General features: G+C 58.8%; 51 protein-coding genes (1 of these 51 only partly in view). 19 read left to right on the forward strand and 32 right to left on the reverse strand.

Annotation, left to right across the window (positions count from 1 at the left end; translation table 11 throughout):
* The 4 genes in view from gyrB to dnaA are tightly spaced (at most 45 nt apart) and all read right to left on the reverse strand, a layout consistent with a single transcriptional unit that may run on beyond the window.
* A protein-coding gene (gene gyrB / locus WFM45_RS21825; RefSeq protein ID WP_004933898.1) for a DNA topoisomerase (ATP-hydrolyzing) subunit B crosses the window boundary here: on the reverse strand, positions 1–827 show its beginning. The gene continues 1,588 nt to the left of window position 1, outside the view; only the first 827 of its 2,415 coding nucleotides appear in the window; the start codon lies at positions 825–827; its stop codon lies off the left edge, out of view.
* Between the two features lie 18 nt (positions 828–845).
* On the reverse strand, positions 846–1,931 hold the full coding sequence (gene recF, locus WFM45_RS21830; protein WP_004933895.1) for a DNA replication/repair protein RecF: 1,086 nt from the start codon (positions 1,929–1,931) through the stop codon (positions 846–848).
* Between the two features lie 45 nt (positions 1,932–1,976).
* Entirely contained in the window at positions 1,977–3,077 is a 1,101-nt protein-coding gene (gene dnaN, locus WFM45_RS21835; protein WP_004933892.1) for a DNA polymerase III subunit beta, read from the reverse strand.
* A 4-nt stretch (positions 3,078–3,081) separates the two neighbouring features.
* Positions 3,082–4,476: a chromosomal replication initiator protein DnaA gene (gene dnaA, locus WFM45_RS21840; RefSeq protein ID WP_004933889.1), complete on the reverse strand. Its 1,395-nt coding sequence runs from the start codon at positions 4,474–4,476 to the stop codon at positions 3,082–3,084.
* A gap of 682 nt (positions 4,477–5,158) precedes the next feature.
* Between dnaA and rpmH the strand changes: the two genes are divergently transcribed.
* The 9 genes from rpmH to WFM45_RS21885 all read left to right on the forward strand — a co-directional run bounded on the left by rpmH (position 5,159) and on the right by WFM45_RS21885 (position 12,664).
* Positions 5,159–5,299: a 50S ribosomal protein L34 gene (gene rpmH / locus WFM45_RS21845; protein ID WP_000831330.1), complete on the forward strand. Its 141-nt coding sequence runs from the start codon at positions 5,159–5,161 to the stop codon at positions 5,297–5,299.
* A 17-nt stretch (positions 5,300–5,316) separates the two neighbouring features.
* Positions 5,317–5,676 carry a ribonuclease P protein component gene (rnpA, locus tag WFM45_RS21850; RefSeq protein ID WP_085337613.1) on the forward strand — a complete coding sequence of 120 codons (360 nt, stop codon included), beginning with the start codon at positions 5,317–5,319 and terminating at the stop codon, positions 5,674–5,676.
* Positions 5,640–5,897, forward strand: coding sequence for a membrane protein insertion efficiency factor YidD (gene yidD, locus WFM45_RS21855; RefSeq protein WP_004933881.1), 258 nt, complete (start codon positions 5,640–5,642; stop codon positions 5,895–5,897). Before rnpA ends, yidD begins: the two co-directional genes overlap by 37 nt.
* Positions 5,898–5,899: 2 nt before the next feature.
* Entirely contained in the window at positions 5,900–7,537 is a 1,638-nt protein-coding gene (yidC, locus tag WFM45_RS21860; protein WP_004933876.1) for a membrane protein insertase YidC, read from the forward strand.
* Positions 7,538–7,633: 96 nt separating this feature from the next.
* Positions 7,634–8,998, forward strand: coding sequence for a tRNA uridine-5-carboxymethylaminomethyl(34) synthesis GTPase MnmE (gene mnmE / locus WFM45_RS21865; protein ID WP_015376145.1), 1,365 nt, complete (start codon positions 7,634–7,636; stop codon positions 8,996–8,998).
* A gap of 149 nt (positions 8,999–9,147) precedes the next feature.
* A complete protein-coding gene (locus WFM45_RS21870; RefSeq protein ID WP_060558010.1) occupies positions 9,148–9,948 on the forward strand; it encodes an MBL fold metallo-hydrolase in 801 nt (266 codons plus the stop codon).
* 133 nt (positions 9,949–10,081) lie between these two features.
* Positions 10,082–10,807, forward strand: a complete 726-nt coding sequence (locus WFM45_RS21875) for a 4'-phosphopantetheinyl transferase family protein (protein WP_004933861.1) — start codon at positions 10,082–10,084, stop codon at positions 10,805–10,807.
* Positions 10,808–10,968: 161 nt separating this feature from the next.
* On the forward strand, positions 10,969–11,535 hold the full coding sequence (locus WFM45_RS21880; protein ID WP_004933859.1) for an NADPH-dependent FMN reductase: 567 nt from the start codon (positions 10,969–10,971) through the stop codon (positions 11,533–11,535).
* A 76-nt stretch (positions 11,536–11,611) separates the two neighbouring features.
* On the forward strand, positions 11,612–12,664 hold the full coding sequence (locus WFM45_RS21885) for a hypothetical protein (protein ID WP_033631390.1): 1,053 nt from the start codon (positions 11,612–11,614) through the stop codon (positions 12,662–12,664).
* A gap of 35 nt (positions 12,665–12,699) precedes the next feature.
* Here the strand turns inward: WFM45_RS21885 and WFM45_RS21890 are convergent, their stop codons facing one another.
* The gene (locus WFM45_RS21890) at positions 12,700–14,037 is read right to left on the reverse strand and encodes an NCS2 family permease (RefSeq protein ID WP_033631389.1); all 1,338 of its coding nucleotides are present in this window, start codon (positions 14,035–14,037) and stop codon (positions 12,700–12,702) included.
* A 233-nt stretch (positions 14,038–14,270) separates the two neighbouring features.
* Between WFM45_RS21890 and WFM45_RS21895 the strand changes: the two genes are divergently transcribed.
* Together WFM45_RS21895 and yieH are read left to right on the forward strand one after the other, a co-directional pair.
* Positions 14,271–14,675 carry an NUDIX hydrolase gene (locus tag WFM45_RS21895; protein ID WP_085337615.1) on the forward strand — a complete coding sequence of 135 codons (405 nt, stop codon included), beginning with the start codon at positions 14,271–14,273 and terminating at the stop codon, positions 14,673–14,675.
* 46 nt (positions 14,676–14,721) lie between these two features.
* Entirely contained in the window at positions 14,722–15,390 is a 669-nt protein-coding gene (yieH, locus tag WFM45_RS21900) for a 6-phosphogluconate phosphatase (protein WP_033631387.1), read from the forward strand.
* On the opposite strand, the gene WFM45_RS21905 is transcribed toward yieH, so the two are convergent.
* The 23 genes from WFM45_RS21905 to asnC form a co-directional block, all read right to left on the reverse strand.
* Entirely contained in the window at positions 15,387–16,127 is a 741-nt protein-coding gene (locus WFM45_RS21905; RefSeq protein WP_015376138.1) for an amino acid ABC transporter permease, read from the reverse strand. The two genes, yieH and WFM45_RS21905, sit on opposite strands and share 4 nt — an antisense overlap.
* Position 16,128: 1 nt before the next feature.
* On the reverse strand, positions 16,129–16,842 hold the full coding sequence (locus WFM45_RS21910; protein WP_015376137.1) for an amino acid ABC transporter permease: 714 nt from the start codon (positions 16,840–16,842) through the stop codon (positions 16,129–16,131).
* 81 nt (positions 16,843–16,923) lie between these two features.
* Positions 16,924–17,763: an ABC transporter substrate-binding protein gene (locus WFM45_RS21915; protein WP_019455482.1), complete on the reverse strand. Its 840-nt coding sequence runs from the start codon at positions 17,761–17,763 to the stop codon at positions 16,924–16,926.
* 168 nt (positions 17,764–17,931) lie between these two features.
* Complete coding sequence (phoU, locus tag WFM45_RS21920; RefSeq protein WP_048326737.1) at positions 17,932–18,666, reverse strand: phosphate signaling complex protein PhoU; 735 nt, start codon at positions 18,664–18,666, stop codon at positions 17,932–17,934.
* A gap of 11 nt (positions 18,667–18,677) precedes the next feature.
* Positions 18,678–19,448 carry a phosphate ABC transporter ATP-binding protein PstB gene (gene pstB / locus WFM45_RS21925; protein ID WP_016929614.1) on the reverse strand — a complete coding sequence of 257 codons (771 nt, stop codon included), beginning with the start codon at positions 19,446–19,448 and terminating at the stop codon, positions 18,678–18,680.
* 54 nt (positions 19,449–19,502) lie between these two features.
* Positions 19,503–20,393, reverse strand: coding sequence for a phosphate ABC transporter permease PstA (gene pstA / locus WFM45_RS21930; protein ID WP_004933824.1), 891 nt, complete (start codon positions 20,391–20,393; stop codon positions 19,503–19,505).
* A 1-nt stretch (position 20,394) separates the two neighbouring features.
* On the reverse strand, positions 20,395–21,351 hold the full coding sequence (gene pstC / locus WFM45_RS21935) for a phosphate ABC transporter permease PstC (protein WP_004933822.1): 957 nt from the start codon (positions 21,349–21,351) through the stop codon (positions 20,395–20,397).
* Between the two features lie 91 nt (positions 21,352–21,442).
* Positions 21,443–22,483 carry a phosphate ABC transporter substrate-binding protein PstS gene (gene pstS / locus WFM45_RS21940; RefSeq protein ID WP_004933819.1) on the reverse strand — a complete coding sequence of 347 codons (1,041 nt, stop codon included), beginning with the start codon at positions 22,481–22,483 and terminating at the stop codon, positions 21,443–21,445.
* 335 nt (positions 22,484–22,818) lie between these two features.
* Complete coding sequence (gene glmS, locus WFM45_RS21945) at positions 22,819–24,648, reverse strand: glutamine--fructose-6-phosphate transaminase (isomerizing) (RefSeq protein WP_060558007.1); 1,830 nt, start codon at positions 24,646–24,648, stop codon at positions 22,819–22,821.
* A gap of 151 nt (positions 24,649–24,799) precedes the next feature.
* On the reverse strand, positions 24,800–26,173 hold the full coding sequence (glmU, locus tag WFM45_RS21950) for a bifunctional UDP-N-acetylglucosamine diphosphorylase/glucosamine-1-phosphate N-acetyltransferase GlmU (RefSeq protein WP_033631386.1): 1,374 nt from the start codon (positions 26,171–26,173) through the stop codon (positions 24,800–24,802).
* A 290-nt stretch (positions 26,174–26,463) separates the two neighbouring features.
* Positions 26,464–26,883 carry a F0F1 ATP synthase subunit epsilon gene (locus WFM45_RS21955; protein ID WP_004933814.1) on the reverse strand — a complete coding sequence of 140 codons (420 nt, stop codon included), beginning with the start codon at positions 26,881–26,883 and terminating at the stop codon, positions 26,464–26,466.
* Positions 26,884–26,903: 20 nt separating this feature from the next.
* Positions 26,904–28,286 (reverse strand): F0F1 ATP synthase subunit beta, encoded by a 1,383-nt coding sequence (atpD, locus tag WFM45_RS21960; RefSeq protein ID WP_033631385.1) that lies wholly within the window; start codon positions 28,284–28,286, stop codon positions 26,904–26,906.
* A 32-nt stretch (positions 28,287–28,318) separates the two neighbouring features.
* Positions 28,319–29,182, reverse strand: coding sequence for a F0F1 ATP synthase subunit gamma (atpG, locus tag WFM45_RS21965; protein WP_004933811.1), 864 nt, complete (start codon positions 29,180–29,182; stop codon positions 28,319–28,321).
* Positions 29,183–29,241: 59 nt separating this feature from the next.
* Entirely contained in the window at positions 29,242–30,783 is a 1,542-nt protein-coding gene (atpA, locus tag WFM45_RS21970; RefSeq protein WP_004933808.1) for a F0F1 ATP synthase subunit alpha, read from the reverse strand.
* 12 nt (positions 30,784–30,795) lie between these two features.
* Positions 30,796–31,329, reverse strand: coding sequence for a F0F1 ATP synthase subunit delta (atpH, locus tag WFM45_RS21975; protein ID WP_004933806.1), 534 nt, complete (start codon positions 31,327–31,329; stop codon positions 30,796–30,798).
* A 14-nt stretch (positions 31,330–31,343) separates the two neighbouring features.
* Positions 31,344–31,814 (reverse strand): F0F1 ATP synthase subunit B, encoded by a 471-nt coding sequence (gene atpF, locus WFM45_RS21980; protein ID WP_004933804.1) that lies wholly within the window; start codon positions 31,812–31,814, stop codon positions 31,344–31,346.
* A gap of 57 nt (positions 31,815–31,871) precedes the next feature.
* Positions 31,872–32,111: a F0F1 ATP synthase subunit C gene (atpE, locus tag WFM45_RS21985; RefSeq protein ID WP_004093904.1), complete on the reverse strand. Its 240-nt coding sequence runs from the start codon at positions 32,109–32,111 to the stop codon at positions 31,872–31,874.
* A 49-nt stretch (positions 32,112–32,160) separates the two neighbouring features.
* Positions 32,161–32,940: a F0F1 ATP synthase subunit A gene (gene atpB / locus WFM45_RS21990; protein WP_015376132.1), complete on the reverse strand. Its 780-nt coding sequence runs from the start codon at positions 32,938–32,940 to the stop codon at positions 32,161–32,163.
* A 22-nt stretch (positions 32,941–32,962) separates the two neighbouring features.
* Positions 32,963–33,346 (reverse strand): F0F1 ATP synthase subunit I, encoded by a 384-nt coding sequence (gene atpI / locus WFM45_RS21995; RefSeq protein ID WP_004933796.1) that lies wholly within the window; start codon positions 33,344–33,346, stop codon positions 32,963–32,965.
* A gap of 639 nt (positions 33,347–33,985) precedes the next feature.
* Entirely contained in the window at positions 33,986–34,606 is a 621-nt protein-coding gene (rsmG, locus tag WFM45_RS22000) for a 16S rRNA (guanine(527)-N(7))-methyltransferase RsmG (RefSeq protein WP_015379471.1), read from the reverse strand.
* A 138-nt stretch (positions 34,607–34,744) separates the two neighbouring features.
* Positions 34,745–36,634 (reverse strand): tRNA uridine-5-carboxymethylaminomethyl(34) synthesis enzyme MnmG, encoded by a 1,890-nt coding sequence (mnmG, locus tag WFM45_RS22005; protein WP_044030154.1) that lies wholly within the window; start codon positions 36,632–36,634, stop codon positions 34,745–34,747.
* A 380-nt stretch (positions 36,635–37,014) separates the two neighbouring features.
* Entirely contained in the window at positions 37,015–37,455 is a 441-nt protein-coding gene (gene mioC, locus WFM45_RS22010) for an FMN-binding protein MioC (protein ID WP_016929621.1), read from the reverse strand.
* A 100-nt stretch (positions 37,456–37,555) separates the two neighbouring features.
* Positions 37,556–38,017, reverse strand: a complete 462-nt coding sequence (gene asnC, locus WFM45_RS22015; RefSeq protein WP_004933786.1) for a transcriptional regulator AsnC — start codon at positions 38,015–38,017, stop codon at positions 37,556–37,558.
* A gap of 155 nt (positions 38,018–38,172) precedes the next feature.
* Here asnC and asnA point away from each other — a divergent pair, with 155 nt between their 5' ends.
* Complete coding sequence (asnA, locus tag WFM45_RS22020) at positions 38,173–39,165, forward strand: aspartate--ammonia ligase (RefSeq protein WP_015379469.1); 993 nt, start codon at positions 38,173–38,175, stop codon at positions 39,163–39,165.
* A 6-nt stretch (positions 39,166–39,171) separates the two neighbouring features.
* Here the strand turns inward: asnA and viaA are convergent, their stop codons facing one another.
* A complete protein-coding gene (viaA, locus tag WFM45_RS22025) occupies positions 39,172–40,635 on the reverse strand; it encodes an ATPase RavA stimulator ViaA (protein ID WP_033631382.1) in 1,464 nt (487 codons plus the stop codon).
* A 2-nt stretch (positions 40,636–40,637) separates the two neighbouring features.
* Positions 40,638–42,146: an ATPase RavA gene (gene ravA / locus WFM45_RS22030; RefSeq protein ID WP_099032659.1), complete on the reverse strand. Its 1,509-nt coding sequence runs from the start codon at positions 42,144–42,146 to the stop codon at positions 40,638–40,640.
* 283 nt (positions 42,147–42,429) lie between these two features.
* Here ravA and kup point away from each other — a divergent pair, with 283 nt between their 5' ends.
* The 7 genes from kup to rbsR all read left to right on the forward strand — a co-directional run bounded on the left by kup (position 42,430) and on the right by rbsR (position 50,282).
* Positions 42,430–44,298: a low affinity potassium transporter Kup gene (gene kup, locus WFM45_RS22035; protein ID WP_015379467.1), complete on the forward strand. Its 1,869-nt coding sequence runs from the start codon at positions 42,430–42,432 to the stop codon at positions 44,296–44,298.
* Between the two features lie 170 nt (positions 44,299–44,468).
* Positions 44,469–44,888, forward strand: coding sequence for a D-ribose pyranase (rbsD, locus tag WFM45_RS22040; RefSeq protein ID WP_060558002.1), 420 nt, complete (start codon positions 44,469–44,471; stop codon positions 44,886–44,888).
* A 7-nt stretch (positions 44,889–44,895) separates the two neighbouring features.
* Complete coding sequence (gene rbsA, locus WFM45_RS22045) at positions 44,896–46,401, forward strand: ribose ABC transporter ATP-binding protein RbsA (protein WP_048326881.1); 1,506 nt, start codon at positions 44,896–44,898, stop codon at positions 46,399–46,401.
* Positions 46,402–46,407: 6 nt separating this feature from the next.
* Positions 46,408–47,376, forward strand: a complete 969-nt coding sequence (gene rbsC, locus WFM45_RS22050) for a ribose ABC transporter permease (RefSeq protein WP_004933766.1) — start codon at positions 46,408–46,410, stop codon at positions 47,374–47,376.
* Positions 47,377–47,400: 24 nt separating this feature from the next.
* Entirely contained in the window at positions 47,401–48,288 is an 888-nt protein-coding gene (rbsB, locus tag WFM45_RS22055; RefSeq protein WP_004933760.1) for a ribose ABC transporter substrate-binding protein RbsB, read from the forward strand.
* 61 nt (positions 48,289–48,349) lie between these two features.
* On the forward strand, positions 48,350–49,276 hold the full coding sequence (gene rbsK / locus WFM45_RS22060) for a ribokinase (RefSeq protein ID WP_015379464.1): 927 nt from the start codon (positions 48,350–48,352) through the stop codon (positions 49,274–49,276).
* Between the two features lie 4 nt (positions 49,277–49,280).
* Positions 49,281–50,282, forward strand: coding sequence for a ribose operon transcriptional repressor RbsR (rbsR, locus tag WFM45_RS22065; protein ID WP_033631375.1), 1,002 nt, complete (start codon positions 49,281–49,283; stop codon positions 50,280–50,282).
* Here the strand turns inward: rbsR and mdtD are convergent.
* The gene (gene mdtD / locus WFM45_RS22070; RefSeq protein WP_172575038.1) at positions 50,279–51,694 is read right to left on the reverse strand and encodes a multidrug transporter subunit MdtD; all 1,416 of its coding nucleotides are present in this window, start codon (positions 51,692–51,694) and stop codon (positions 50,279–50,281) included. The two genes, rbsR and mdtD, sit on opposite strands and share 4 nt — an antisense overlap.
* A 67-nt stretch (positions 51,695–51,761) precedes the next feature.
* A complete protein-coding gene (locus WFM45_RS22075) occupies positions 51,762–52,451 on the reverse strand; it encodes a FadR/GntR family transcriptional regulator (RefSeq protein WP_004933751.1) in 690 nt (229 codons plus the stop codon).
* Positions 52,452–52,575: the final 124 nt, after the last annotated feature.

The following is a 52,575-nucleotide window of genomic DNA, read 5'->3' on the forward strand; positions in this document are numbered from 1 at the left end:
CGCTGCGGAATGTTGTTGGTGAAGCAGTAGATGTTTTCCTGGAAACCGTCGTTCCACTGCAGCGCCACTTCCACGCCGATGTCGTCTTTCACGGTGGAGAAGTAGAACACGTTCGGGTGGATCGGGGTTTTGTTCTTGTTCAGGTACTCGACAAACGCCTTGATGCCGCCTTCGTAATGGAAGTGGTCTTCACGGTCGGTGCGCTTGTCCTTCAGGCGAATAGACACGCCGGAGTTGAGGAAGGACAGCTCGCGCAGGCGCTTGGCCAGAATGTCGTACTCGAATTCGGTCACGTTGGTGAAGGTCTGGTGGCTCGGCCAGAAACGCACCATGGTGCCGGTCTGCTCGGTTTCGCCCACCACGTTCAGCGGCGCCTGCGGCTCGCCGTGGCTGTAAGTCTGTTCGTGCACTTTGCCTTCGCGACGGATCACCAACTCCAGTTTCTCCGACAGGGCGTTAACCACCGAGACGCCCACGCCGTGCAGGCCGCCGGAAACTTTATAGGAGTTGTCGTCGAATTTACCGCCGGCGTGCAGCACGGTCATGATGACCTCTGCGGCTGAAACCCCTTCTTCCGGGTGAATGCCGGTCGGAATGCCGCGGCCGTCATCCTGTACCGATACCGAGTTGTCGGCATGGATGGTGACCTGAATGTCACTACAGTGGCCCGCGAGCGCTTCGTCGATAGCGTTGTCCACAACCTCGAATACCATGTGGTGCAGACCGGTGCCGTCATCGGTATCGCCGATATACATGCCCGGGCGCTTGCGCACCGCATCCAGCCCTTTTAATACCTTGATACTTGAGGAGTCATAAGAATTCGACATCAACGTTTCTCGCTCATTTTAGTCCTGTGGTTGAACCTCTATTTTACCCTGTTCCACGCGGAACATCTTGCCCTTTTCACCGGCCATGTCGGTCACTTGTTCAGCGCTGACCGCGCTGACAAAAACCTGGGCCTGGGTGGCTTTCAGGCGATCGGCCAGCAACCGGCGACGGCCGGTGTCCAGCTCGGAGGCAAAATCATCAATCAGATACAGGCAACGCCGCCCGCTCTGCCGGGTGAGAAACTCACCCTGCGCCAAGCGCAACGCGCACATCAGCAGCTTAAGCTGACCGCGCGATAACAAATCCTCTACCGGCGTGCCGTCGGCACGAATGCGAAAGTCCGCTTTATGCGGCCCCACCGCGGTATAGGTCAACGCCCTGTCGCGCTCAAACTGACGCTCCAGCAGCTCGCCGTAGTCGCTCTCTTTGTCCCAGCCGCGCTGGAAGGAGAAGCTCAGGGCAAATTCAGGCAGAAACTGCGCGCAGGTCGCGGTGATATCCGCGGCGATCGCGTCGCTGTATTCCGCCCGCCATTCGCTGATGCGCTCCGCGAGCGGGATCAGTTCCTGATCCCAGGCGCGGATCTGCGCATAGCGACTCACCTGGCGCAGCGCGGCATTGCGCTGCTTCAGTAACCGTTTCAGGTTGCTCCAGGCGGTGAAAAAACCGGGTTCGTTATGAAAACAGCCCCAGTCCAGGAAAGCGCGCCGGAATTTCGGCCCGCCGTTCAGCAGGGTAAAACCTTCGGGGGTGATCAGCTGCATGGGCAGCAGCTGCGCCAGCTCGGCCACCTTGTGGCCGTCGCTGCCATCGATGCGTACTTTGCTGTCACCCTGACGGCTCTTGCTCAATCCTACCGACAGCTCGCGCTCCGCGCCTTCGATGCGGCCGTGCAGCACGAACTCCGGTTGGTCGTGGCGAATGACCCGACCGGCCTGCAGGCTGCGAAAGGCGCGGCCATGGCCGAGCGTATACACCGCCTCCAGCACGCTGGTCTTGCCGCTGCCGTTGGCGCCGACCAGGAAGTTGAATCCCGGCGCCAGCGCCAAATCCGCCGCCTCGATATTGCGGAAGTCTTTAATCAATAAACGCGTCAGAGCCATGCAATCTCTTTACCGATGACGGTGCTGTAATTCAAGGTAACGAGACTACAACCGCATTGGCATGACAACGTAGGCCGCCGCCTGGCTGGCGCCGTCTTCGATCTGCACGCTGGAGACCGAGTCGGTCAACAGCAGGCGCACGTCTTCACACTTGAGCGCGTTCAACACGTCCAGCACGTAGCTGACGTTGAAACCGATCTCCATCTCCGCGCCGTCGTAGCTGACGTCGAGGATCTCTTCCGCCTCTTCCTGCTCCGGGTTGTTGGCGGTGATCTTCAGCTGGTTCTGGCTGACGTACAGCCGCACGCCGCGGAATTTCTCGTTCGAGAGAATGGCCGCGCGGGCAAACGCCTGCTTGAGCAGATCGCAGCCGGCTTCCAGCGTTTTGTCCGGATTCTTCGGCAAGACGCGGCGATAGTCCGGGAAACGGCCGTCAACCAGCTTGGACGTGAAGATGAAGTCGCCAACGTGGGCGCGGATGTTGTTGCTGCCGATCTGCAGTTGCAGCAGCGAATCGCCGCCGTCCAGCAGACGCACCAGTTCCATCACCCCTTTACGCGGCACGATCACCGAATGCGATGGCAGCTGCTGGCCGATCGGCATCGAGCACACCGCCAGGCGGTGGCCGTCGGTCGCGACGGTGCGCAGCTCTTCGCCTTCGGTTTCAAACAGCATGCCGTTCAGGTAGTAACGCACGTCCTGATGGGCCATCGAGAACTGGGTGGCTTCGATCAGGCGCTTCAGCGTCGCCTGCGGCAAGGTGAACTCCACCTCGCTCTGCCAGTCGTCCAGGTTCGGGAAGTCCGCCGCGGGCAGCGTGGACAGCGAGAAGCGGCTGCGGCCGGACCGCACCAACATGCGCTCGCTCTCCAGCGTGACGGCAATCTCCGCCCCTTCCGGCAGGCCACGGCAGATATCAAAGAATTTGCGCGCGGGCACAGTCGTCGCACCCGGCTCGTGCGGCTGGGACAGGGCGACGCGCGCCACCATCTCCATCTCCAGATCGGTGCCGGTCAGCAGCAGGGAGCCTTCCGTCACCTGCAGCAGCAGGTTGCCCAGGATCGGCAAGGTCGGGCGGCCGCCCAGCGGGCTGCTCACCTGTTGCAGCGGTTTTAGCAGATGCTCACGTTCAACGATAAATTTCATAGCGCTATGAAGATAATGTTCTGATTAAATTGGAGAAATCTTCTTTGATGTCGTGACTTTCCTCACGCAGCTGCTCGATCTTCCGGCAGGCGTGCAACACCGTGGTATGGTCGCGGCCACCAAACGCATCGCCGATTTCCGGCAGGCTGTGGTTGGTGAGTTCCTTCGCCAGCGCCATCGCCATCTGGCGCGGGCGGGCAACGGATCGCGAACGCCGCTTGGACAGCAAATCCGCGACTTTAATCTTGTAATACTCCGCCACCGTCTTTTGGATATTGTCGATGGTGACCAGCTTTTCCTGCAGCGCCAGCAGATCGCGCAGCGCTTCGCGCACGAAATCGATGGTGATGGCCCGGCCGGTAAAGTTGGCGTTGGCGATCACGCGGTTCAGCGCCCCTTCGAGCTCACGCACGTTGGAACGCAGGCGCTTGGCGATGAAGAACGCCACTTCGCCCGGCAGGCGAATGTCGTTTTCGTCGGCCTTTTTCATCAGGATCGCCACGCGGGTTTCCAGCTCCGGCGGCTCGATCGCCACCGTCAGCCCCCAGCCGAAGCGGGACTTCAGACGATCTTCCACCCCGTTGATCTCTTTAGGGTAGCGATCCGAAGTCAGGATGATCTGCTGATTGCCTTCCAACAGGGCGTTAAAGGTATGGAAGAACTCTTCCTGCGAACGCTCCTTGTTGGCAAAGAATTGGATGTCATCGATCAGCAACGCGTCGACCGAACGGTAGTAGCGCTTAAACTCTTCGATGGCATTGTTCTGCAACGCTTTGACCATGTCCTGCACAAAGCGTTCCGAGTGCATGTAGACCACTTTGGCGTTGGCCTTGCGCGCCATGATGCCGTTGCCGACCGCATGCAGCAGGTGAGTTTTACCCAGGCCGGTGCCGCCATACAGGAACAAAGGGTTGTAGGCGCCGCCCGGATTGTCCGCCACCTGGCGAGCCGCCGCGCGCGCCAGCTGGTTGGACTTACCCTCGACGAAGTTGTCAAAGGTGTGTTTAGGGTTGACGTTGGAGCGGTAAGAGAGCTCGGGTTGCGCCGCCGCGTTGTCCCAGCTCGGGCGCGAAGGCGCGGCCGTGCGCGCCGCCGGAGCCGCAGGGGCGCTGCTGACGCTGGCGGTCACGGTCTGGCTGATCACCTGCGTGATCGGCTTGCTGCCGACTTCAAAACGCAGCAAAGGCGCATCCGTGCCGCAGAAATCATTCAGCAGACCATTGATGTTGTTTAAGTACTTATCGCGAACCCAATCCAGCACAAAACGGTTAGGCGCGTACAGCGCCAGGGTGTTGTCACTCAGTTCCGCCTGCAATGGGCGAATCCACATACTAAATTCTGTGGCAGGTAACTCATCCTGCAATCGGGCAAGACACTGCTGCCAAAGCGAAAGTGACACGGCGGACTCCACTCGAACAAGATCAATAAAGAAAAGAAACGGACAACTTTTTTATAACTCATGATTTTTGACACATACCCGGCATCGGCTGTTTGCCTGTGGGGGATGCGAACCGCCTTTCACGGTTTGTGTCCCTCACGATCCCGGCATGAGGGATCGCGATCGGAATGACGGATCATAGCGCAATCCGCGCAAGAGATCCTCCCCTTCCTCACAGATTAGATCCATTTTATCCACAGGCCGCGGCCGGCGGCGATCTTTTCACCGCCAGCGCCGAATGACCGCGCAGATCCCGGCCGCTGCGCCGCGTTTTTTACATTGTCAACCGGTTATACCCTGTTATCCACGCCGGATCCTGCGATCGCGCGCAAAGGATCTCACGGGGATCCTTGCGATTTCACCCCGAGTCCGTATAATCTTCGCCCTACGTGTGATACCTGGTTCCTTATGGTGCGTCATTAGCCAGACAGGATTCTGCGGTGACCACGGGCCAAGAGCGGATTTTGTTCCGTTATTGGCAGACAACCAGGTAGGCTGGCGCGATGCGAATTGACTCAGGACTGTACAATTATTACAATCCCGCTTCTTTATGTATTGCGATTGAGGCGTCGGTCATCTTCACGCCGAGTAGCCAAACGCGTTTACTGATCAGTAATTATTTTAAGTTTAGGTAGAAATCGCTATGAAACGCACTTTCCAACCGTCCGTATTGAAGCGCAACCGTAGCCACGGTTTCCGTGCTCGTATGGCCACCAAAAATGGTCGTCAAGTTCTGGCCCGCCGTCGTGCGAAAGGCCGTGCTCGTCTGACTGTTTCTAAGTAATAAAGCTAACCCGCTGAGTGGTTAAGCTCGCTTTTCCCAGGGAGTTACGTTTGTTAACTCCCACTCATTTCACTTTCGTCTTCCAGCAGCCACAACGGGCTGGCACGCCGCAAATCACCATCCTCGGCCGCCAGAACCAGCTGGGGCATCCCCGCATCGGTCTTACCGTCGCCAAAAAACACGTCAAACGCGCGCACGAGCGTAATCGGATCAAACGCCTAACCCGCGAAAGCTTCCGCCTGCGCCAGCACGAATTACCGGCGATGGATTTTGTCGTGGTGGCCAAAAAGGGGATAGCGGATTTGGATAACCGCGCGCTGACGGAAGCTTTGGATAAATTATGGCGTCGCCACTGTCGCCAGGCTCCCGCATCCTGATCGGGCTGGTGCGGGCCTATCAGCTCGTCATCAGCCCGCTGCTAGGGCCTCGTTGTCGCTTCCAGCCGACATGCTCTCATTACGCAATTGAGGCATTAAGCAGGTTTGGCATGATAAAAGGCAGTTGGTTAGCATTGAAACGCGTATTAAAATGCCACCCTTTGAACCCAGGTGGCGATGATCCGGTGCCGCCAAAAACCGACGATAACAGAGAACACTAACGATGGATTCGCAACGCAATCTTCTTCTCATCGCTCTGCTGTTCGTGTCTTTCATGATCTGGCAGGCATGGCAAACGGACAACGCTCCGCAGCCGGCCGCACAGACCACGCAACAGACTTCGAACGCAGTAGCCGGTGATGCCGCCAGCCAGGCCGTGCCAGCCAGTGGTCAGGGTAAGCTGATTACCGTGAACACCGACGTGCTGTCACTGACCATCAACACCCGTGGTGGCGATATCGAGCAGGCTAAACTGTTGGCCTACCCGGATACTCTGGGTTCATCGACTCCGTTCCAACTGCTGGAAACCACCCCGTCGTTCGTCTATCAGGCGCAAAGCGGCCTGACCGGTAAAAACGGCCCGGACAACCCGGCCAACGGCGAACGCCCGCTGTACCAAGCGGCGCAAGACAGCTACACCCTGCCGGAAGGCCAGGACGAGCTGCGCATCCCGTTGACCTACACCGGTAAAGACGGCGCGATCTACACCAAGACCTTCGTGCTCAAACGCAACCACTATGCGGTCGGCGTGGATTACAGCATCGACAACAAAGGCGCGACGCCGCTGGAGCTGACCCTGTTCGGCCAGCTGAAGCAGACCACCGAATTGCCTAAGCACCGTGACACCGGCAGCAGCAACTTCGCGCTGCATACCTTCCGCGGCGCGGCGTACTCGTCCAGCGAGGACAAGTACCAGAAATACGCGTTCGACAAAGACGAAAACCTGAGCGTCACCACCAAAGACGGTTGGGTTGCGATGCTGCAACAGTACTTCGCCACCGCGTGGGTGCCGGCGACCAAGGGTGACAACACCTTCTACACCGCCAAACCGGGTGACAACCTGTCCACCATCGGCTTCAAATCTACGCCGGTCGTGGTGCAGCCGGGCGCTCAGCAACAGCTGAACGCCACCCTGTGGGTCGGCCCGGAGCTGCAGGATCAGATGGCCCAGCTGGCGCCACACCTGGATCTGACCGTGGATTACGGTTGGCTGTGGTTCATCTCCCAGCCGCTGTTCAAACTGCTGAAGTTCATCCACGGCTTTATCGGTAACTGGGGCTTCTCCATCATCATCATCACCTTCATCGTGCGCGGCATCATGTACCCGCTGACCAAGGCGCAGTACACCTCGATGGCGAAAATGCGCATGCTGCAGCCGAAGCTGCAGGCGATGCGCGAGCGCATCGGCGATGACAAACAGCGCATGAGCCAAGAGATGATGGCGCTGTACAAGGCGGAGAAAGTGAACCCGCTCGGCGGCTGTCTGCCGCTGATCATTCAGATGCCGATCTTCCTGGCGCTGTACTACATGCTGATGGGTTCGGTCGAGCTGCGCCACGCGCCGTTCGCCCTGTGGATCCATGACCTGTCGGCGCAGGACCCGTACTACATCCTGCCAATCCTGATGGGCGTGACGATGTTCTTCATTCAGAAGATGTCGCCGACCACCGTGACTGACCCGATGCAGCAGAAAATCATGACCTTCATGCCGGTGATCTTCACAGTGTTCTTCCTGTGGTTCCCGTCCGGTCTGGTGCTGTACTACATCGTCAGCAACCTGGTGACCATCCTGCAGCAGCAGCTGATTTACCGTGGTCTGGAAAAACGCGGTCTGCACAGCCGCGACAAGAAAAAAAGCTAAGCGTAGTGTAGGGGTTCGGCGCGCCGACCCTTGCAGTCACACCAAAGGCGGTCATTAGACCGCCTTTTTGCATCTTAATCGTCAGAGAGAACCGTTATGAGCACCACCGATACCATCGTAGCCCAAGCCACCCCGCCGGGACGCGGCGGCGTCGGCATTCTGCGCATTTCCGGAAGCAAGGCCAAAGACGTCGCCCAGGCGTTGCTCGGCAAGCTGCCGAAGCCGCGCTACGCTGACTATCTGCCGTTCCGCGACGCCGCCGGCGCCACCCTCGATCAGGGCATCGCGCTGTGGTTTCCGGGGCCAAACTCCTTTACCGGCGAAGACGTGCTGGAGCTGCAGGGCCACGGCGGGCCGGTGATCCTCGATCTGCTGCTCAAGCGCGTGCTGGCGCTGCCCGACGTGCGCATCGCCCGGCCCGGCGAGTTCTCCGAGCGCGCGTTTCTCAACGACAAACTCGATCTGGCGCAGGCCGAAGCGATCGCCGATCTGATCGACGCCAGCTCCGAGCAGGCGGCACGTTCGGCGATGAACTCGCTGCAGGGCGCATTTTCCACCCGCATCCACCAGCTCGTGGAAGCGCTCACTCACCTGCGAATCTACGTGGAAGCGGCGATCGACTTCCCGGACGAGGAAATCGACTTCCTGTCCGACGGTAAAATCGAGGCGCAGCTCAACGACGTCATGGCGGATCTGGATAACGTGCGTGGTGAAGCGCGCCAGGGCAGCCTGCTGCGCGAAGGGATGAAGGTGGTCATCGCCGGGCGCCCCAACGCCGGTAAATCCAGCCTGCTCAATGCGTTGGCCGGGCGCGAGGCGGCGATCGTCACCGATATCGCCGGCACCACCCGCGACGTCTTGCGCGAACATATCCATATCGACGGCATGCCGCTGCACATCATCGACACCGCCGGCCTGCGCGACGCCAGCGACGAAGTGGAGCGTATTGGCATCGAACGTGCCTGGAACGAGATCGAACAGGCCGACAGGGTGCTGTTTATGGTGGACGGCACCACCACCGCCGCCACCGAGCCGGCGGAGATCTGGCCGGAGTTTATGGCGCGCCTGCCGGGCACGCTGCCGATCACCGTGGTGCGCAACAAGGCCGACATCACCGGTGAAACGCTGGGCCTGACGGAAGTGAATAACCACTCACTTATTCGCCTGTCGGCCCGCACCGGCGAAGGCGTCGATGTGCTGCGCGATCATCTGAAACAGAGCATGGGCTTCACCAGCAACATGGAAGGCGGCTTCCTGGCGCGCCGTCGCCACCTGCAGGCGCTGGAACTGGCGGCGCAGCATCTGGTGCAGGGCAAAGAACAGTTAGTGAGCGCTTACGCGGGCGAACTGCTGGCCGAGGAACTGCGCCAGGCGCAGCTGGCCTTGAGCGAAATCACCGGCGAATTCACCTCCGACGACCTGCTGGGCCGCATCTTCTCCAGCTTCTGTATCGGGAAATAACGCGCTGCCAGAGGCCTTCACGGCCGGGATAAGCCCTTGTTCCGGCCGTTTTTCTTTCCCGCTCTCGCTCTGCGCGCTGGCTCACAGCGCCGCTGCAACTGCCCGCGATATACTGGACGGTCAGGTGTCTTTCTCAGGAACGAGTCAACATGGCGTTAACCCTCAAGGTATTGCTGGAAAACCGCCGCGCCGCCGGCGCCAACCCGCTATTGCAGGCCAAGGCCGGGTTAAGCCTGCTGATTGAGGACGAGACGACCTCCATACTGTTCGACACCGGCCCCGACGACAGCTTCCTGCGCAATGCGGCGCTGATGAGCGTCGATCTCTCCCGCATCACCGCGACGGTGCTCTCCCACGGCCACTATGACCACTGCGGCGGCGTCGCCTGGCTGCCGGACAACAGCCGCATCATCTGCCACCCGCAGGTCGGCGATGAGCGCTATGCGGCGCTGAAGGTGCTGGGCCACACCCGCAAAATCAAAAAGCTCTCTTTGGACATCGACTACTCACGCCACCGCATGCACTACAGCCGCGAGCCGCTGGCGATCGGCGATCGCTTTATGTGGTCAGGTGAAATCGCCGTGCCCGCACCGCGCGCCTACGGGGTGATTACCGGGGAAAACGCGGCGGTGGATTACGTTATCGACGAAGGGGTGCTGATTTACAAATCGGATCGCGGTCTGGTGATCGTGACCGGCTGCGGGCATCGCGGGATCGTGAATATCGTGCGCCACTGCCAGAAAATCACCGGAATCGATCGGATCCACGCCTTAATTGGTGGTTTTCATCTGCGTTGCGCTTCCCCGCGCACGCTCTGGCGCGTGCGCCGTTTTTTACGGCAGCACCAGCCGGAAAAGATCATGGGCTGCCACTGTACCGGCGCGTGGGGCCGGCTATGGCTGCCGGAAGGTATCGCGCCGGCCACCGGCGATAGCTGGATCCTGGAATAACGCCTGTGCCGCTCATCACTGAAATCGGCAACAAATCGGATAAAACGCATAGTGTTTTTTGATGATAAATCCTCAACTTAGTCTTAATCTAACACCCCTGCGTTCTTAGCGACCCTCTGTCATGGAGCGAACAATGGCGTGTCATTTTGCCCGATGGACCCCGGCCTCCGCTGTCCTGGATACCCAGAGACTCGCCGACGAAGTGATAGCCGCCACCCGCACCTTTTCCGTTAAGCGCCGCACGCGCTACCTGCAAGGGCGCATTCTGCTCGCCGAAATGATGTTCTACCTGTACGGCCTGCCGACGCTGCCACCCATCGCCACCACACCCACCGGCCGCCCCTGCTTCGCCGATCATCAGCTGCCCGATTTTAGCCTCGCCTATGCCAGCAACACCGTGGGCGTGCTGCTCAGCGACGAAGGCAAAGTCGGACTGGATATCGAAGTGATGCGGGCGCGCGGCAGCCGGCAAAGCGCGCTGCAGAACGCGCACCAGACGCCGGCGGAAAGCGCCTGGATCGGCGCGCAGGACGATCGGCTGGAGGCGGAGACTCAGCTGTGGAGCATTCGGCAAAGCGTGCTGAAAATTTCCGGCCTCGGCAACAGCGGCCAGTCTACGCTGCGTCTGCATCCCTTCTCCGGCCACCTGCGTTCCAGCGCCACGCCGGACGTTCAGGTGATGAGCGATGCCGACGAATATCTGAGCTGGGCCTGCGCCGGCAGCCCCGGGCTGGATCGCCTGCTGTGCTGGCGCTACGAAGAGCGCGGCGGCCTGCACAAAGACGGGGAAATCTCGCCGCGCAGCCCGGCGGCATCCTCACGCTTCGTTAAACTGACGGGCCTGAAGACGCCAGGTTGACGCGGCGCAAAGCGGATAACGCGATCTTTACCGCACCAGTTACTGGATTAAATTGTAAAGACAGCTAAATGTTGAGCAATCGCCTATTCTCGACCCGCGCTTTAGCCTACTATTCGCCCATGTTGTACGCTGAATCTGCTCATTCGAAAGGGAGAATCACCATGTCAGACCAAGCCTTAAAAATCGTCACTCTACTCGGCAGCCTGCGCAAAGGCTCCTACAACGCCATGGTGGCTCGCGCCCTGCCTGGTCTGGCCCCGCAGGGCGTCACCATTGAAGCGCTGCCCTCCATCCGCGATATCCCGCTGTACGACGCCGACATGCAACAGGGTGAAGGCTTCCCTGCCGCGGTCGAGGCGATCGCCGAGCAGATCCGCCAGGCCGACGGCGTGATCATCGTCACCCCTGAATATAACTATTCCGTACCCGGCGGGTTGAAGAACGCCATCGACTGGCTGTCTCGCGTACCGAATCAGCCGCTGGCCGGCAAGCCGGTCGCCATTCAAACCAGCTCAATGGGGCCGATCGGCGGCGCGCGCTGCCAATACCATCTGCGCCAGATCCTGGTGTTCCTCGATGCGATGGTAATGAACAAGCCTGAGTTTATGGGCGGCGTGATCCAGAGCAAGGTCGATGAACAGGCCGGTGAACTGAGCGACCAGGGAACGCTGGATTTCCTGACCGGCCAGCTGTCCGCGTTCAGCGATTTTATTCGCCGCGTGGAGTGAAGGTCTCGCGGCGCCCGCTGGGCGCCGCAACAGGACATGACGTCCGTCAATTTATTGAAATTAAAGCCATAGCATCATGTATTTTTTCATTTTAGCGTTATTTTTCGTTTCCATCACCAGTCCCGCTTTCGCCGCAGACATGCGTTATCCCGCCGGTGAAGAGCCGCTGGAGCTGCCGGCGCACAGCGCGCTCAACGCCCAACTATCGCGTTCCGCGCAAACCCAGGAAGACAAAAAGCTCGGCGCCATGTCGCTGTACCTGACGCTGATGCGCGAAGACGGCCGCAACGTCTGGGCGCCCTACCAGCTGGCGGTGTCGTCGGCGGAGAAAGGGCAAACCGAACTGGCGGAGCGTTACCTGCAGCTGAGCGCCGACCGCGGCCTGTGGTACTACTACAACCTGCTGGAGGACGACGCCTTCAACAGCATCCAACACTCCGCCACTTACCAATCCATTTTGGCCGCCACCAAAGCGCGCTATCTGCAGCACGCCCGTCAGTATGAAGGCAAAGCCAGCTACGCGGTGCCGGACGGCGAAGCGCCGCCCGAAGGTTGGCCAACGGTGATCTTCCTGCATACCTACGGCAAAGCCGCCGCCATCAGCCCCGAGGAGCGGCTGCTGTTCGGCGAAATGGGCGTGGCCTACATCGAGATCAACGGCACGCAGATGCTGTCGGAAAACAGCTTCCGCTGGTCAAATTACAGCGACGAGAGCACCCAAACCACCCTGCAGCGCACGGTGCAACAGCTGGCTCCGCAGCTAAAGCTGGATCCCCGGCGGATTTACCTCAGTGCCCGCGGCCAGGGCGCGTTGCACGCCGCCAACCTGATCGCGAAGTACCCGCAGTTTTACGCCGGCGCGCTCCTGATCGCCCCCCACGGCGAGATCAAGCCGGCCCAGCAGTCGCTGGCGGCGAAAAAGAAAATCGTGATGGCGTATTACGATCGGCAGACCTTCAGCGAGCAGGCGCTGGCGCTACATTTCGCCAATCTGTTCGGGGAGGAGAATCAGGTGCAGACGCTGCACTTCGCCCAGGGAGAGGATGCCGCCGGCAGCTGGCAGGCGCGCTTCAGGCGGCCGTTGCAGTGGGTGTTGGATCAGGCGCCGGATGCGACGCCGGGCGTCTAGGGATTCAGGGCCGACCGCCGTCGGCCCTTTGGCTGTCAATGGCCGTCGACGAAGACGATCTTCAGCACGAACAGCAGCGCCACCACCACCACGCACGGGCTGATTTCACGCCAGCGGCCGGTACCCAGCTTCATCACGCAGTAGGAGATAAAGCCGAGCGCGATGCCCTCGGTGATCGAGAAGCTGAACGGCATCATCACCGCGGTGACAAACGCCGGCACCGCTTCGGTCAGATCGTCCCACTTCACCCGCGCCAGGCTGGAGGTCATCAGCACGCCGACGTAGATCAGCGCACCGGCGGCGGCGTAAGCCGGCACCATGCCCGCCAGCGGCGACAGGAAGATCACCAGCAGGAACAGCAGGCCGGTGACCACCGCCGTCAAACCGGTACGGCCGCCGACGGCGACGCCAGATGAGCTTTCGATATAAGCGGTCACGGAAGAGGTGCCAGCCAACGAACCGGCCACTGAGCTGATGCTGTCAACGTACAGCGCCTGCTTCATGCGTGGGAACTTGCCCTGGTTGTCGGTCAGACCGGCTTTATCGGTGACGCCGATCAGGGTGCCGGAGGAGTCGAACAGGTTCACCAGCATAAACGAGAAGATGACCCCGGCCAGCCCGATGTCCAGCGCGCCGGCCACGTCGACCTGGCCCACCACCGAGGTAATGCTCGGCGGCAGCGAAAACAAACCGCCGTATTTCACGTCGCCCAGCATCCAGCCGATCAGGGTAGTGACCACGATCGACACCAGCACCGCCGCATGGAAGTTACGCGAAGAGAGCACGGCGATGATAAAGAAGCCGAGCGCCCCCAGCAGCACGTTGTGCGAGGTCAGGCTGCCGATGGTCACCAGCGTGTCCGGGTTGGCCACCACGATGCCGGCGTTTTTCAGCCCCATCATGCCGATGAACAGACCGATGCCGCTGGTGATGCCGACCCGCAGGCTGACCGGAATGTTGGCGATCATCCAGTAGCGAATGCGGAAAATGGTCAGCAGCAGCAGGCCGACCGCGCCCCAGAAGATGGCGCCCATGCCCACCTGCCAGGAGATGCCCATCGCCCCGACCACCACGAAGGCGAAGAAAGCGTTCAGCCCCATCGCCGGCGCCAACGCCACCGGCAGGTTCGCCAGCAGGCCCATAAAGATGCTGCCGAAGGCGGCGATCAAACAGGTGGTGACAAATACCGCCTGGGTATCCATGCCCGCCGCGCCCAAAATTTGCGGGTTAACGAACACGATATACACCATGGTGAGGAAGGTGGTGATACCGGCAATCGTTTCCGTACGCGCCGTCGTGCCATGTTGCTTGAGTTTAAACACGCGCCCAAGCAAGCCTTGCTCAGCGTCAAGGCCAGATACTGGTTTGGTCATTATCAGAATTCCGAAAATGGGAATGGACAGTCGCCGGCTATCCTATAACAAAAAGTGGGGCTTTTGACGCCGGTCACAGGTTTTTTTCGCCGTCTTTACGGCTAAACGTGTCAACGGCTTGTATTTACAGACATTCATCCCCCAACCGCCCATTGCGTTGCCGTTTGTCGGCACGGCCGATAAAATGGCCTATCGCCCCCTCTTTCCCTATTCGTTAATAAACAGGAATCCGCATGTCTTCGACCTTTATCGATAAGCTGGCGTTGATCGCGCTGAAAGATGACAAAGTGGCGCTGGTGCGCTCACACAACAAGACGCTGTTTTATATGCCAGGCGGAAAGCGCGAAGCGGGTGAAACCGACGAACAGGCGCTGTGCCGCGAAATCGACGAAGAGCTGACCGTCGCGCTGCAGCCGAACTCCATCGCGTTTTACGGCGAGTTCTCCGGCCCGGCAGACGGCAAGCAGGACGGCACCCAGGTGCGCATTCGCTGCTACCAGGCCGGCTTTACCGGGCAGTTGCAGCCGGCCGCCGAAATCGCCGAGCTGAAGTGGTGCGACAGCCGCGATCTGCCGCAGTGCTCACACGTCGCCGCGCTGATTTTGCACGATCTCAAGGCGCGTAGCCTGATCAAGTGATCGCTGAGCGGCCTCAGCGGCGTTAACCCGAAGGAACCTGTCCCGCATGAATCAGATTGACTGCATTTTGTTCGACTGCGACGGCACGCTGGTGGACAGCGAAGTGCTGTGCAGCAAAGCCTATGTGCACATGTTCGCCCGCTACGGCATTCATCTGTCGCTGGAAGAGGTGTTCAAGAAATACAAAGGGGTGAAGCTGTACGAGATCATCGATCGAGTCAACGCCGAGCAGGGCACTGACCTGGCAAAAGAGACGCTGGAGCCGCTGTATCGGCAGGAAGTGGCGCGGCTGTTCGACAGCGAGCTGCAGCAGATTGCCGGCGCCCGCGAGCTGCTGGCGCAGGTGACGGTACCTGTCTGCACCGTCTCCAACGGGCCGGTCAGCAAGATGCAGCACTCGCTCGGCCTGACCGGCATGCTGCCTTATTTTGATGACCGGTTGTTCAGCGGCTATGACATTCAGCGCTGGAAGCCGGATCCGGCGATCGTGTTTCACGCCGCCGAACAGATGCAGGTGCCGGTGACGCACTGCATCCTGGTGGACGATTCACCCGCCGGCGCGCAGGCCGGCATCAATGCCGGCATCCCGGTCTTTTACTTCTGCGCCGATCCGCATAACCCGCCGATCGATCACCCGCTGGTGACGACGTTTGACGACCTGGCTCAATTGCCCGCGCTGTGGCGCGAACGCGGCTGGCGGCTGACGGCCGATTAACTGGCCGGCAACGGCGGCTTGTTGCGCCACCAGCGCCAGGACCGCTTCAGCGCGCGGGTTTGCGCGCCGAAGCGGCGGTTGACCGCATTGGCCAGCAGATCGAGCGCCAGGCAGAACACGAAATAGACCAGCGCCACGAACAGGAACACTTCCATCGGGTAGACCATGCTGCGGTTGTTGACCTGGGTCGCCAGGAAGGTCAGTTCGCCAACGCCGACGATATAAGCCAGCGAGGTGTCTTTGATCAGGGAGATCCACTGGTTGATGAACGACGGCACCATCATGCGCAGCGCCTGCGGCAGCACGATCATGCGCAGCGTCTGCCAGCGGGTCAGCCCCAGAGAGAGCCCGGCCTGCCACTGGCCGGGGCCGATGGCGGCGATGCCGGCTTTCACCGCATGGGCCAGATAGGCCGAGGCGATCAGCGCCAGCGCGCACACGACGGTGGTGATTTCCGGGATCTCGACGCCAAACACCATTGGCAGCAGGAAATAGGTCCAGAAGATCAGCATGATGACCGGAATGGCGCGGAAAAAGCCCAACACCGCCGCCAGCAGCCCGGCGGCGATGCCGCGCGACATCGCCAGCGCCACGCCGAGCAGGGTGCCGAGCACCGCCGAGGCCACGCCGGCCATCAGGCTGATCGCCAACGTCAACGCCGCGCCGCCCAACGGCCCGTCCGGCCAGGTGCCCCACAGCAGGTAACCCAGGTTGTCGTGAATCACGCTGAAATCCATCTCAATGTCCTCCCAGCGGTTTACGCTGTTGTCGCCACATGCCCCAGCCTTCCAGCAGCGCGATGATGGCGATATACAGTACCGTCGCCACGCCGAACGCCTGGAAGGTGCGCAGGGTTTCGGTTTCGACCTGACGCGAGGCGTAAGAGAGTTCGGCCACGCCGATCGCCATGGTCAGCGACGAGTTCTTGATCACGTTCATGTATTGCCCCAGCAGCGGCGGCAGCGCGATTTTCAGCGCCTGCGGCAGCACCACATAGCGCATCGCCTGCCAGCCGGTCAGCCCCAGCGCCTGAGCGGCATATTTCTGTCCGCCGGCGACGCCGCGAATGCCGGAGCGGATCTCTTCGGCGATAAAGGCGGTGGAGTACAGCGTCAGGCCGAAGAAACCGGCGAGAAACTCGAACGACGGCCACTCAAGCGGACCGATCTGATGGGCGCTGTTCAGCCACTGCATGGCGGCGGACGGCAAGATCTGGCCGGCGGCGAAGTACCAGAAGAACAGCTGCACCAGCAGCGGCGTATTGCGAAACAGCGAGCTGTAGCCCATCGCCAGCCAGCGCAACGGCCGCAGGCTGCTGTCGCGCATCGCCGCCAGCACGAAGCCCAGCAGCGTGGCCGCCAGGCCCGCGCAGGCGGAAAGCCACAGCGTCAGCAGAAAGCCGTGCCACAGCCAGCTCAGGTATTGCGGCGCCAGCAGCCAGTCCAGGTTCATGTTCAATCCTTGTCTTGCAGAATGCATCAGGGGCGCAGCAAGCTGCGCCCCTCCATACCGATCTCACCGCGCGCGGTTAAATCAGGCTTTCGGTTGCTGATCCAAAGGCGCGATTTTGAAATCGCCGCGCGGCTGGGCGGATTGGGTTTCCGGCCCGAACCAGCGATCGTAAATCTTAACCGCTTCACCGTCTTTTTCCAGCTTGATCAGCGTCTCGTTCACCGCGGCGGTCAGGCGATCTTCGCCCTTGGGAATGCCGACGCCCTGATACTCTTTGGTCAGGCTGAACGGCGAAATCTCAAACTCGGCCTTCTGCGCCGCCGGCAGATTGCCAAGCAGGCCGACCAGCTTGGCGTCGTCCTGAGTGATCGCCTGCACGTTGCCGTTGCGCAGCGCCACGAACGCCAGCGGGGTATCATCGTAGGAGATCACTTTCGCCGTCGGGAAACGCTCGCGCAGGGTGATTTCCTGCACCGTGCCCTTATCCGCGCCGATGCGCAGCTTCTTGATGTCTTCCGGCGTTTTCAATACGCCTTTGCGGGCGATGAATTTCTGGCCGGTGGCGAAATACGGCACGCTGAAGTTCACTTCCTTGGCGCGCTCGTCGGTAATGGTGAAGTTGGCAGCAATCAGGTCAACCTTCTTCGACACCAGCAGCGGAATGCGGTTGGCCGGGTTGGTGGCGCGCAGCTCCACTTTCACCCCCAGCGCTTTGCCGATCGCGTCGGCGACATCCACATCGTAGCCCACCAGCTTCTTGCTCTGCGGATCGATGTAACCGAACGGCGGATTGCTGTCGAACACCGCGATGCGCACCACGCCGGCTTGCTTGATATCGTCAAGTTTGTCCGCGTGCGCGGCGCCGGCGGCGAGGCCGGTCAGACTGGCTAACAACGTTAAGGCCAAAGCGCGATGTTTCATAGAGAGCTCCTAAGTGGTTGATGTCCTGCTGGCGGATAAGCTAGCAAGCGCCACATAGGTCAGGAAATAATATAAAAAGCTATATTTATAACCTTTTTATCTTTACGCGCTTAAGATGGAATAAAGGCGCGGGAAACCGCGCCTTTGAAGGATATTACCCGGAAAGGGTCAGTCGTCTTTTTCGTCTTTACTGCCCGGAGACAGCAGCTTTTCCAGGGCGTCGCCGCCCAAATGACGGAAATCCTGTCCTTTGACGAAATAGAAGATAAATTCGCAGATGTTCTGGCAGCGATCGCCGATACGCTCGATAGAACGGGCGCAGAACAGCGCGGTCAGCACGCTCGGAATGGTGCGCGAATCTTCCATCATGTAGGTCATCAGCTGACGCACGATGCCTTCATATTCCTGATCGACCTTTTTATCTTCCCGGTAGATACGGATCGCTTCGTCCAGATCCATGCGCGCGAACGCGTCCAGCACGTCATGCAGCATCTGCACGGTGTGGCGCCCCAGCGACTCCAGGCTGACCAGCAGCGGCTGGTGCTGGTGCGAGAACTTCTCCAGCGCGGTGCGGCAGATCTTGTCCGCCACGTCGCCGATGCGTTCCAGCTCGGAAATGGTTTTGATGATCGCCATCACCAGACGCAGATCGCTGGCGGTCGGCTGGCGCTTGGCGATAATGCGCACGCAGGCTTCGTCGATCGCCACTTCCATCATGTTGACCTTGGCGTCGCCTTCGATCACGCGCTTGGCCAGCTCGCCATCCTGATTGTGCATCGCGGTGATGGCGTCGGTCAGCTGCTGCTCCACCAGCCCGCCCATAGTCAGCACCTGGGTGCGGATATGCTCGAGCTCTGCGTTGAACTGGCCGGAAATGTGTTTGTTTAAATTCAGGTTATCCATGATGCTTCCTATCAACCATAACGGCCAGTGATGTAGTCTTCAGTCTGCTTTTTCTGCGGCGCAGTGAACAGGTTATCAGTATCACTGAACTCGATCAGCTCGCCCAGATACATAAATGCGGTAGAGTCGGAGCAGCGCGCCGCCTGCTGCATGTTGTGCGTCACGATCACCACGGTGTAATCGGCCTTCAGCTCGCTGATCAGCTCTTCAATCTTGCCGGTGGAGATCGGATCCAGCGCCGAGCAAGGCTCATCCAGCAACAGCACTTCCGGACGAATGGCGATGCCGCGGGCAATGCACAGACGCTGCTGCTGGCCGCCGGAGAGGCTGTAGCCGCTCTGGTGCAGCTTGTCCTTGGTTTCGTTCCACAGCGCCGCCTTGGTCAGCGCCCACTGCACGCGCTCGTCCATATCGGCGCGCGACAGCTTTTCAAACAGGCGAACGCCGAAGGCGATGTTGTCGTAAATCGACATCGGGAACGGCGTCGGCTTTTGGAACACCATGCCGACCTTGGCGCGCAGCAGCGCGATATCCGAGTTGTCGGTCAGGATGTTCTGGCCGTCCAGCAGGATGCCGCCTTCCGCACGCTGTTCCGGGTACAGCTGGTACATCTTGTTGAAGGTGCGCAGCAGGGTGGATTTGCCGCAGCCGGACGGGCCGATAAACGCGGTGACCTTGTTCTTGGCGATATCCAGCGTGATGTTCTTCAGCGCATGGAATTTGCCGTAGTAGAAGTTCAGATCGCGTACCTGAATTTTGCTGCTGGAAGCGTCAGTAACCATACTCATCAAGACTTCTCTCTTTTCATCAGCGCCGCCAAAGCGGCGCTCAAAATTTTATGAATGCTTTTTCTTGGCGAAAATCACGCGCGCCAGGATATTCAGTAGCAGTACGCACAGGGTGATCAACAGCACCCCCGCCCAGGCCAGCTGCTGCCATTCGGCGAACGGGCTCATGGCGAATTTGAAGATGGTCACCGGCAGGTTGGCGATCGGCTGCATCAGGTCGGTGCTCCAGAACTGGTTCGACAGCGAGGTGAACAGCAGCGGCGCCGTTTCCCCCGCGATGCGCGCAATCGCCAGCAGCACGCCGGTGATGATGCCGGACACCGACGCCTTCAGCGTGATAGCGGAAATCATGCGCCATTTCGGCGTGCCCAGGGCATAGGCGGCCTCGCGCAGCGTATCCGGCACCAGCTTCAGCATGTTCTCGGTGGTGCGAATGACGATCGGCACCTGCAGCAGCGCCAGCGCCACGATGCCGGCCCAACCGGAGAAGTGTTCCATCTTCGCCACCACGATGGTGTAAACGAACAGGCCCACCACGATCGACGGTGCGGAGAGCAGGATGTCGTTGATAAAGCGGATCACTTCCGCCAGCCAGGATTTACGGCCGTATTCCGCCAGGTAGATGCCGGCCATGATGCCCAGCGGCGTACCGAAGAGTGTCGCCCACAGGATCAACAGCCCGCTGCCGGCGATGGCGTTTGCCAGGCCGCCGCCCGCGGTGTTCGGCGGCGGGGTCATTTCGGTGAACAGCGCCAGCGACATGCCGTCGAAGCCTTTGGTGACGGTGGCGATCAGGATCCAGATCAGCCAGAACAGCCCGAACGCCATGGTCGCCATCGACAGGAACAGCGCGAGGCGGTTTTTCTGCCGGCGCCAGGCCTGCATTTTGCGGCGGCTTTCCGCCAGAACGACTGCGTTTTGCATATCCATCGTCGCCATGTTAACGCCCCTCATTCTTGGCCAGACGCATGATCATCAGTTTCGACAGCGCCAGCACGATAAAGGTGATAACAAACAGAATCAGGCCCAGCTCCATCAACGCGGCGGTGTGCACGCCGGACTCGGCTTCGGCGAATTCGTTGGCCAGCGCCGAGGTGATGCTGTTGCCCGGCATGTACAGCGAAGCGCTGTCGAGCTGGTAGGTGTTGCCGATGATAAAGGTCACCGCCATGGTTTCCCCCAGCGCGCGGCCCAGGCCCAGCATCACGCCGCCGATGACGCCGTTTTTGGTGAACGGCAGCACGATGCGCCAGATGACTTCCCAGGTGGTGCAGCCGATGCCGTAGGCCGACTCTTTCATCATTACCGGGGTCTGTTCGAAGACGTCGCGCATCACCGCGGCGATGTAAGGAATGATCATGATAGCCAGGATCACCCCGGCGGCCAGGATGCCGATGCCGAAGGCCGGGCCGGAGAACAGCTCGCCGACGATTGGAATGCCCGACAGTACTTCGCCCACCGGCGTCTGGAAGTATTCGGCGAACAGCGGGGCGAACACGAACAGGCCCCACATGCCGTAGACGATGCTCGGAATGGCCGCCAGCAGCTCAATGGCGATGCCCAGCGGCCGCTTCAGCCAGTTCGGCGCCAGTTCGGTCAGGAACAGCGCGATGCCGAAGCTCACCGGCACGGCGATGATCAACGCGATAAGCGAGGTGACCACGGTGCCGTAGATCGGCACCAGCGCGCCGAACTGCTCCGCCGGCGCGTCCCACTCTTTGGTCCACAGGAACGCAAAGCCGAATTTCTGCATGCTTGGCCAGGAGGCGAAGATCAGCGAAACGATGATGCCGCCCAGCAACAATAGGGTAATCAGCGCAGCCAGTCTCACCAGCGCGCTGAAAATGATGTCACCGTTTTTGCCCGGTGCTTTGATGGTCGGCTTGTACTCAGCCATAGATTACTCTCTGTTTGAACCCTGGCAGCCCCAACCGGGATCGGAGCCTGAAGAACTGTGTGGGGCGCGGCGAACCCGCGCCCCTGCGTTGTTAGTACAGCGCTTTACCTGAACTGTCTTTTACGTTGGTTTTCCAGGCCGCACGCACCTGCTCAACCACTTCTGCCGGCAGGGTGGCGTAATCCAGTTCGTTCGCCTGCTTGGCGCCGGTTTTATACGCCCAGTCGAAGAACTTCAGCACTTCGGCGCCCTGAGCAGGGTTTTTCTGCTCTTTGTGCACCAGGATGAAGGTGGTGGAGGTGATTGGCCACACGTTGTCGCCTTTCTGGTCAGTCAGATCCTGAGCGAAGGTTTTGCTCCAATCCGCGCCTTTGGCGGCGTTGCTGAAGCTCTCTTCGGTCGGGCTGACCGGTTTGCCGTCGGCGGACACCAGCTTGGTGTAAGCCAGGTTGTTCTGCTTGGCGTAAGCGTATTCTACGTAACCGATAGAGCCAGGCAGGCGCTGAACGAAGGCGGCGATGCCGTCGTTGCCTTTACCGCCCAGACCGGTCGGCCAGTTAACGGTAGAACCGGCGCCAATCTTCTCTTTCCACTGCGCGTTGGCCTTGGACAGGTAGCTGGTGAACACGAACGAGGTGCCGGAACCGTCGGCGCGGCGCACCACGGCGATGTTCTGGTCAGGCAGTTTCACGCCAGGGTTCAGCTTGGTGATAGCCGGATCGTTCCACTTTTTGACGTTGCCCAGGTAGATATCACCCAGGGTTTTACCGTCCAGCGTCAGTTCGCCGGATTTGATGCCCGGGATATTCACCGCCAGCACCACGCCGCCAATCACGGTCGGGAACTGGAACAGGCCATCGGCCGCCAGTTTGTCGTCAGACAGCGGGGCGTCGGAGGCGCCAAAGTCAACGGTGTTGGCCACGATTTGCTTTACGCCGCCAGAGGAGCCGATGCCCTGATAGTTAACTTTATTGCCGGTTTCTTTCTGATAAGAATCTGCCCACTTGGCGTAAACCGGAGCGGGGAATGTCGCACCTGCACCGGTCAGGCTGGCAGCAGCGAACGCGGACACGGCGGTCAGGGAGAAGGTCGCTGCCACAATACTGGCGACGGTGGTACGCATCAGTTTCATAATCCCTCCTAATGGGATACTTAAAATCGACTTCGAGTCGTTTTAATCAGAGTAAGTATTGCTGCAGGAGGGAAAATAGGACAGTTTGGTGACAGAAAAATGTACGCAATATGACAGTTATATTACAGTGTATTTGATAGGTGTTTGTTTGTATGTAAATCAGAAGGTTAGCCGTGAAACAGCACATTTCCCAAGCAATAAAAAACCGGCTTGGCGCGGCCTATCCGCTTGAATATGACAACGTTTATCACCGAAACGGCAGCGCTGTCATCTTTAAGGTCACTCATGAAAAAAGCCGGCGCTAAGGCCGGCTTTTGCAGTTTACCTGCGACAAATTACTCTACGGTGACAGACTTCGCCAGGTTGCGCGGCTGGTCAACGTCGGTGCCCTTGATCAGCGCCACGTGGTAAGACAGCAGCTGCAACGGCACGGTGTAGAAGATCGGCGCGACGATTTCCTCGACGTGCGGCAGAGGAATGAGGGTCATGCCTTCGCTGCTGACGAAGCCGGCGTCCTGATCGGCGAACACGTACAGCTGGCCGCCGCGCGCGCGCACTTCTTCAATGTTGGACTTCAGCTTTTCCAGCAGTTCGTTGTTCGGCGCCACCACGATCACCGGCATATCGGCGTCGATCAGCGCCAGCGGGCCGTGTTTCAACTCGCCCGCCGCATAAGCTTCAGCGTGAATATAGGAGATCTCTTTCAGCTTCAGCGCCCCTTCCATGGCGATCGGATACTGATCGCCGCGGCCGAGGAACAGCGCATGGTGCTTGTCGGAGAAGCCTTCCGCCAGCGCTTCGATCTCTTTATCCATCGACAGCATCTGCTCGATACGCGCCGGCAGCGCCTGCAGACCATGCACGATCTCGTGCTCCACGCTTTCCGCCATGCCTTTCAGACGGCCCAGGCGCGCCACCAGCATCAACAGCACGGTGAGCTGCGTGGTGAAGGCTTTGGTCGAGGCTACGCCGATTTCCGTACCGGCTTTGGTCATCAGCGCCAGATCGGATTCGCGCACCAGCGAAGAGCCGGCAACGTTACAAACGGCCAGCGAACCGAGATAACCCAGCTCTTTGGACAGGCGGAGCGCCGCCAGGGTGTCGGCGGTTTCGCCGGACTGCGACAGAGTGATGATCAGGCTGCCCGGACGCACCGCCGATTTGCGGTAACGGAATTCGGACGCGATCTCGACATCGCATGGCACGCCGGCCAGCGCTTCGAACCAGTAACGCGCCACCATACCGGAGTGGTAAGAAGTCCCACAGGCGATAATCTGCACGTGCTGCACCTTGGCGAGCAGCTCGTCGGCGTGCGGCCCCAGCTCACTCAGGTTGATTTGGCCATGACTGAAACGCCCTTCCAGGGTGTTTTTCAGCGCCAGCGGCTGTTCGTAAATCTCTTTTTGCATGTAGTGGCGATAAGCGCCCTTGTCGCCGGCGTCATACTGCACCTGGGATTCGATCTCAGGGCGCTCGATGGCGTTGCCCTGTTTGTCGAAGATGTTGACGGTGCGGCGAGTCACTTCCACCACGTCGCCCTCTTCCAGGAAGATGAAGCGACGGGTGACCGGCAGCAGCGCCAGCTGATCGGAGGCGATGAAGTTTTCCCCGACGCCGCGGCCGATAACCAGCGGGCTGCCGGAACGCGCCGCGACCAGCACGCTCGGATCGCGGCTGTCCATCACCACGGTGCCGTAAGCGCCGCGCAGCTGCGGGATCACGCGCTGAACCACTTCCAGCAGCGTACCGCCTTGCTGTTGTTCCCAGTGCACCAGGTGCGCAATCACTTCGGTGTCGGTTTCAGAGCTGAAACGGTAACCGCGTTCAATCAGCAGTTCGCGCAGCGGCTCGTGGTTTTCGATAATGCCGTTATGCACCACGGTAATGTAGTCGGAAACATGCGGGTGCGCGTTCGCTTCGGTCGGTTCACCGTGCGTAGCCCAACGGGTGTGAGCGATGCCGGTACCGCCGTGCAGATCGGTTTGTTCCGCCGCTTCGGCCAGCTTTTGTACCTTGCCAACGCGACGCAGGCGACTGACGTTGCCTTTTTCATCGACCACCGCCAGACCAGCGGAGTCATAACCGCGGTACTCGAGACGACGTAAACCTTCCAACAGGATTTCTGCGATATCACGTTGCGCTACTGCGCCTACAATTCCACACATCAGTTATATTCCTAATGAACGCCCTTCATGGGCGCTTTCGATGCCTTGACCTGATTTTTGCCGGTTTTTACCGTGCGTCCCCCGAGCCTGTAGATGGTGGGGGTTATTATGTTTTGTATTGGGCTCTGAACGGAGCCCAACGCAAAACACACTATGACTTCTTCTTCACCGGACGTTGCCAACCCTGAATGTGCACCTGCTTGACGCGGCTCAGCACCAGTTCGTTCTCGGCGATATCGCGCGTTACCGTGGTGCCGGCGGCGATGGTGGATCCTTTGCCGACCGACACCGGCGCCACCAGCTGAGTATCGGAACCGACGAATACGCCGTCGCCGATCAGCGTTTTGTGCTTGTTGGCGCCATCGTAGTTACAGGTGATGGTGCCGGCGCCGATATTCACGTCATCACCGATTTCGGCATCGCCCAGGTAGCTGAGGTGGCCGGCCTTGGAGCCTTTGCCCAGACGCGCCTTTTTCATTTCCACGAAGTTGCCGACGTGAGCCCCTGCCGCCAGCTCCGCGCCAGGGCGCAAGCGGGCGAACGGCCCCACCGTGCAGTCGGCTTCCAGCACGCTGTCTTCCAGCACGCTGTAAGGGCTGATCTCGCAGTTATCGCCAATCACGCAGTTTTTCAGCACGCAGCCGGCGCCGATTTTCACCCGGTCGCCCAGCTTGACGTGACCTTCGATAATCACATTCGCATCAATAGTGATGTCACGGCCGTGAACAAGTTCCCCGCGCAGATCGAAACGCGCCGGATCCAACAACATCACGCCGGCCAATAGCAACTTTTCAGACTGTTCCGACTGGAATACGCGCTCCAGAGTCGCCAGCTGCAGACGGTTGTTCACGCCTTCCACTTCACTTAAACGCGACGGGTGCACGGCTTCGATTTTCTTGCCGTCGGCATGGGCCAACGCAATGATATCGGTGATGTAAAACTCGCCCTGTGCGTTGTCATTATTCAACATTCCGAGCCAGCGCTTCAGATCGCGCCCGTTCGCCACCAGGATGCCGGTATTGATCTCGTTGATCTGGCGCTGTGCCTCGCTGGCGTCCTTGTGTTCGACGATGCCCACCACGTTGCCCTGCTCACGCACGATGCGGCCGTAACCGCTCGGATCGTCCAGCTTGACCGTCAGCAGGCCGATGCCGCCCTGCGGCTTGGCCGCCAGCAGGCGTTGCAGCGTATCCACGGAGATTAACGGCACATCGCCGTACAGCATCAGCACGTCTTCATCGTCGGCAAAGTGCGGCGCGGCCTGCTGCATCGCATGGCCGGTACCCAGTTGCTCGGCCTGCAGCACCCAGTTCAGCGCGCCTTCGGTCAACGTGCTTTTCAACAGATCGCCGCCGTGGCCGTATACCAGATGAACCTGTTGCGCGCCCAGTTTCATCGCGGCATCAATGACGTGTTGCACCATCGGCTTGCCGGCCAACGGATGTAAGACCTTGGGAAGATCGGAATACATGCGTGTTCCCTTGCCCGCGGCGAGGATGACCACGCTCATTGCGCTGTTCGACATAAGCAACCTGATAACTCCATTTTGATAGACGAAAGTAAAACCGTTTAGCGGCGATATTACTACATATTTCTCTGCACGAACCCGGCGCAGGCCGCGTGGGCCTTGGTCTGCCGCTATCACGGCTAATTCGGCGTCGGGACGAAAAAACTGTCGGCGATCGGCGACGTTTATTTCCCGATATCAGCGGTTATACACCACACCGCCCGCCGGGCTGAAATGCTTATTTTAAAGTAAAAAAAAAGCGACCCTATAGGCCGCTTTCTTAAAGTTGGGTGCCGGGCACCCAAACATTACATCGCTTTTCTGGTGAGCTCGATAACGCGCAGTTTTGCGATCGCTTTCGCCAGTTCAGCGGATGCCTGAGCATAGTCGACATCGCCATGAGAGCTGCGAATGTGTTCTTCAGCTTTACGCTTAGCTTCCAACGCTCTCGCTTCGTCGAGGTCAGTACCACGGATAGCAGTGTCCGCCAGCACGGTAACCACGCTCGGCTGCACCTCGAGGATGCCGCCGGACAGGTAGATGAACTCTTCTTCACCGTGCTGCTTAACAATACGCACCATGCCAGGCTTGATGGCAGTCAGCAGCGGCGCATGGCCAGGGAAGATCCCCAGTTCACCTTCGCTGCCTGTCACCTGGATCTTCTGCACCAGGCCGGAAAACATCTGTTTTTCCGCGCTGACTACATCCAGATGGTAAGTCATAGCCATATCACCCTCCTCTCAAGGCGTTACAGTTTCTTGGCTTTTTCCACTGCTTCTTCAATGGTGCCAACCATGTAGAACGCCTGCTCCGGCAGGTGGTCATAGTCGCCGTCCATAATGCCTTTGAAACCACGGATGGTGTCTTTCAGCGATACGAACTTGCCCGGAGAACCGGTGAAGACTTCTGCCACGAAGAACGGCTGAGACAGGAAACGTTGGATCTTACGCGCACGGGATACGACCAGTTTGTCTTCTTCAGACAGCTCGTCCATACCCAGGATCGCGATGATATCTTTAAGTTCCTGGTAGCGTTGCAGAATGGACTGCACGCCACGCGCTACGTCGTAGTGCTCCTGGCCAACAACCAGCGGATCCAGCTGACGGCTGGTGGAATCCAGCGGGTCAACGGCCGGGTAGATACCCAGAGAAGCGATGTTACGGCTCAGTACCACGGTTGCGTCCAAGTGCGCAAAGGTGGTGGCTGGTGACGGGTCAGTCAAGTCATCCGCAGGAACGTAAACGGCCTGTACGGAAGTGATGGAACCGGTCTTGGTCGAGGTGATACGTTCTTGCAGAACGCCCATCTCTTCCGCCAGCGTTGGCTGATAACCTACCGCGGATGGCATACGGCCCAGAAGTGCGGACACTTCGGTACCGGCCAGGGTGTAACGGTAGATGTTGTCAACGAACAGCAGAACGTCACGGCCTTCGTCACGGAATTTCTCAGCCATGGTCAGACCGGTCAGCGCAACGCGCAGACGGTTACCTGGTGGCTCGTTCATCTGGCCGTAAACCAGGGATACTTTGTCCAGAACGTTGGAGTCGGTCATTTCGTGGTAGAAGTCGTTACCCTCACGAGTACGCTCGCCCACGCCCGCAAACACGGAATAACCGGAGTGCTCGATCGCGATGTTACGGATCAGCTCCATCATGTTTACGGTTTTACCCACGCCCGCACCGCCGAACAGACCGACTTTACCGCCCTTGGCGAATGGACAAATCAGGTCCATTACCTTGATACCGGTTTCCAGCAGTTCCTGGGAGTTGGACAGCTCTTCGTAGCTTGGCGCCGCGCGGTGAATCGCCCAACGCTCTTCTTCGCCGATGTCGCCTTTCATGTCGATCGGTTGACCCAATACGTTCATGATACGGCCCAGGGTAGCTTTACCCACCGGCACTTCAATCGGGTGGTCCAGGTTGTTCACTTTCAGACCGCGACGCAGACCGTCGGAGGTCCCCATTGCGATACAGCGAACCACGCCACCGCCCAGCTGTTGCTGAACTTCCAACACCAGTTTTTCGGTGCCGTTTTCTACCTCAAGGGCGTCGTACACTTTCGGTACGGCATCCTGAGGGAACTCGACGTCCACCACGGCGCCGATTACCTGGATAATCTTTCCAGTAGCCATCTTGAATCCTCTACGTAATTCGTAAACCTAGCTTAAACCGCGGAGGCTCCCGAAACGATCTCGGTGAGTTCCTGAGTGATGCTGGCCTGACGCGCCTTGTTGTATACCAACTGCAGCTCTTTGATCAGGCTACCGCCGTTATCGGTTGCGGCTTTCATCGCGACCATTCGTGCGGCCTGCTCGCTGGCCAGGTTTTCCACGACGCCCTGATAAACCTGCGACTCCACATAGCGGCGCAGCAAGGTATCAAGCAGCACTTTTGGATCGGGTTCATACAGGTAATCCCAAGGCGTTTTCTTCAGCTCTTCGTCATCGGCTGGCGGTAACGGCAGCAGCTGAAGCACCTGCGGCTCTTGGGACATCGTATTAACAAATTTGTTGCTGACAATGTACAGCTTGTCCAAACGACCTTCGTCGTAGGCCTGCAGCATCACTTTCACCGGCCCGATCAGATCCGACAGGGAAGGTTTATCCCCCATGCCGGTCACCTGGGCAACCACGTTGCCGCCCACGGAACCAAAGAAAGAGGCCGCTTTAGAGCCAATCAGCGCCAAATCGGTTTCGACGCCTTTTTCGGACCAGGCTTTCATCTCCGCCAGCAGCTTTTTGAACAGGTTGATGTTCAAGCCGCCGCAGAGACCACGGTCAGTAGACACCACCAGATACCCGACGCGCTTAACGTCACGCTCATCCAGGTACGGGTGCTTGTACTCCAGATTCCCTAACGCAAGGTGACCAATCACTTTGCGCATGGTCTCTGCATAAGGACGGCTGGCCGCCATGCGATCCTGCGATTTACGCATTTTGGAGGCGGCGACCATTTCCATCGCTTTAGTGATCTTTTGCGTGTTTTGCACGCTAGCGATCTTACTACGTATCTCTTTTGCGCCGGCCATCTCTGCTTCTCCTCAGTGCCAGACGGCCTGCTGTCTTTCAACAGCAGGACCGTTCGGCGTTACCAGGACTGGGTTTTCTTGAAGGTCTCGAGGATGTCTTTCAACTTGCCCTCGATCTCATCATTGAAGTTGCCAGTTTGGTTGATGTGATTCAGCAGTTCGGCGTGCTCGCGGTCCGCATAGGCTACCAGCGCGGCTTCGAAGCTCACCACTTTGGCGACTTCGACGTCGTTCAGGTAACCGCGTTCTGCGGCAAACAGCACCAGAGACTGTTGTGCAACCGACATCGGCGCATACTGTTTCTGTTTCAGCAGCTCGGTCACTTTCTGACCGTGGCTCAGCTGTTTGCGGGTCGCGTCGTCCAGATCGGATGCGAACTGGGAGAACGCAGCCAGTTCACGATACTGCGCCAGCGCGGTACGGATACCACCGGACAGTTTCTTCATGATCTTGGTCTGCGCGGCGCCACCAACACGGGATACGGAGATACCCGGGTTAACTGCCGGACGAATACCGGAGTTGAACAGGTTGGATTCCAGGAAGATCTGACCATCGGTAATCGAGATTACGTTGGTCGGAACGAACGCGGAAACGTCACCCGCCTGGGTTTCAATGATCGGCAGAGCGGTCAGTGAACCGGTTTGGCCTTTAACTTCACCTTTGGTGAAGGCTTCAACGTATTCGGCGTTGACGCGCGCTGCGCGCTCCAGCAAGCGGGAGTGCAGGTAGAATACGTCGCCTGGGTAAGCTTCACGACCTGGCGGACGACGAAGCAGCAGGGAAATCTGGCGGTAAGCAACGGCCTGTTTGGACAGGTCATCGTACACGATCAGCGCGTCTTCACCGCGGTCACGGAAGTATTCGCCCATTGCGCAACCGGCGTATGGCGCCAGGTATTGCAGTGCAGCGGATTCGGAAGCGGTCGCCACCACCACGATGGTGTTGGCCAATGCGCCGTGCTCTTCCAGTTTGCGCACCACGTTAGCGATGGTGGACGCTTTCTGGCCGATAGCCACGTAAACGCATTTGATGCCGGAGTCGCGTTGGTTGATGATCGCATCGATCGCCAGCGCGGTTTTACCGGTCTGACGGTCACCGATCACCAGCTCACGCTGGCCACGGCCGATTGGAATCATGGCGTCAACGGATTTGTAGCCAGTTTGAACCGGCTGATCAACGGACTGACGCTCGATAACGCCTGGCGCGATAGCTTCTACCGGAGAGAAGCCGTCGTTCTCAATCGGGCCTTTGCCGTCGATTGGCGCGCCCAGGGTGTTAACTACGCGGCCCAGCAGACCACGACCGACTGGAACTTCCAGGATACGGCCGGTGCATTTAACCTTCATGCCTTCGGCCAGATCCGCGTACGGACCCATGACCACGGCACCGACGGAGTCGCGCTCCAGGTTCAATGCGATTGCGTAACGGTTGCCAGGCAGTGCGATCATTTCGCCCTGCATAACTTCGGCCAGGCCGTGTACGCGGATGATCCCGTCACTGACGGAAACGATAGTACCTTCATTGTGAGCTTCGCTCACTACATTGAACTGAGCAATGCGCTGCTTGATCAGTTCGCTGATTTCGGTGGAATTCAGTTGCATGCTCCAGTCCCCTTAAGACTGCAAGACGTCTGTCAGGCGTTCAAGACGACCGCGAACGCTGCCATCAATCACCATATCGCCGGCGCGAACAACGATGCCGGCCAGTACAGACTTGTCAATTTTGCAATTCAGCTTAACTTTGCGTGACAGACGTTTTTCCATCGCAGCGGCGATTTTCGCCTGCTGTTCGTCGTTCAGCGCGCTCGCAGAGAGCACTTCGACTTCGACGGTGGATTCCAGCGAGGCGCGCAGTTCGATGAACTGCTGCAGCACGGCAGGAAGAACCAGTAAACGTCCATTTTCGGCCATTACACGGATAAAGTTCTGGCCATGTTCGTCGAGCCGATCGCCACAAACCGCGATGAACGTCTTGGACAGCGTTTCTGGCGCAACCGCGCCAGACAGCAGTTCAGAAATCTGTTCATTGCGAGTGACTTCAGCCGCAAACGCCAGCATTTCCTGCCAGCGCTCTACGCTTTGGTGCTCAACGGCAAAGTCAAAAGCTGCTTTGGCGTAGGGGCGAGCTACAGTTACAAATTCAGACATCAGCCCCTCCCTCCTTACAGTTCAGCGACCAGTTTATCAACGATGTCGCTGTTAGCAGCTTCATCCACGGAACGTTCGATGATCTTCTCGGCGCCGGCAATTGCCAGCATCGCGACTTGCTTACGCAACTCTTCACGAGCGCGCTTACGTTCGGCTTCGATCTCAGCCTGAGCCTGCGCCACGATTTTGTTACGTTCCTGCTCGGCTTCGGCTTTCGCTTCATCCATGATCTGAGCTTTGCGTTTGTTCGCTTGCTCGATGATCACCTGAGCTTCTGCTTTGGCAGTTTTCAGCTGGTCGGTCGCATTGGCTTGCGCTAAGTCCAGATCTTTTTTGGCACGCTCTGCAGAAGCGAGGCCGTCAGCGATTTCTTTCTGACGCTTCTCGATGGCAGCCATGATCGGCGGCCATACGTACTTCATGCAGAACCAGACAAACAGAACGAACGCGATGGCCTGGCCGAGGATTGTTGCGTTAAGATTCACAGCACAATGCCTCTTTAAAAGTTAATAGTTTGGTTACGTCGTAGAGGGTTGCTCTACTTACGCGACGGCGAACATCACGTACAGACCCAGACCTACAGCGATCATCGGGATGGCGTCGACCAGACCCATAACGATAAAGAACTGTGTACGCAGCAGAGGAATCAGGTCAGGCTGACGAGCAGCGCCTTCCAAGAATTTACCACCCAGGATGCCGATACCGATCGCAGCACCGATTGCCGCTAAACCCATCATCACAGCGGCAGCCATGTACAGCAGATCCATACTCAGGTTTTCCATGACAGTCTCCAGTTTGTTTCAGTTTAAAAGTGCAAGTGTTTTAAGAAAATCAGTGCTCTTCAGACGCCATCGACAGATAGACGATCGTCAGAACCATGAAAATAAAGGCTTGAAGCGTAATGATCAGGATGTGGAAGATAGCCCAAGGCAAGCTCAGGACCCACTGTGACCACCACGGCAACAGGCCGGCAATCAGGATGAAGATCAACTCACCCGCATACATGTTGCCGAACAGTCGCAGACCCAGTGAAACAGGTTTGGACAGCAGGCTGACACCTTCAAGAATCAGGTTGATAGGAATGAATACAGGGTGGTTGAACGGCTGCATGGTCAACTCTTTAACAAACCCGCCAACGCCTTTCATTTTGATGCTATAGAACAGAATCAGGATAAACACGCCCAGCGCCATCGACAGCGTGACGTTCACATCGGCGGTAGGCACCACGCGCAGCGCAGGCAGGCCGAGGATGTGTTCGCCAACGTAAGGCAGGAAGTCGATGGGCAGCAGGTCCATCAAGTTCATCAGGAACACCCAGACAAACACGGTCAGCGCCAGCGGCGCAATCACCTTGCTCTTGCCGTGGTACATGTCGCGCACGCTGCTGTCGACGAAACCGACCACCAGCTCCACGGCGGTTTGCAGTTTACCCGGCACGCCGCTGGTGGCGTTTTTAGCCACTTTGCGGAAGATCACCAGGAAAAGCGCCCCGAGGACGACGGAGAAAAACATCGAGTCGATGTTGATCGACCAGAACCCAGTCCCGACCTGAAGCTGCGTCAGGTGGTGACCGATATACTCCTGTGGAGTCAAGACTTCTCCTGCAGACATGATGCCTCTTACCCTTATTTAGTTAAGTTCGGTAACTGTTAATCACGGCCGGTGCCACTATCTGCACCACTAACACCGCTAAATAGGTCAGGCCAAGCGGTATAAACTCCGCCTTGAACACCCCCAGCGCCACGATCAGCAAAACGATGGTGATCACGACCTTTAGCCCCTCGCCGATGGCGAACGACCAGGCAACCCTACCGGGCGCCGGCGTTTGCGCCTGATGGCGCAAGGCAAACAGCATAAACATTGCACTCGGCAACCAGGCGGCGAGACCGCCTGCCAACGCCGAAGCGCTCCATTCCGGGCTTTTCAGCCAGAAAGCAACGCTGATCAGAACAAAAGTCATTAACTGCAAAAACAGCAGTTTGCGTGCGACTTTCCCGCTGTAAAGGGACACAGACATGACGTTTGTTCTCTCCGTACCCCAGAGGGGGTATGCTGAGTGACGTATACAACTGTTTTTGCTGTCCTGAGTCAAGCAGCAAAAAACGAGCAAATTATACGGGGCATACCAACGAATTCAATCGATAAGTAGCGAAAAGGTGAACAATTATTTAAATTTCCCTATTCCAGCCTATTTTCACAAGAAAACGGTCGGAATAATAGGGCGCATTTAATTGTCTGATTATTCCAGCGTTGCGTTTAGAAACGCGAAGCCGATCACAGTAATGTCCCTTCCTGATTTATAGCCGATGGTCAACCAAACCGTCTTTAGCAATTTGAGCGATCAAAAAATTATATAAATCAAAACATTACTAGTTAACTGTTCAAAAACAATCCGTATACCCGATGAAAACCTTTTATTGACAAGCAGCGGGGCAATATTCCAACAGCCAATTAACATTAGCAGCAAACGCCAATCTTTCGCACATGATTGCTAACGTGACTATTTCTAAATGCAATTACTCTATTGTCGCTAATTAGCCGCGTTTTTTGTGTTAATAGAAAGTAAATTAACTAAAAAAAGCGACCAACTAATTAGCCTGCTTATCTTTCTGCTGGGTACGACCTTTAATTCACGCTTGTTTGATCAAAAGCAAACTCAGTTTGCCTTAAGAATCACCAGATGACGTTCGCCTTCCAGTTCAGGCACCTGCAGCCGCACGATGGACTCCAGGCTAACGCCAGCCGGCAGCTGCGTCAGTTCTTCATCCGGGCGCACGCCTTTCAACGCGTAAAAACGCCCCTGCCCTTTCGCCGGCAGGTGATGGCACCAGGACAGCATATCCTGCAGCGAAGCGAATGCCCGGCTGATCACGCCATCGAACGGTGGCTCGGCCGGAAACGCTTCGACGCGGCTCTGCACCGGCTCGATATTGTTCAGGCCCAGCTCATGCTGCACCTGGCGCAGGAAACGCACGCGCTTTCCCAGGCTGTCGAGCAGCGTGAAATGCGCGTCCGGGCGCACAATCGCCAGCGGAATGCCCGGCAAGCCGGGGCCGGTGCCGACATCGATAAAACGCGAGCCCTGCAGATGCGGATTGACCACAATACTGTCGAGGATGTGGCGCACCAGCATTTGCTGCGGATCGCGCACCGACGTGAGGTTATAAGCCTTGTTCCACTTATCCAGCATGCCGACATAGCCCAGCAACTGCTGTTTCTGCTGATCGGGCAGCTCAATGCCTGCTGCCGCGAGCAGCGAGTCTAATTTTTTTTGCACAACGGATCCTCTGGCAGGCGCTGAACGACCAGCGGATGGTTAGCTGGCGCAATGAGGCGACTATGATAATTCAGGGCGCAAGTGATGTCAGCGGCCGTTTGGCTACGGGTTGAGCAAACGGCCGCCTGGAAGCGGGATTTATGCGCTGCGGCGCAGCAGTCCCTGCTTTTTCAGCCAGATCAGCAAAATCGAGATCGCCGCCGGTGTAATGCCGGAGATGCGCGAAGCCTGGCCGATGGAGTTCGGTTTGTGATCGTTCAGCTTGGCGATCACTTCGTTCGACAGTCCCGAAACCTGACGGTAGTCAAGATCCAGCGGCAGCACGGTGTTCTCGTTGCGCTGCTGTTTTTCGATCTCTTCCTGCTGGCGAGCGATATAGCCTTCGTATTTGACCTGGATCTCGACCTGCTCGGCGGCTTGTACGTCGTCCAACGGCGGCGCGAAGGCGTCGATGCCGGTCAATTGCGCGTAATCCATCTCAGGACGGCGCAGCAACTCTTCGCCGTTCGCTTCACGCGACAGCGGCGCTTTCAGCAACGCATTGACCTGTTCGACGTTCTCGGCATGCGGGTGCATCCAGATGTCGCGCAGGCGCTGACGTTCACGTTCGATCCGCTCCAGCTTTTCGCTGTAACGCGCCCAACGCACGTCGTCCACCAGGCCCAGCTCGCGGCCTTTTTCCGTCAGGCGGAGATCGGCGTTGTCTTCGCGCAGCATCAGACGATACTCGGCGCGTGAGGTAAACATGCGGTACGGTTCTTTGGTGCCGAGGGTGCTGAGATCGTCCACCAGCACGCCGAGATAGGCCTGATCGCGACGTGGCGCCCAGCCCTCTTGTTCATCGGCGAAACGCCCGGCGTTCAGACCGGCCAGCAAGCCCTGCGCGGCGGCTTCTTCATAGCCGGTGGTGCCGTTGATCTGGCCGGCGAAGAACAGGCCCTGAATAAATTTGCTTTCCAGCGTCGGTTTCAGATCGCGTGGATCGAAGAAATCGTACTCGATGGCATAACCAGGGCGAATAATACGCGCGTTCTGCATCCCTTCCATTGAACGGACGATTTGCATCTGCACGTCGAACGGCAGGCTGGTGGAGATCCCGTTAGGGTAAATCTCGTTGCTGGTCAGGCCTTCCGGCTCAAGGAAGATCTGGTGAGCGTTGCGATCGGCAAAACGCATGACCTTGTCTTCGATCGACGGACAGTAACGTGGGCCGATCCCTTCGATGATCCCGGCATACATCGGGCTGCGATCGAGGTTATTGCGGATCACGTCATGCGTTTTTTCATTGGTGTGGGTGATGTAGCACGCCATTTGTTCCGGGTGCTGGCTGGCATCGCCCAGGAACGAGAATACCGGCACCGGCGTATCGCCGTGTTGCGGCGCCAGTACGCTGAAATCGATAGTGCGGGCGTCGATGCGCGGCGGTGTACCGGTTTTCAAGCGGTTAACGCGCAGCGGCAGTTCACGCAAACGCTGCGACAGCGAGATCGAAGGAGGATCCCCGGCGCGGCCGCCGCTGTAATTCTCCAGGCCGATATGGATCTTGCCGTCCAGGAAGGTGCCTACGGTCAATACCACCGCCTTGGCGCGGAATTTCAGGCCCATTTGGGTGACGGCACCCACGACGCGATCGTTTTCGACGATCAGATCCTCAACCGGTTGTTGGAAGATCATCAGGTTAGGCTGGTTCTCCAACGCGGTACGGATCGCCTGCCGATACAGGACGCGATCCGCCTGAGCGCGAGTGGCGCGAACGGCAGGGCCTTTGCTGGCGTTTAGTATCCTAAACTGGATGCCGGCATGGTCGATCGCCGTCGCCATCAGGCCGCCGAGCGCATCAATTTCCTTAACCAGATGCCCTTTACCAATACCGCCAATCGCCGGATTACAGGACATCTGTCCCAGCGTATCGATATTGTGTGTCAATAATAAAGTCTGACGTCCCATGCGCGCCGCGGCCATGGCGGCCTCGGTACCTGCATGGCCACCACCGATGATGATGACGTCAAATTGATCTGGATAAAACATGGAACTGCACCTCGCCGTATTGCGAACGATCGTATTTGCCCTGGGGTCGGGGATTCTACTCAAGTTTAGACGATCGACCAAGTGGTCAGGATCGTCGGTAATTAAAAGAAGATCTTTTTTATTTAAAGATCTCTTTATTAGATCTCTTATTAGGATCGCGATCCTCTGTGGATAAGTGACTATTCACGATGAAGATCAGCAGATTAAGGAGGATCGTTTGCTGTGAATGATCGGTGATCCCGATGCAGATAAGCTGGGATCTAAAAGGCTTGTTATGCACAGGACAAAAAGCGCACTACGGTTGTTATTGGGATAACTACGGCTTTTACCCTGCTTTTAAGTATTGTTATCCACAATCGTTCGCACGATCTTTAGACGAATTAGAGTAAATTAATCCAGTTTTTTACCCATTCCTCGGCCGGATCCTCGGGAATTTCATGCTCGGTCACGTCGATCTCGAGACGATCGCCGATCCTTTTAGCGCCTCTGGCGATCAACAGATCGTCGATCTGTTTGATTGCGCCGCAGAAGGTGTCGTATTCCGAACTGCCCAAACCGACGGCGCCGAACTGTACCTCGGAAAGATCCGGCTGCTGCTCAGCGATCTGTTCCAACAGCGGTTGAAGGTTATCTGGTAGTTCGCCGGCGCCGTGCGTGGAAGAGACCACCAGCCAGCGGCCGGTCAACGGCAGTTCATCCAGTTCAGGGCCGTGCAGCATCTCGGTAGAGAAACCCGCGTCTTCCAGCTTTTCAGCCAAATGTTCAGCCACGTATTCGGCGCTGCCAAGCGTACTGCCACTGATCAGAGTAATGTCTGCCATGAACCAACGATCCCAACCTTCTCACTCAAAGTGGCTGCATTGTACGCTGTGAATCGGCTGGGATCTACCTGTGGATAATGTGGGTATGCAATTTGGCGGGTTACGGCACGATGGTGCGCATAATGGGGTTCTGCAGTGAGATCAGCGTTTCGGTGGACTGGATCTCGTCGATGGTCTGGATCTTGTTGATAAGTACCTGTTGCAACGCGTCGATCGATCGGCACATTACCTTAATAAAGACGCTGTAGTGGCCGGTGGTGTAATAGGCTTCCACCACTTCTTCCAGGCTTTCCAGCTTCTTCAGCGCTGAAGGGTAATCCTTGGCGCTCTTTAATATGATGCCAATAAAGCAGCACACGTCGTAGCCCAGCTGTTTGGGGCTGACGTCGATGCGCGCGCCGGTGATGATCCCGGCCTGCTTCATCTTCTCCACCCGCACATGAATGGTGCCGGGGCTGACGGCGAAGTTTTTCGCCAGTTCGGCGTACGGTGTGCGCGCATTGTCCATCAGGGCGTTGAGAATGCCGCGATCGAGATTATCGATCTGATAAATTTCCGCCATTTAATCCCCCATTAATTAACGATTGTTGAATTCTGTCCGGGTAAAAATGAACGATTAAAAGTGAAAAGGCAATATTGATTGATGGATATTGAATTGTCGTATCGTTTTGTTGCTTAATCGATGGCAACAGAGACAGGTTTACAAGAGATACGGCAATGAAAAAACAGTTTATCCAAAAACAACAACAAATCAGCCAGGTCAAATCCTTCTTCTCCCGCCAGCTGGAGCAACAGCTCGGTCTGATCGAAGTGCAAGCCCCGATCCTTAGCCGCCTGGGCGACGGCACGCAGGATAACCTTTCCGGCAGCGAGAAAGCGGTGCAGGTCAAAGTCAAAACCTTGCCGGACGCCACCTTCGAAGTGGTGCATTCGCTGGCGAAATGGAAACGCAAAACCCTGGGCAGCTACGATTTCGGCGCCGGCGAAGGCCTGTATACCCATATGAAGGCGCTGCGCCCGGATGAAGACCGCCTGACGCCTATCCACTCGGTGTACGTCGATCAGTGGGACTGGGAGCGGGTGATGGGCGACGGTGAGCGCAGCCTGGACTACCTGAAAAACACCGTGCGCAGCATTTACGCTGCGATCAAGGCGACGGAGGCGGAAGTCAGCCGCGAGCATGGCCTGACCCCGTTCCTGCCGGAACAGATCCACTTCGTGCACAGCGAAACCCTGCTGCAGCGTTACCCTGATCTGGACGCCAAGGGGCGTGAGCGGGCGATCGCCAAAGAATTGGGCGCAGTGTTCCTGATTGGCATCGGCGGCAAGCTGTCACACGGTAAATCGCACGATGTGCGGGCGCCGGACTATGATGACTGGACCACGCCGACGGCGGATGGCCTGGCGGGCCTGAACGGTGATATCGTGGTGTGGAACCCGGTGCTGCAGGACGCTTTCGAGCTGTCCTCCATGGGGATCCGCGTTGACGCCGCCGCGCTGAAACATCAGCTGGCGCTGACCGGCGATGAAGAGCGCATGGCGTTGGAATGGCACCAGTCGTTGCTGCGCGGCGATATGCCGCAGACCATCGGCGGCGGCATCGGTCAGTCGCGTCTGGTGATGTTGTTGCTGCAACTGTCGCATATCGGCCAGGTGCAATGCGGCGTGTGGTCGCCGGAAGTGCGCGGCGCGGTCGAAGGCCTGCTCTAATCTCGCCTAGCGCCGCCAGCGGCGCATCAAACGGCTTTTCAGCCCGGTATCAAAGCGCCAGATATGATCGAAGATGCGCATGATGCCGGGTTTGCCGTAGGCGGACATCGCCACCGCGTGGAAACGTTGCTGGTGGCTTTGTTGCTGCTGTTTCACCTTCTTTATTACCTCCTCCGGCAACCGCTGGGCAATAAAATCGGAAATGATCACCGCATCGGCGTCGAACCAGCCGCTCTCCGCCATTTTGGTGACGGTGGCGTTCAGGCAGGCCGCCAGATCGGTGCCGCCACGAAACTGCTGGCCGAGAAAGCGCACTGCCTGCTCGATGCCGCTGGCGGCGGTGAGTTCGTAATGCACGATCTGGTTGGCGAACAGCATGATATAGCAGCGGCGGTTGTCCGCCAGCGCAATGCGCAGCAGCGCCAGACAGAACGCCTTGGCGCACTGTTCGTTGAAACCGCCCATCGATCCGGAGGTGTCCACGCAGACGATAAACGGCCCGCGCGGCTGTTGATCCTGCTGCTGGTGAGTGACCTGGCGGATCAGGATCTGTTCCTGCCAGACGTCGCCCTGCAGACGGTAGCTCAGCAGCCGCTTTTCCAACAGGCGGCGATAAAACTCGAATTCCAGCTCTTCAATCCCCAGCGTCGCCAGCTCCGGCGGCAGCAGGCGCAGAATGTCGTCGCTTTGATGAATGCCGCTCACTTCTTCCGGCAGCGTGGCCGGCACCTGCACCATGACCCTGAACGGCTCCGGCTGCGCGTCCTGTTGCTGCACCGCCTTGGCCTGATAGCTGCGGCCCAGCTGTTGCGCCAGTTTTTTCAGCTCCGGCTGCTGCTGCAAAAAGTTGCCGTACTCCACCAGCCGCTGATAATCGCCACGCTGCAGCTGGCCTTTGCTCATGTCCCACAGCCTGCCGGCGGCGGTGTCGTTTTCCGACAGCAGCGGTTCCAGCGCGCCGCTCAGCGCCAACCGCTCCTGCAGCTCCGCCATCAGCTGCTCGCGCTCTTGTTCCAGCAGTTGGTGGTGCAGCATGGTGGCCTGCAGCGTCAGGCTGATGCGCCAGCGCTGCAGAAACAGCGTTTGAAAGCTGTCGTCCAGCGGATGATTGGGCAGATCGGCGGCGTCCACCAGCGCGCGCGCCTGTTCATAAAACGGTGAGGCCAGCTGGCGCAGCAGCTCCATGGTGTCGTTGAGGTTGTGATAGAACTGGGTGTTGTTCTCCAGCTGGCACTGCTGGTAGCGATAGAATTCCTGCGCCAGCGCCGGCGGCACCATCGCCTCCTGCAGGCGTTCCTTAAGCTGCAGCTTCCAGCGCGGCAGATCGCGATCCAGCGCTCGGCGAAGGGCCGGAAACTTTTTAAAGAATACCGACAGCTGCGGCGCCGCCAGCATGCCGACGATCATCTCTTCGATCATCTCGCCTTCGGTGATCGCCAGCAGCAGATCGAGCGTCTCCAGACTGAGCATGGTTACTGGCCGCGCATTTGCTGCAGTTGCTGTTTAACCTGTTCCGCGACCTGCAGCAGACTGGCTTCGATCTTGGCCAGGCCGGCGGCGGGGGTGAACAGACAAGGCTGATGTTGGCTGAAGGCGCGGCGTTGCTCCGCCAGGCGCTGGGCCAATGCGTCCATTTCATCCAGCAGCGCCTGCGGCGTGGCGGTGGCCTGTTTGCCCGGCAGCGCCAGCAATGACGGCTGGCGGCTGACGTCCAACACCGTGAGGTGCAGTTGGTCATCCACTTCCAGGTCGATCGGCTGCGCAAAGCCGATGCCGTTCAGCTTGGCGCGCACGTCGCCGCCTTTTTGCAGCCAGTTGTCCAGCGCGCTGCTTTCGATGCTCAGATGGTTGACCTGAATGTCATGCAGCTGCAGCGGCTTTTGCAACAGCAGAGTGAGGGTGCCGCCGGCGAACGGCGTGGCCGGCGCGTATTGCGGTTTGCGGCTGAACATGCCGCCTTTTTTCACCAGGCTGATGGCCTGCCGGTCGCTTTGTTGCTGCTGGTCCTGCAGCCAGCGGGTGTGGATCTGTTGCAACTGGATCAGCATCGACTGCTGCTGATAGGCCGACTCGGTCAGCAATTGGTCGATCTGCTGTTGCAGCAGTTTCAGCGAGGTGAGATCGTGCCACAGGCAGTCTTTCAACAGCATCAGATCGAGCGGAGCGATGGCGTCGCGCCCGCTGAAGAAGGCGCAGGCTTGCAGCAGGCGCAGGGCTTTTTTCCAGCGCCGATCGGAGACGTATGGCGCCTGCTCCAGCGCGTCCAGCCGCTGGCGCAGCTGGAAAATCAGCTCAAAACAGGTTTCCGGCAGCGCGACTTTGTCGATCTGCGGTTGCCACTGCAGAAACTCTTCGTCGCTGATGCTCAGCGCCGCCGGCACCGGGTTTTGGCTTTCGCTCTGGCGGTTGACCAGCAGCGAGCGGAAATTCTGTTTATCCTGCACCTTGTCCAGCCACAGGCGGATCAGCATGCGGTCATATAAGGCTTCGAGGCTGTTGTCCGCTTCGGGCAGTTCGTTGGAGGCGGTGACCAGCAGGCGCAGCGGGATCGGTTCTTCGCTGTTGCCGTTGCGAAAGCGGCGTTCGTTGATCGCCGTCAGCAGGGTGTTGAGGATCGCCGGGCCGGCCTTCCAGATCTCGTCCAGAAACACGATCTCCGCTTCCGGCAGATAGCCGGCGGTCAGACGCTGATAGCGCCCCTCATCTTTCAGCGCCTGGATAGAGAGCGGGCCGAAGACCTCTTCCGGCGTGGAAAAACGCGTCATCAGGTATTCAAAGGAGCGGGCGTTGCGGAAGGCAAACTTCAGCCGGCGCGCGATCAGGCTCTTGGCTATGCCGGGCGGGCCGAGCAGGAATACGCTTTCGCCGCTCAGCGCCGCCAGCAGGCACAGACGGATTGCCTCTTGCCGCTCATAAAGACCGCTCTCCAGCGCGCTGCTGAGGCGGGAAATTCGTTCTGCCAGAAGGGATGATGGCGTCATATAATTGTCGCATTGTCCGAGAGTTAGCCAATCTTGGTCGATAATCCGATGATAAACCACCATTATTTTTAGTGGTATAGCCCGTTGATTAGTAATATTTTTCTACGTTAAGCCGGATATTCGGTTCACATTTTGTTTATTTTTCGGCTCTGATATAAGGGTAGGCAAGCGGTATAAATGGTGCATACTGTGCGGCTTTCTGGTGGGCGTGACGGATCTTTGAGCCTGTATTTTGCCTGATGCGGATGCATCGCTAACGGATGTTCTGATAAAGAAACGAATTATGAGCGCAGAGCATAAGCAGTCCTTATCGGCGGTAACCCTGGCTGCCATCGGCGTGGTCTACGGTGATATCGGCACCAGCCCTCTCTATACGCTGAGAGAGTGTTTCTCCGGCCATTACGGCTTCGACGTGCGTCCAGACGTGGTTTTCGGCTTCCTGTCGCTGATTTTCTGGATGCTGATCGTGATCGTTTCCCTCAAATATCTCACCTACGTGATGCGCGCGGACAACGCCGGCGAGGGCGGTATTCTGACGCTGATGTCGCTGGCCGGGCGCAATACCTCGGCGCGCACTACTGCGGTGCTGGTGATACTGGGCCTGATCGGCGGCAGCTTCTTCTATGGCGAGGTGGTGATCACCCCGGCTATCTCGGTTATGTCGGCGATAGAGGGGTTGGAAATCGCCGCGCCTGCGCTTGACGCCTATATCGTGCCGCTCTCCATTCTGGTGTTGACGCTGCTGTTCGTTATCCAAAAGCACGGCACCGGCAGCGTCGGCAAGCTGTTCGCCCCGGTAATGCTGCTGTGGTTCATCGTGTTGGCGGTACTGGGCGCGCGCAGCATCATTTCAAACCCGGAAGTGCTGCAGGCGCTGAATCCCAAATGGGCGCTCAACTTCTTCATGGAATATAAGAAGGTGTCGTTCTTCGCCCTGGGGGCCGTGGTGTTGTCGATCACCGGCGTCGAGGCGCTGTATGCCGATATGGGGCACTTCGGCAAGTTCCCGATCCGTCTGGCCTGGTTCACCGTGGTGCTGCCTTCGCTGGTGCTCAACTACTTCGGCCAGGGGGCGCTGCTGCTGAAAAATCCGGAGGCGATCAAAAACCCGTTCTTCCTGCTGGCGCCCGATTGGGCGCTGATCCCGCTGCTGATTCTGGCGACCCTGGCGACGGTGATCGCTTCACAGGCGGTGATTTCCGGCGTCTTCTCGCTGACTCGCCAGGCGGTGCGCCTGGGCTATCTGTCGCCGATGCGCATCATTCACACCTCGGAAATGGAATCCGGCCAGATCTACATTCCGGTGATCAACTGGACGCTGTACATCTCGGTGGTGCTGGTGATCATCGGTTTCGAGCACTCCAGCAACCTGGCGGCGGCGTACGGCATCGCGGTCACCGGCACTATGGTGCTGACCAGCATTCTGGTCACTTCGGTGGCGATCAATAATTGGCACTGGAATCGCTTCCTGGCGATCGGCATCGTGACCATCTTGCTGATCATCGACGTGCCGATGTTCTCCGCCAACGCCCTGAAGCTGTTCTCTGGCGGCTGGCTGCCGCTGACGTTGGCGCTGGTGATGTTCATCATTATGACCACCTGGAAGAGCGAGCGCTTCCGCCTGCTGCGCCGCCTGCATGAACACGGCAACTCGCTGGAGGCTATGATCGCCTCGCTGGAGAAATCGCCGCCGGTGCGGGTGCCGGGTACGGCGGTGTTCTTGTCGCGCGCCACCAACGTCATTCCTTTTGCGCTGTTGCACAACCTGAAGCACAACAAGGTGCTGCACGAGCGTGTGGTGCTGCTGACGCTGCGCACCGAGGATGCGCCTTACGTGCACAACGTGCGCCGGGTGACCATCGAGCAGCTGTCGCCGACCTTCTGGCGGGTGGTGGCCAGCTACGGCTGGCGCGAAACGCCGAACGTCGAGGAGGTGTTCCACCGCTGCGGGCTGGAAGGGTTGCCGTGCCGCATGTCGGAGACGTCGTTCTTCATGTCCCATGAATCGCTGATCCTCACCAAGCGGCCGTGGTACCTCTACCTGCGCGGCAAACTGTTCGTCGCCCTGAGCCGCAATGCCCTGCGCGCGCCGGATCAGTTCGAAATCCCGCCGAACCGGGTCATCGAACTCGGCACGCAGGTCGAGATCTAATCCGCCTGACAGGGGCTCAGCATGGCTGAGCCCCTTTTGTTTGCGCTTTCTCCGTGCGCGAACGAAACGTTTCGATAGCGATCACACTTCTGCATTGTCCCGGTTGCCTTCCCCTGCCGTTTTTTTAAACTCCCCCGGAGAGCGAAACGTTTCGCTAGCGGAGTGAGAAGATGAAAAAAGGCGTATTACTGAATTCCGACGTGTCTGCCGTGATTGCCCGGCTGGGGCATACCGACCAGCTCACCCTGTGCGATGCGGGCCTGCCGATACCGGCGGCGACGCAGCGCATCGATCTGGCGCTGACGCAGGGCGTGCCGACCTTCATGCAGGTGTTCGCGGCGGTCACGCAAGAGATGCAGGTAGAAAGCGCCATCCTGGCGGAAGAGATCGTGAAACAGAATCCGTCGCTCCACGAGGCTCTGTTGGCTGAACTGACCGCACTGGGCCAACGCCAGGGCAATACCATCAGCGTGCGCTATATCAGCCATCAGGCGTTTAAAGCGCAAACCGGACACAGCCGGGCGGTGATCCGCAGCGGAGAGTGTTCGCCTTACGCGAACGTGATCCTGTGCGCCGGCGTAACTTTCTGAGGCGTTTATGCAACCTTTACTGCAACTGAAAGGGATTGATAAAGCCTTTCCCGGCGTGAAGGCGCTTTCCGACGCCGCCCTCAGCGTTTATCCCGGCAAGGTGATGGCGCTGGTGGGGGAAAATGGCGCCGGGAAGTCCACCATGATGAAAGTGCTGACCGGCATCTACCAGAAAGACGCCGGCAGCCAGTATTTTCTCGGTAAAGAGGTGGCGTTCAACGGTCCCAAGGATTCGCAGGAAGCGGGCATCGGCATTATCCATCAGGAGCTGAACCTGATCCCGCAACTGACGATTGCGGAAAACATCTTCCTCGGCCGCGAGTTCGTCAACCGTTTCGGCCGCATTGACTGGAAGCGCATGTACGCCGAGGCCGATCGCTTGTTGGCGCGGCTCAATCTCCGCTACAGCAGCCACCGGCTGGTGGGCGAGCTGTCGATCGGCGATCAGCAGATGGTGGAGATCGCCAAGGTGCTGAGCTTCGAATCGAAAGTGATCATCATGGACGAACCGACCGATGCGCTGACCGACACCGAAACCGCCTCGCTGTTCAAGGTGATCAATGAGCTGAAGGCCGAAGGGCGCGGCATCGTCTATATCTCGCACCGTCTGAAAGAGATCTTTGAAATCTGCGACGACGTGACCGTGTTTCGCGACGGGCAGTTTATCGCCGAGCGGCCGGTGAGCGAGCTGCAGGAGGATTCGCTGATTGAGATGATGGTCGGCCGCAAGCTGGAAGAACAATATCCGCGCCTGGATTTGCCGCGTGGTGAAAAGCGGCTGGAAGTCAGTCATCTTTCCGGCCCCGGCGTTGAAGACGTCAGCTTTACGCTGTACCGCGGCGAGATCCTCGGCGTGGCCGGGCTGATGGGCGCCGGGCGCACCGAATTGATGAAGATCCTGTACGGCGCCGCGCCGCGCAAGGCCGGCACCGTCAGCCTGGACGGCCGCGAGGTGGTCGCCCATTCGCCGCAGGATGGATTGGCGAACGGCATCGTCTATATCTCGGAAGACCGCAAGCGTGACGGCCTGGTGTTGGGCATGTCGGTGAAGGAAAACATGTCGCTGACCGCGCTGCGCTACTTTAGCCGCGCCGACGGCAGCCTGAAACAGGCCGACGAGCGGCAGGCGGTGGGGGATTTCATCCGGCTGTTCAATATCAAAACGCCGTCGATGGAGCAGCCTATCGGCCTGCTTTCCGGCGGCAATCAGCAAAAAGTGGCGATCGCCCGCGGCCTGATGACCCGGCCGAAGGTGCTGATCCTCGATGAGCCGACGCGCGGCGTCGATGTCGGCGCCAAAAAAGAGATCTATCAGTTAATCAACCAGTTCAAACAGGAAGGGCTGAGCATCATTCTGGTGTCTTCGGAAATGCCGGAGGTGATGGGCATGAGCGATCGCATTCTGGTGATGCATGAAGGGCATCTCAGCGGCGAGTTCCCGATTGAACAGGCCACCCAGGAAGCGTTGATGGCGGCAGCCGTCGGCAAGCAATACGGCGTAAAGCAGGAGTAATCAGATATGAGTTCCCAGACTATCGCAGCTAAGCGCTGGTTCAGTAAAGAGTGGCTGTTAGAGCAGAAGTCGTTGATTGCGCTGCTGGTGCTGATCGCCGTGGTCTCTTCCATGAGCCCGAACTTCTTCACCCTGAACAACCTGTTCAATATTCTGCAGCAGACTTCGGTGAACGCCATCATGGCGGTGGGGATGACGCTGGTGATCCTCACGTCCGGCATCGATCTGTCGGTGGGATCGCTGCTGGCGCTGACTGGCGCGGTGGCGGCGTCGATCGTCGGCTTTGAGGTCAACGCGCTGGTGGCGGTGGCGGCGGCCTTGGCGCTGGGCGCCGCGGTTGGCGCCTGCACCGGGGTGATCGTCGCCAAAGGCAAAGTGCAGGCCTTTATCGCCACGCTGGTGATGATGCTGCTGTTGCGCGGCGTCACCATGGTGTACACCAACGGCAGCCCGATCAACACCGGTTTTACCGACGTGGCCGACACCTTCGGCTGGTTTGGCATCGGCCGTCCGCTGGGCGTGCCTACGCCGATCTGGATCATGGCGATCGTGTTCATCGCCGCCTGGTATATGCTGCACCATACGCGCCTGGGCCGCTATATTTATGCCCTGGGCGGCAACGAGGCGGCGACCCGTCTGTCCGGCATCAGCGTCGATAAAGTGAAGATTATCGTCTACTCGCTGTGCGGCCTGCTGGCGGCGCTGGCGGGGGTGATCGAAGTGGCGCGCCTGTCGTCGGCACAGCCGACCGCCGGCACCGGCTATGAGCTGGACGCTATCGCCGCCGTGGTGCTGGGCGGCACCAGCCTGGCCGGCGGCAAGGGGCGCATCGTCGGCACGTTGATCGGGGCGCTGATCCTCGGCTTCCTGAACAACGGCCTGAATTTATTGGGTGTTTCTTCCTACTACCAAATGATCGTGAAGGCAGTGGTGATACTGCTGGCGGTTCTGGTAGATAACAAAAGCAACAAGTAACCTCCCCCTACAGGAATCACGATGATGAAAATGAAAAAACTGGCAACCTTAGCCTCCGCCATCGCGCTGAGCGCCACCCTGAGCGCCAATGCCATGGCCAAAGAGACCATCGCGCTGGTGGTGTCCACTCTCAACAACCCGTTCTTCGTCTCGATGAAGGACGGAGCGCAGCAAGAGGCCAATAAGCTGGGCTACAACCTGGTGGTGCTGGACTCCCAGAACAACCCGGCGAAAGAGCTGGCCAACGTGCAGGATCTGATGGTGCGGGCGCCTAAGCTGCTGCTGATCAACCCGACCGACTCCGATGCGGTCGGCAACGCCATCAAGATGGCCAACCAGGCTAAGATCCCGGTCATCACGCTGGACCGCGTGGCGAGCAAGGGCGACGTGGTGAGCCACATTGCCTCGGACAACCGCGTGGGCGGTAAAATGGCCGGTGACTTCATCGCCAAAAAAGCAGGCGCCGATGCCAAAGTGATTCAGCTGGAAGGCATCGCCGGCACTTCCGCCGCGCGTGAACGCGGCGAAGGCTTCAAACAGTCGCTGGATCAGAATAAATTCAAGCTGCTGGCCAGCCAGCCGGCCGATTTCGACCGCACCAAGGGCCTGAACGTGATGCAGAACCTGCTGACCGCTCACCCGGATGTGCAGGCGGTATTTGCCCAGAACGATGAAATGGCGCTGGGCGCGCTGCGTGCGCTGCAAACCGCCGGTAAAACCGACGTGATCGTGGTAGGCTTCGACGGCACCGCCGACGGCGTGAAAGCGGTTGAAGGCGGCAAGCTGGCGGCGACCGTGGCGCAGCGTCCCGATCAGATCGGCGTGATAGGCGTGGAAACCGCCGATAAAGTGCTGAAAGGCGAAAAAGTGCCGGCGACCATTCCGGTCGATTTGAAACTGGTCACTCAGTAAGTCATACCAGCGCCATCGGGACGGGGCGTTTACGATGGCGCGCAATTCAGGAATCAATGCGATGGAAACAGGTAAGCTGGTGGTTCTGGGCAGCATCAATGCCGACCATATCCTCAATATTGAACAATTCCCCCACCCGGGCGAAACGGTGATCGGGAAACAGTATAAGGTGGCGTTTGGCGGCAAGGGCGCGAATCAGGCGGTGGCGGCCGGGCGCAGCGGGGCGGAGATCGCCTTTATCGCCTGCGTGGGCGCCGACGATATCGGCGAGCGTGTCCGCCGGCAGCTGGCGAGCGATCGCATTGATACCCAACCGATTGAAGCCATCGCCGACAGCACCACCGGCGTGGCGCTGATCTTCGTCAACGCCGAAGGCGAGAACGTGATCGGCATCAATGCCGGCGCCAACGCCGCGGTAACGCCGGATTACCTGGCGCGCTACCGGCAAAAAGTCATCGACGCCGATGCCCTGCTGATGCAGCTGGAGTCGCCGTTGGAGACGGTGATCGCCGCCGCCCGCTTGGCCAAGCAACATCAAACGCAGGTGATCCTCAACCCGGCCCCGGCGCGCGAGCTGCCGGACGAGCTGCTGGGGATGATTGATATGATCACCCCGAATGAAACCGAAGCGCAGCGCCTGACCGGCATCGCTGTGGACAACGACGCCGATGCGGCGCGCGCGGCGCAGGCGCTGCACGACAAAGGCATCGCGACGGTGATCATCACCCTCGGCAGCCGTGGCGTGTGGCTGAGCGAAAACGGCAACGGCAAACGGGTGCCCGGCTTCAAAGTGCAAGCGGTGGATACCATCGCCGCCGGCGATACCTTTAACGGTGCGCTGGTGACCGCCCTGTTGGAAGGCAACAGCATGGCCGACGCGGTGCGTTTCGCCCATGCGGCGGCGGCGATCGCCGTAACCCGCCCCGGCGCGCAGCCTTCGGTGCCGTGGCGCGAAGAGATTGACGCCTTCTTGCAGCAACAGGGGTGATCCTTTGGCCACCATGAAAGATGTCGCCCGCCTGGCGGGCGTTTCAACCTCTACCGTTTCGCATGTGGTCAACAACAATCGCTTTGTCAGCGACAGCGTGCGCGACAAGGTCATGGCGGCCGTGGAACAGTTGAACTATGCGCCTTCTGCGCTGGCGCGCAGCCTGAAGCTTAATCAGACCCGCACCATCGGCATGCTGGTGACCGCCAGCAACAACCCGTTTTATGCCGAAGTGGTGCGCGGCGTGGAGCGCAGCTGCTATGAACGTGGCTACAGTCTGATCCTGTGCAATACCGAAGAAGACGCCGCGCGCATGAACCGCAGCATGGAGACACTGCTGCAAAAGCGCGTCGACGGTTTGCTGTTGATGTGCACCGAAAACCACCGGCCATCGCAAGATGCCCTGAGCCGCTACCCGTCATTGCCGATCGTGATGATGGACTGGGCGCCGTTCGAGGGTGCCAACGATATTATTCAGGATAACTCGCTGCTGGGCGGCGAGATGGCGACCGATCATCTGATCGCCCGCGGCTACCGCAAGATCGCCTGCATCGCCGGCCCGCAGGATAAAACCACCGCCCGTCACCGGCTGGAAGGCTATCGCAACGCGATGCGTCGCGCCGGATTACCGGTTCCGACAGGGTATGAAGTGCATTGCGACTTTGAGTTTGAGGGCGGCGTGAGCGCCATGCGCCAACTGCTGGCGCTGGAAGAGCCGCCGCATGCGGTGTTCGCCGGCAACGACGCGGTGGCGGTAGGCGTTTATCAGGCGCTGTATCAGGCCGGGCTTTCCGTGCCGCAGGATATGGCGGTGATGGGGTACGATGATATTGAGCTGGCGCGTTATCTGGCGCCGCCGCTGAGCACCATTCATCAACCGAAGGATTCGCTGGGCGAGCTGGCGATCGATGCGCTGATCAACCGCCTGCAAAACCCGGAGCGCGCTCCCCAGGTGCTGGTGCTGACGCCCGAGCTGGTGGAACGCGCTTCGGTGGGCCGCCGTTAACTGGCCGCCTTCGCTTCTTTCTTGCTTTCCTGGCCGCTGATCAAATTGCGGCCATCTTTCCTTCTCAGCAACATAAACACCAGCGCCGACGCCACGGTGACGATTCCCATGGTGATAAAGGTGTAATGGAAGTGGTCGATCATGGTGCCTAACGACAGGGATTCGTAAAAACGCAGCACCGCCGCGCTGATCGCCACGCCGAAGCTGATGGACAGCTGTTGGGTGACCGCCAGGACGCTGTTGCCGGCGCTGGCGTTGGCGTCGTTCAAATCCGCCAGGCTGATGGTATTCATGGCGGTGAACTGGGTGGACATCGCCATGCCCAGCACGAACAGCGGCAGGATCATCAGCCACAGCGGCATGCCCGGGCTTTGCAGGGCAAACTGGGCGATCAGCACCCCGATGATAACGGTGATGCCGACCAGCGTTTTGCGGTAGCCAAACCAGCGCAGCACCTGAGTGACGGTGGATTTCGCCATCAGTGAGCCGATGGCGGTTGGCGCCATCATGCAACCGGCGACGATCGCCGTGTAGCCGAAGCCCACCTGCAGCATGAGCGGCATTAAAAACGGCACGCAGCCGGTGCCCAACCTGGAAGCGACGTTGCCGGCGATGCCGACCGAGAAGGTGCGGGTTTTGAACAGGTCGAGACCGATCAGCGGCTGAGGATGACGGCGGGCGTGCGCGATGTAGCCGAACAGCATCACGAAACCGCTGAGCAGAATACCCAACGAAACGTAGCTGGCCAGCACCCGCTCGCCAAACAGCTCCAGCCCGGTAGAGATCAGCACCAGACTCAGGCCGAACAGCATAAAACCGAGTAAATCGAAGCGGCGTTTGGGCGTGGTGAAGTCCGGCATGTATTTGCGTGCATAGAAGATGCCGAGCAGACCGATAGGGATATTGATCAGGAAAATCCAGTGCCAGGTGGCGTAGGTTACCAGCCAGCCGCCCAGCAGCGGCCCGAGAATCGGTCCGACCAGGCCGGGCATGGTGACGAAGTTCAGCACCGGCAGCAGTTCGCTGCGCGGGTAGGCGCGCAGCAGCGCCAATCGCGCGACCGGCATCATCATCGCGCCACCGATGCCCTGCAGCACGCGAGAGGCGACCAGCACGCTCAACGTAGGAGACAAGGCGCACAGCAGCGAACCGAGGGTGAATAACGTGACGGCGAAGATGAACACGCGCCGGGTGCCGAAGCGATCCGCCAGCCAGCCGCTGACCGGGATCAGCATCGCCACCGTCAGCGTGTAGCTGATGACGGCCGATTGCATCGCCAGCGGCGAACGCCCCAGGCTTTGGGCGATCGCCGGCAGCGCGGTGTTGAGGATAGTGGCGTCCAGCGCCTGCATAAAGAACGCCATTGCGGCGATCCACGGTAGTCCTGCCATACTGCGCGCGGATTGGGTCATGGTCGATCCTGGTTAAATGGTCGTCTGTCCCTCGTCTCTTTCTTCTATATATAAGCGGGGAGCGTGTCTAGTCTTTCTCTTTCAGCAGCACCTGGCAGGCGACAAGCGCGCCGGCGCTGTCTCCGGCGAGTATCGCATCGACGATAGCCTGATGATGGCGCAGCTTGATCACTTCATTGCCGGTGATGGCGCGGAAGTAGCTTTGGTACACCGAACTGAACAGGTTGGCGAACGAGGTCAGGAACGGGTTGCCGCTGGCCTCGTAGATAAGCTGGTGGAATTGGGTATCGACCTGGATCCAACGCTCGCGATCAAACTGGGTATGCAGCGCGCGCATTTCCGCCATCAGCCCCGCCAGCAACTTGGTTTGCTGCGGGCTGGCGTGGTTTGCCGCCAACGCGCAGGCCTGCGGCTCCAGCGAGGTGCGCAAGATAAGGAAGTGTTGCATCACCTGATCGAAGTTTTCCCGCGTCATCCACCAGGTCAGTAAATCTTGATCGAGGAAATTCCATTGGCTTTGCGGCATCACGCGGGTGCCAATGCGCGGGCGCGGCAACAACATGCCTTTGGCGGCTAACATCTTTACCGCTTCGCGCACCGCGGTGCGGCTGACGCCGAATTGCTCGCCCAGTTCCATTTCACCAGGCAGGATGCTGCCGGCCTGATAATCGCCTGCCAGAATTTGTTGGCCGAGTTTTTCTGCAAGCAGATAAGAAAGATTGCGTTGGGCGGCCTGTTGTTGTGCATTTAACGGCATGGCTGCGGGTCCTTACTGACATCGTTATTTCTATTTTACTCCAGTGATCGCCAGCTTTTATGGCTGTTTGCCTGAAAAAGTGACATTAATTCGCCGCTTTTTTGCCCTTTTGTTGAAAAAAACC

The sequence above is a fragment of the Serratia sp. KG1D genome, from assembly GCF_037150675.1.
GTDB lineage: Bacteria > Pseudomonadota > Gammaproteobacteria > Enterobacterales > Enterobacteriaceae > Serratia > Serratia nematodiphila.

Coding starts and splice junctions, on each gene's coding strand:
- asnA (WP_015379469.1), top strand. CDS start 38,173: ATGAAAAAACAGTTTATCCAAAAACAACAACAAATCAGCCAGGTCAAA.
- phoU (WP_048326737.1), bottom strand. CDS start 18,666: ATGGATAACCTGAATTTAAACAAACACATTTCCGGCCAGTTCAACGCA.
- atpA (WP_004933808.1), bottom strand. CDS start 30,783: ATGCAACTGAATTCCACCGAAATCAGCGAACTGATCAAGCAGCGCATT.
- WFM45_RS22075 (WP_004933751.1), bottom strand. CDS start 52,451: ATGCCGTTAAATGCACAACAACAGGCCGCCCAACGCAATCTTTCTTAT.
- rbsC (WP_004933766.1), top strand. CDS start 46,408: ATGAGTTCCCAGACTATCGCAGCTAAGCGCTGGTTCAGTAAAGAGTGG.
- glmS (WP_060558007.1), bottom strand. CDS start 24,648: ATGTGTGGAATTGTAGGCGCAGTAGCGCAACGTGATATCGCAGAAATC.
- WFM45_RS21905 (WP_015376138.1), bottom strand. CDS start 16,127: ATGGATTTCAGCGTGATTCACGACAACCTGGGTTACCTGCTGTGGGGC.
- rbsB (WP_004933760.1), top strand. CDS start 47,401: ATGAAAATGAAAAAACTGGCAACCTTAGCCTCCGCCATCGCGCTGAGC.
- dnaN (WP_004933892.1), bottom strand. CDS start 3,077: ATGAAATTTATCGTTGAACGTGAGCATCTGCTAAAACCGCTGCAACAG.
- WFM45_RS21880 (WP_004933859.1), top strand. CDS start 10,969: ATGTCAGACCAAGCCTTAAAAATCGTCACTCTACTCGGCAGCCTGCGC.
- rbsK (WP_015379464.1), top strand. CDS start 48,350: ATGGAAACAGGTAAGCTGGTGGTTCTGGGCAGCATCAATGCCGACCAT.
- mnmE (WP_015376145.1), top strand. CDS start 7,634: ATGAGCACCACCGATACCATCGTAGCCCAAGCCACCCCGCCGGGACGC.
- asnC (WP_004933786.1), bottom strand. CDS start 38,017: ATGGCGGAAATTTATCAGATCGATAATCTCGATCGCGGCATTCTCAAC.
- yidC (WP_004933876.1), top strand. CDS start 5,900: ATGGATTCGCAACGCAATCTTCTTCTCATCGCTCTGCTGTTCGTGTCT.
- ravA (WP_099032659.1), bottom strand. CDS start 42,146: ATGACGCCATCATCCCTTCTGGCAGAACGAATTTCCCGCCTCAGCAGC.
- WFM45_RS21890 (WP_033631389.1), bottom strand. CDS start 14,037: ATGACCAAACCAGTATCTGGCCTTGACGCTGAGCAAGGCTTGCTTGGG.
- rpmH (WP_000831330.1), top strand. CDS start 5,159: ATGAAACGCACTTTCCAACCGTCCGTATTGAAGCGCAACCGTAGCCAC.
- atpH (WP_004933806.1), bottom strand. CDS start 31,329: ATGTCTGAATTTGTAACTGTAGCTCGCCCCTACGCCAAAGCAGCTTTT.
- atpB (WP_015376132.1), bottom strand. CDS start 32,940: ATGTCTGCAGGAGAAGTCTTGACTCCACAGGAGTATATCGGTCACCAC.
- pstA (WP_004933824.1), bottom strand. CDS start 20,393: ATGGCGACGATGGATATGCAAAACGCAGTCGTTCTGGCGGAAAGCCGC.
- WFM45_RS21910 (WP_015376137.1), bottom strand. CDS start 16,842: ATGAACCTGGACTGGCTGCTGGCGCCGCAATACCTGAGCTGGCTGTGG.
- recF (WP_004933895.1), bottom strand. CDS start 1,931: ATGGCTCTGACGCGTTTATTGATTAAAGACTTCCGCAATATCGAGGCG.
- atpG (WP_004933811.1), bottom strand. CDS start 29,182: ATGGCCGGCGCAAAAGAGATACGTAGTAAGATCGCTAGCGTGCAAAAC.
- pstS (WP_004933819.1), bottom strand. CDS start 22,483: ATGAAACTGATGCGTACCACCGTCGCCAGTATTGTGGCAGCGACCTTC.
- mdtD (WP_172575038.1), bottom strand. CDS start 51,694: ATGACCCAATCCGCGCGCAGTATGGCAGGACTACCGTGGATCGCCGCA.
- pstB (WP_016929614.1), bottom strand. CDS start 19,448: ATGGTTACTGACGCTTCCAGCAGCAAAATTCAGGTACGCGATCTGAAC.
- WFM45_RS21870 (WP_060558010.1), top strand. CDS start 9,148: ATGGCGTTAACCCTCAAGGTATTGCTGGAAAACCGCCGCGCCGCCGGC.
- atpE (WP_004093904.1), bottom strand. CDS start 32,111: ATGGAAAACCTGAGTATGGATCTGCTGTACATGGCTGCCGCTGTGATG.
- yidD (WP_004933881.1), top strand. CDS start 5,640: ATGGCGTCGCCACTGTCGCCAGGCTCCCGCATCCTGATCGGGCTGGTG.
- WFM45_RS21915 (WP_019455482.1), bottom strand. CDS start 17,763: ATGAAACATCGCGCTTTGGCCTTAACGTTGTTAGCCAGTCTGACCGGC.
- atpD (WP_033631385.1), bottom strand. CDS start 28,286: ATGGCTACTGGAAAGATTATCCAGGTAATCGGCGCCGTGGTGGACGTC.
- rbsD (WP_060558002.1), top strand. CDS start 44,469: ATGAAAAAAGGCGTATTACTGAATTCCGACGTGTCTGCCGTGATTGCC.
- kup (WP_015379467.1), top strand. CDS start 42,430: ATGAGCGCAGAGCATAAGCAGTCCTTATCGGCGGTAACCCTGGCTGCC.
- WFM45_RS21955 (WP_004933814.1), bottom strand. CDS start 26,883: ATGGCTATGACTTACCATCTGGATGTAGTCAGCGCGGAAAAACAGATG.
- pstC (WP_004933822.1), bottom strand. CDS start 21,351: ATGGCTGAGTACAAGCCGACCATCAAAGCACCGGGCAAAAACGGTGAC.
- viaA (WP_033631382.1), bottom strand. CDS start 40,635: ATGCTCAGTCTGGAGACGCTCGATCTGCTGCTGGCGATCACCGAAGGC.
- atpI (WP_004933796.1), bottom strand. CDS start 33,346: ATGTCTGTGTCCCTTTACAGCGGGAAAGTCGCACGCAAACTGCTGTTT.
- mnmG (WP_044030154.1), bottom strand. CDS start 36,634: ATGTTTTATCCAGATCAATTTGACGTCATCATCATCGGTGGTGGCCAT.
- glmU (WP_033631386.1), bottom strand. CDS start 26,173: ATGTCGAACAGCGCAATGAGCGTGGTCATCCTCGCCGCGGGCAAGGGA.
- WFM45_RS21895 (WP_085337615.1), top strand. CDS start 14,271: ATGTCTTCGACCTTTATCGATAAGCTGGCGTTGATCGCGCTGAAAGAT.
- mioC (WP_016929621.1), bottom strand. CDS start 37,455: ATGGCAGACATTACTCTGATCAGTGGCAGTACGCTTGGCAGCGCCGAA.
- WFM45_RS21885 (WP_033631390.1), top strand. CDS start 11,612: ATGTATTTTTTCATTTTAGCGTTATTTTTCGTTTCCATCACCAGTCCC.
- WFM45_RS21875 (WP_004933861.1), top strand. CDS start 10,082: ATGGCGTGTCATTTTGCCCGATGGACCCCGGCCTCCGCTGTCCTGGAT.
- yieH (WP_033631387.1), top strand. CDS start 14,722: ATGAATCAGATTGACTGCATTTTGTTCGACTGCGACGGCACGCTGGTG.
- rbsA (WP_048326881.1), top strand. CDS start 44,896: ATGCAACCTTTACTGCAACTGAAAGGGATTGATAAAGCCTTTCCCGGC.